This window comes from Kitasatospora sp. NPDC101447 (genome assembly GCF_044767225.1).
GTDB lineage: Bacteria > Actinomycetota > Actinomycetes > Streptomycetales > Streptomycetaceae > Kitasatospora.
On record NZ_JBIWNL010000053.1, the window covers coordinates 1 to 55,347 of the forward strand.

A 55,347-nucleotide genomic window follows, 5' to 3' on the forward strand; every position below is an offset into this window, starting at 1 on the left:
CCGCCTTCCAGCGGACCCTCCGGGCTTCGTTCTTTCGTGTTTCCAGCTTATCAGACGTTTTCCGCTCCGTTTTCCGGAGTTTCATTCATCCGATTTCCCAAACTGGTCGGGGCCGCTTTCGCGACATCCACCACGTTAGCGCATTCCGAGTGTCACTCAAAATTCACACTCACACCCTGTTGACGGAAACGCCAACGAACCCATGTGAATGGGTTACGAGAAGTGAGAGTGGGTCTTGCCGGACGGGGTGGCCGCTCCAGCGACTCGTTCAACACTAGGCCACCTGGACGGCATCGTCAAACGTCGAGGGCCGGATCTGTCCAGATCCGGCCCTCGATGCTCGAAGCCGCAGCTCAGAGCGGGTGCGCTTTCAGCCAGCCGAGTCGGTCGGCCGACGAGTCAGCCGGCGGAGACCAGCTCCGCCGCCGCCAGGTTGCGCTTGCCGCGCCGCAGCACCAGCCAGCGGCCGTGCAGCAGGTCGGCCTCGGTCGGCACCGCCTCTTCGTCCGTCACCTTGACGTTGTTGAGGTAGGCACCGCCCTCCTTGATCGTCCGACGCGCGGCCGAACGGCTCGGCGCCAGGCCGACGGCGACCAACAGGTCGACCACCGGCTGGAGTTCGGAGACCTCGGCCTTCGGGACCTCGGCCAGGGCGGCCGCCAGGGTCGGGGCCTCCAGGTCGGCGAGGTCGCCCTGGCCGAACAGCGCCTTGGACGCGGCGACCGCGCGCTCGTACTGCTCGGCGCCGTGGACGAGGGTGGTGAGCTCCTCGGCGAGGGCACGCTGGGCGAGGCGGGCGGCGGGGCGCTCGCTGGTCTCGCGCTCCAGCTCCTCGATCTCCTCCTTCGAGCGGAAGCTGAAGATCCGCAGGAAGTTGGAGACGTCCCGGTCGTCCGCGTTCAGCCAGAACTGGTAGAAGGCGTACGGGGTGGTCAGCTCGGGGTCGAGCCAGACCGTGCCGGACTCGGTCTTGCCGAACTTGGTGCCGTCGGCCTTGACGATCAGCGGCGTGGCCAGCGCGTGGACGGACTTGCCGTCGGCCTTGCGGATCAGGTCCGTGCCGGCGGTCAGGTTGCCCCACTGGTCGCTGCCGCCGGTCTGCAGGCTGCAGCCGTAGCGGCGGTTCAGCTCCAGGTAGTCCATGCCCTGGAGGATCTGGTAGCTGAACTCGGTGTAGCTGATGCCCGCGTCGGAGTTGAGCCGTCGGGCGACGGCCTCCTTCGCGATCATGTTGTTGACCCGGAAGTACTTGCCCACGTCACGCAGCAGGCTGATCGCCGACATCCCGGACGTCCAGTCCAGGTTGTTGACCATGCGCGCCGCGTACGGGCCCTCGAAGTCGAGGAAGCGCGAGATCTGGCCGCGCAGGCGCTCCACCCAGCCGGCCACCGTCTCGGGGTCGTTGAGCACGCGCTCGGCGGTGGGCTTCGGGTCCCCGATCAGGCCGGTGGCGCCGCCGACCAGGCCGAGCGGGAGGTTCCCCGCCTGCTGGATGCGGCGCATGGTGAGGATCTGCACCAGGTTGCCGAGGTGCAGGCTGGGGGCCGTCGGGTCGAAGCCGCAATAGAACGTGACCGGGCCGTCCGCGAACGCCTTGCGCAGTGCGTCCTCGTCGGTGGACAGGGCGATCAGCCCACGCCACTGCAGCTCGTCGACGATGTCCGTCACGGTCACGCTTCTCCTTCTGTCGGGCGTCCGCCCGTTTGCGGCCCGGTTCCGTCCGGGCCCCGGGTCGGTACGACTCCAGCCTGATAGAGCCTACGCGGTTCCGGCCAGCGAGTTTTCCCCGAGGCACCCCCTCGTTTCCCCCTGAGCACCCTCCCGGCTGCGGCTCCCCGCTCCCCCGGGCCCCTCCGTGATACCGGAAATTCCGTTGTTCGTCGGCTGCGGGCCCGTTCAGAGTGGTGTCACCGCCGTGCGGCGGCAGTGACGTGTGTGGAGACGGTCGTGCCGCCGTGGCACGCCCGTGGGAAGGGTGTGCCGAGTGCGCAACACGCTGGTTCTGAACGCGAGCTACGAGCCCCTGACGACGGTGTCGCTTCAGCGCGCCGTCGTCCTGGTGCTCCAGGACAAGGCGGTGGTGGAGCAGGCGCACCCGCTGCGCTCGATCCGGGGGACGGGTGTCGCCGTCCCCGTCCCGAGGGTGATCAGACTGCAACGGTACGTACGGGTGCCGTTCCGACAACAAGCCCCGTGGACGCGGCGGGGTGTCCTGGCCAGGGACCAGCACTTGTGCGCGTACTGCGGGCGGCGGGCCACCACGGTGGACCACCTGCAGCCCAAGTCGCGCGGTGGTGCCGACAGTTGGCTGAACACCGTGGCCGCGTGCGCGGAGGACAACCAGCGCAAGGCCGACCGGACGCCGGAGCAGGCCGGGATGAAGCTGCTGCGGCGCCCGTTCGTGCCGACCCCGCAGGCCAGTCTGATGCTGGCGCTCGGCCTGCGCGGCTCGGAGGCGCGGGAGCTCGCGGACTGGCTGCCGCCGGTGCCGGGCCTGCCCGTCCCGGCCGCGTAGCCCCGGGACGGAGGCCGCGGAAGCAGCCCGCCGGCCGGGGACGGCGGAAGCCCCCCGGCCGGGGTCGGCGGAGGGAGCGGCCTCAGCCCTTCGCCTGGTACCCGGCAGCCGTGCCGTAGTTGGCCGAGTGCTCGGGCACCACGACCACCTGACCGCCGCCGATCAGCACCCGCCCGGAGACCAGCAGCGAGCCGGTCCCGGGCGGGAAGTTGCCGCCGGTCGCCTCTCCGCCGCCGGCCAGCGGGAACCGGGTCAGGTGGGCGGGCTCGTCGCGGCGCTCGTCGGCGGCGATCACCAGCGAGCCGCCGTCGATGCCGACCGCCCGGGCGGTGCCCTTGGCGGACATCGGGACCTTCCAGCGCTGCTTGCCGGTCTCCAGGTCGTAGCCGACCGCGGCGGCCGGCCCGCCGCCGTTCGCCGGGGTCAGGGTGGTGACCATGGTGCGGCCCTCGAAGAACACCTCGGGAGTGGCCGTGAAGGCGCCGTGGGTGACGTCCAGCCGGCCGCTCTCCGTGACCACCGGGATCTCGGCGGCCGGGTCCCCGGCGGCGCCCCAGGCGAACACCCGGTCGTTCTCCGGCTTGTCGCCGGTGGTGAGGACCACAGCGGGCTCCGCGGACAGCACGGTCACCGTCTTCGGCTGGTTGTTCAGGCCCCGCCACCAGCCGACCTTGCCGTCCGCGACGTTCAGCGAGACGGCCTGGTCGGCGGGCGTCGAGTCGGCGCAGGAGGAGGCCACCAGCACGGTCTTGCCGCTGACGCCGCCGGAGAGGGTGCAGAACTTGCCCTGCCCGGTGTACTGCCAGACGTCCTTGCCGTCCGCCGACTCCCAGGCCACCACGTGGTCGTCGCCGATCGCGACCACCTTGTCCTCGGTGACGCCGACCCGCGCGGAGTAGGCGCCCTTGGTGTCCGAGAGGGCCTTGGTCCAGGTCGTCTTGCCCGTCTTGGTGTCCACGGCGGCCACCAGCGCGCAGGGGCTCTTCGGGTCCGCCTTCGGGCGGAACAGCACCGCGCCCAGGCCCGCCTGGTTCACGCCGGTCGACAGTCCGCAGGGGACGGCGCCGGCTGCCGGCGGCTCCACCGACCAGGTCGACTTGCCGCCGGCGCGGTCGTACGCGTGCACCCCGGAGCCGTCGGCCCGGACCACCGCGTCCGTCAGCAGCCAGCTGCCGACCAGCGTGTCGTCGCCCGCGGACTGCCCGGCCGCGGCGGGCTGCGCGGACCACGCCCGGGTGTGCGCCACGGTGAACCCGGGCTCGCCGCCGCTGCTCGCGGCCGCACTGCCGCCGCCTTCCGCACCGACCATCAGACCGGCCGTGACCAGCACCCCCAGTGCGGCCACGCCGGCGCCGGCCCGCACCAACAGGGCCTTGCGGCTGGGCACGTGCTCCCCGGTCAGCACCGCGTCGGCGGCCTTCCGGGCCTTGGCCGACAGCGAGGTGCCGGACGCCGGGCCCGGCTTCGGGCCGGACGCCGTACCCGACGCGGGACCGGAACCGCCGTCACCGCCCCTGCGGGAAGCGGACCGGGAGCGCGCGGCGGACCGGGCGGCGGACCGGGCCTCGGCCTCGGGCTCCGGAGCGTCCTCCCCGGTCGTCCCCGGGGTCTTCCCCGGCCCGGTCGGCGCCGACTCCGGCTCCGGCCCGGCCTCCTCGGCGTGCACGTAGCCGTCCGCCGAGTACTCCGCTCCCGCCGGGACGTACAGCCCCTCCCCGGCCGGCTGCGCGGCGGCGTACGGCGCGTACTGCTGCGCGTGCTCGGGGTACGGCGCGTACTGCGGGGGCTGCACGGCCTGTGCGTGGTCCGGGAACGGCTGGTACTGGTCCTGGCCGCCGTACTGCCCCTGGACGAAACCGCCCTCGACGTACCCGGTCTGCCCGTAGCTGCTCTGCCCGTAGTCGCTCTGCGCGTACCCGCCGGGGTCGTGGCCGGCCTGTCCGTGGTCGCCCTGGTCGTAGCCGCCCTGGTCGTAGCCGCTCTGACCGTAGCCGGCCTGCCCGTGACCGGCGTGCGCGTAGCCGGTCCGGTCGTACTGCTGCTGCCAGTGCGCCTGCTCCTGCGCCTGCTGCCCGTAGTACCCGCCGCCCTGCCAGTCCGGCAGGCCCTGGGCCTGCTGCCCCTGGCCCGGCTGTCCCTGGGGGTGCCACGGCTGCTGCCCGGCGTGGGCGTCTCCGAAGGGCTCCTGCGCCATCCGTTCCGTCCCTCCGTGCCCGCCTGCCTGCCGATGCGGCAGTCAGCATCTCACGCCCGCTCGGAGGGACGACCCGGGCCCTCGGCGTACGTTCCCGGCGGGCCGGCCGGCCGGGATCAGGCCGCGGACTCGGCGCGCAGTGCCTCGTCGATGCGGGCGGCCAGGGTGAAGTCCAGGCCGGTGAGGCCGCCGGCGCTGTGGGTGGACAGGACGAAGCGCAGGGTGCGCCAGCGGATGTCGATGTCGGGGTGGTGGTCGAGTGACTCGGCCTGCTCGGCGACGGCGACGACCACCCGGATCCCCGCGGGGAAGTCCGGGGCGTCGGCGCTGCGGACGATGCCGTCGCCCTCGCGGGTCCACTGCGGCAGCGCCGCCAGGGCCGCCGTGATCTCGTCCTCGCTCAGCCGTGCCCTGCTGCTCATCGCTGCGCTCCTGCTCGGTCGTCGGTGCTCCGGGCGCCCGGGGTCCTCCGGGGTGCCGGGGTCAGGCGGCCTTCCGACGCGGACGGGCCACCAGCTCGCCGCCGCAGTTCGGGCAGGCGCCGGCCATGGCCTCGGTGCATTCCGGGCAGAAGGTGCACTCGTAGGAACATATCGAGGCGGCGCCGTCGGCGGTCAGCGACACCGCGCAGCGCTCGCAGGTCTCACGCATCTCCAGGGCCATGGCCTACTCCTGTGACTCTCGTACGATCCGACATCTGTACAACGGCGGCCCGACGGCCGCTCACCCCAGCAGCAGCTTGGTGACCGCCGCGAGGCCGACCACCACGATCACCCCGCGCAGCACGGCCGGCGGCAGCCGGCGGCCGACCTTGGCGCCGACCAGGCCGCCGACCAGCGAACCCACCGCGATCAGCCCGGCCGCCGCCCAGTTCACGGTCGAGGTGAACAGGAAGAAGAGCGCGGCGACGGCGTTGACGATCATCGCCAGGGCGTTCTTCACCCCGTTGATCCGCTGCAGGTCCTCCTGCAGCAGCATGCCCATCAGCGCCATCAGCAGGACACCCTGCGCGGCGCCGAAGTAGCCGCCGTAGATGCCGGTGAGGAACACCCCGACCAGCAGCACCGGGCTGCCGTCCGGGTCGCCACCGGGCCGGCGGCGGGCGGCGACGGCCCTGGCCACCCGGGGCTGGATCACCACCAGGACCAGCGCGAGCAGGATCAGCACCGGGACGATCGCGTCGAAGGCCGCGCTCGGCAGCTTGATCAGCAGCAGTGCGCCGAGCAGCCCACCGAGCAGCGAGGCGGTTCCCAGGCGCAGCACCCGGCGCCCCTGGTCGGCGAGTTCGCGGCGGTAGCCGATCACGCCGCTGAGCGAACCGGGCACCAGGCCGAAGGAGTTGGAGACGTTGGCGGTGACCGGCGGGATCCCGACGGCGAGCAGGACGGGGAAGGTGATCAGGGTGCCGGAACCGACGATCACATTGATCATCCCGGCGCCGACCCCGGCCACCAGGACGGCGACCGCCTCCCAGAGCGTCATGGGTCACTCCTCCTCTCGGTCCTGTCCGAGGGGATCATGCCGGACCGCCCTCCCGCCCGGCCAGGCCCGCCCACGATTCGGGACGCACGCCACACCGCCGCGGACGGCGCCGTGGAAACCCCGAGGGCCCGCCGCCGTACGGGAGGCGTACGGCGGCGGGCCCTCGACGGAGCACGCCTCGACCGCTCACTGCGGCCGGGTCACTGCGGTCCGGGTCACTCCGGGTCGATCTTGGGGAACTCCCGGGTCGGGTCCACCCGGGGACGGGCGGCGCCCTTGTCGGTGTCCACCGGCCGCGGCCCGGACGCCGGGTCGATCGGCACCTGGGTGGCCGGGGACGCCTTCGGGACGCTCGGCGCCGCGACGGCACCGCCGTTGATCCCGCCGCCGTTGCCGGTCAGGCCGTTGAAGGCACCGCCGAGGCCCTTGAGCGCGTCGCCGACCTCGCTCGGGATGATCCAGAGCTTGTTGGAGTCGCCCTTGGCCAGCTCGGGCAGGGTCTGCAGGTACTGGTAGGCGAGCAGCTTCTGGTCGGCGTCACCGTCGTGGATGGCTTCGAAGACCGTCCGGATCGCGGCCGCCTCACCGTCGGCGCGCAGCACCGCGGCCTGTGCCTCACCCTCGGCCCGCAGGACGTCCGCCTGCTTCTCACCCTCCGCCTTGAGGATCTGCGCCTGGCGCTGGCCCTCGGCGGTGAGGATCGCGGCGCGCTTGTCCCGGTCGGCGCGCATCTGCTTCTCCATCGAGTCCTGGATGGAGGTCGGCGGCTCGATCGCCTTCAGCTCGACGCGGTTGACCCGGATGCCCCACTTGCCGGTGGCCTCGTCCAGGACGCCGCGCAGACCGGCGTTGATGACCTCGCGGGAGGTCAGGGTGGACTCCAGGTCCATCGAGCCGATGATGTTGCGCAGCGTGGTGACGGTCAGCTGCTCGATCGCCTGGATGTAGCTGGCGACCTCGTAGGTGGCCGCGCGGGGGTCGGTGACCTGGTAGTAGATGACGGTGTCGATGTTGACGACCAGGTTGTCCTGGGTGATCACCGGCTGCGGCGGGAACGGGACGACCTGCTCGCGCAGGTCGATCCGGTTGCGGACGCGGTCGATGAACGGGACGACGATGTTCAGTCCGGCGTTGAGCGTCCGGGTGTAGCGGCCGAAGCGCTCCACGATCGCCGCGCTGGCCTGTGGGATGACCTGGATCGTCTTGATCAGCGCGATGAAGGCCACCACGACCAGGACGACCAGGACGATAAGGACGGGTTCCACGGACTCTCCCCTAGACGACCAGGGCGGTCGCGCCCTGGATTTCGACGACGTCGACCTGCTGCCCGGGCTGGTACACCTGCTCCGGGTGGAGCGCGCGGGCCGACCAGATCTCGCCGTTCAGCTTGATCCGGCCGCCCTCCCCGTCGACGGTTTCCGCGACGACCGCGGTGGCGCCGTGCAGCGCCTCGATGCCCATCTTGACCTGAGGGCCCTTCTGGAGCTGCCGGTAGGCGATCGGGCGGACGAAGACCACGAGCCCGACCGAGACCAGGAGGAAGGTCACGGTCTCCAGGACCACTCCCCCGCCCAGCCCGGCCACGCCGGCGGCGGCCAGCGCTCCGACCGCGAACATGGCGAACTCCGGCATCGCGGTGAGAACCAGCGGTATGCCGAGCCCTGCGGCGGCCAGGAGCCACCAGATCCAGCTGTCCACACGTCCATCCTAGGGAGCGAAGGCCTTCGAGGCGGACAGTTCCCGCAGGTCGAGGGGCGGAAACCGGTCGCACGTGCGACCGGTTCCGACGGCCTCGCGCAGGACGGGCGGAGAGGGGGCGGAACGGGGGGCGGAGGAGCGGCGGACGGGGCGTCAGCCCAGCGGCAGGCCCTGGGCCGACCAGCGGTCGCCGTGGCGCTCCAGGGTGAGCGGCAGGCCGAAGCACTTGGAGAGGTTGCGGGCGGTCAGCTCGGTGTCGATCGGGCCCGCCGTGAGCACCTTGCCCTGGCGGATCATCAGGACGTGGGTGAAGCCGGGGGCGATCTCCTCGACGTGGTGGGTGACCATCGCCATCGCCGGGGCGAACTCGTCCTGGGCGAGCGCGCCGAGCCGGCGGACCAGGTCCTCGCGCCCGCCGAGGTCCAGGCCGGCGGCCGGCTCGTCGAGCAGCAGCAGCTCGGGGTCGGTCATCAGGGCGCGGGCGATCAGGGTGCGCTTGCGCTCGCCCTCGGAGAGGGTGCCGAACTTGCGGCCGGTGAGGCCGGCCATGCCGAGGCGGTCGAGCAGCGCGAGGGCGCGGGACTCGTCCGACTGCTCGTAGCTCTCCTGCCAGCTGACCGTCATCCCGTAGGCGGCGGTGAGCACCGTCTGCAGCACGGTCTGCTCGGCCGGCAGCTTGTCGAACATGGCGGCGCCGGCCAGGCCGATCCGGGAGCGCAGCTCGAAGACGTCGATCTCGCCCAGCTTCTCGCCCAGCACGGTGACCTTGCCCGAGGTCGGGAACAGGTACGAGGAGGCGATCTGCAGCAGGGTGGTCTTGCCGGCGCCGTTCGGGCCCAGGATGACCCAGCGCTCACCCTCGGAGATGGACCACGAGACCTGGTCGACCAGCGCGCGCCCCTCCCGGACCACGGATACGTCCACCAGCTCCAGCACGTCGCTCATGCCTACGCCTTCCCCAAAAACAAGATTCTCGGCCGTCGGTGCGGGCGGCACGCCGACTCCGGCAGCCGGTGGGCACGGGTGGGTGCGCCGCACACGCATGGGCAAACCTACGCCACGCGGATGACCGCCGATTCCGTAGGCTGGCCGGATGCTCGCGACTCCTGCCGACAATCCGTACGAAGAGCCCCGTTCGGGGCGGCTGGCCGCCTGGGGCAACGCCCTGCTGGCGGGCCTGGTGCCGCCCGACAACGCCGCCGCGGCCGTGCTGGGCGCCGACGAGAGCCACCGGGTGACCGGGCTGCCCGGGGACGAGCCGGGCGAGCAGCACGGGCTGACCTGGGCGCTGGGCCGGCTGCGGGTGCTGGGGGTGAAGGGCCTGCGCCTCGCGCTGCCCTCGGCCGGGCACCCGCTGGGGCTGACCGGCCCCGGGCCGTTCAACGAGCGCGCGATGGCCGCGGGCGAGGCCGTCCTGGCGGTGGGGGTGCCGCTCGGGCTGGTGCCGGAGGTCGAGGTGTTCGGCCCGGCCGGGGACCGCTCCGCGACCGTGCTGTGGCGCTGCTCCGAGGTGAACGACACACCGCCGGCGGACGTGCCGTCGCTGCACGAGGCCGAGCGTGAGCTGGCGGACGGGCTGCGCGAGGCGACCGTGCTGCTCACCCGGCTCGACGTGGCCGGCGCCGGGCCGGAGGCGCTGCGCGCCCTGGAGGCGTACCGCCGGCGCGGGCACGCCGAGCTGCTGGCGCCCGGCTACCCGCCTCGTGCGGTGCGGGTGCTGGAGTCGGCCCGGCAGGTGTCCGCCCTGCTGTCGATCGCCTCCGGCGGCCACGGCGCGGCCGTCAGCGCCTCCGAGATGGCCGCGCGGCAGTCCGTCCTGGCGCCGCTGCGGCGCACCGCCCGGCGGGCCCAGGTGGCCGCCTACAACGCCTTGGTGGACGAGCGCGAGGCCCGCTGAGGGCGCGCGGGACGGCTCTCGTACCTGGCCGGAATGCGACCCCTCGTGCACCGGACGCCGACCCGTTGGACGGTGCGCGCCGCCGGGGCGGGCCGCGGTGTCAGCGCCACGGGTCCGCCTCGGCCAGGGCCGCCACCTCCGCCCGGTCGTACCGGCCGTCGGGCCCGACGGCCAGGCCGCCGCGCGCCGTGACGGTCTCCAGGCGGCGGGCGGACCAGCCCAGCTCCTCGGCCGCCTCCGCCGCCGACAGGCTCTGCGCCGACCGCGCCCGCAGTGCCTCCGCGGCGGCCTCGGCCCGGCGCAGCCGGCCGGTGACCGCCTCCTCGACCGCGGCGGCCGGCACCGCGAGCAGGGACTCGGCGCCGTACGTGGGGTTGCCCTTGAACTCTCCGTCGGGCCGGAGCACCCCGGCTTCGGTGAGCCGGTGGACGTCCTCGGCCACGACCGGGAGCCCGGCGGCCTGCCCGAGGACCGTGGCGGCCTTGACCGCGCCGACCCGGGGCACGGTGCCCAGCCGGGCGACGAGCTCCGCGGCACCGGCCCGCAGACGGGCCTCCAGGTCCGCGGACCACTGGCCGTCCTCGGTGTCCGGCTCGGGCAGCAGGCCCTGCTGCCGGGCCTCCTCGAACTGCCAGCCGGTCAGCCCGAGCCTGCGCCGCAGCAGCTCCGGCCCGTAGGAATCGCGTTCCCGGGCCGTCGCCCGAGCGAACTTCGCGGCGCGCTCGGCGGCCTCGGCCTCCAGGGCGGCGGCGATCTCCTCGCGCCGCAGCAGCACCGGCTCGGCGAGCGCCCGGGACCAGCGCTTGTCCTCGACGTCCGGGGGCGGCACCAGGCCGAACCGCCGGGCCCGCTTGAACAGGCGCTGCGTCAGCCCCAGCGCCTCGGCCAGTGTGACCGGCCCGTAGACCGTGCGTGGCTCCCCCACGGCTCCCCCTCGATGCGGTGTCAGCGCCCACCCTCGCACACCCCGCTGACATCCCCTCAGGCGTCCGCGGCGGCGTCCCGGGTCTCGCCGTTGCGGACCGCCCAGAGCGCGGCCTGCGTGCGGTCCGCGAGGTCCAGCTTCATCAGGATGTTGGAGACGTGGGTCTTCACCGTCTTCTCCGACAGGTGCAGGCTGCGCGCGATCTCCCGGTTGGAACGGCCGTCGGCGATGTGGCCGAGCACCTCGCGCTCGCGCTCGGTGAGGGTGCCGCCGCGGCCCTGCGGGGCGCGCGGGCCGTCGTCGGAGAGCAGGGCCTCGGCCAGCTCCGGCTGGAGCAGCACGTGGCCGGCGTGCACCGAGCGGATCGCCCCGGCCAGTGCCTCCGGGTCCACGTCCTTGTAGACGTACCCGGCGGCGCCGGCCCGCAGCGCGGGGACCATCGTGCGGTGCTCGGTGAAGCTGGTGACGATCAGGATCCGGGCCCGGCTGCCCTCGCCCTTGAGGGTGCGCAGCGCCTCGATCCCGTCGACGCCGGGCATCTTGAGGTCCATCAGGACCACGTCGGGGTCGAGTGCGCGGGCCCGCTCGACGCCCTCCGCCCCGTCGGCGGCCTCCCCGACCACCTCGATGTCGTCCTGGACCTCCAGGAAGGTGCGCAGCCCGCGCCGGACCACCTGGTGGTCGTCGACCAGCAGGACGCGGATCGACGGTGTGCTCTCAGGCACCGGGGACCTCCATCTCGACGAGCGTCCCCCGGCCGGGGGCCGACTCCAGGGTGAGCGTGCCGCCGACGGCGGCCGCGCGGTCGCGCATCGAGGCCAGGCCGAGGTGGCGGCCGGCCCGGCGGACGGATTCGGGGTCGAAGCCGCGCCCGTCGTCGCGCACCCGCAGCACGGCGCCGCGCGCGGGCGTCCCGGCCAGGGTGACGGTGACCCGGCCGGCGTCGGAGTGCCGCAGCGCGTTGTGCAGCGCCTCCTGGGCGACCCGCAGCAGGGCGGCCTCCTGGGCGGGCGGCAGGGCGCGGACGCCGTCGGCGGCGTAGGCGACGTCGGCGGTGTGCGCCCGGTCGAGGAGCTGCACCTGGGAGGCGAGGGTGGCGCTCAGCCCGTCCTCCTCCAGTGCCGCGGGGCGCAACTCCACGACGACGGCGCGCAGTTCGTCGGCGGCCTCGGCGGCCAGCCGGGCCACCTCGGCGAGTTCGGCGCGGGCCCGGGCCGGGTCGCGGTCGACGAGCTTGGCGGCGGCCTTGGCGGTGAGGCGCAGCGAGAAGAGCTTCTGCGAGACGGCGTCGTGCAGGTCGTGCGCGATCCGGGCGCGCTCGCCGGCCAGGGTCAGTTCGCGGCTGCGCTCGTACAGCCGGGCGTTGGAGAGGGCGAGGGCGGCGTGGGCGGCGAGGATCCGCAGCAGTTCCTCGTCGTGGTCGGTGAAGAGGCCGCCGCCGCGCTTGTTGGCGAGGAAGACGACGCCCAGCACCTGCGGTTCGTCCTCGGCCGCGTCGGTGTCCAGGATCGGCATGCCGAGGAAGGCGTCCATCTCGGGGTGGGCGGAGGGCCAGCCGCCGAAGGCGGGCGCCCGGCGGACGTCGGCGAGGCGGATGGGGCCGGTCTCGTGCAGCATCGCGGCGAGCACGCCGTGCTGGCGGGGCAGCGGGCCGATCGCCCGCCACTGCTCGTCGGTGACGCCGTCGACCACGAACTGGGCGAAGCCGCCGTGGTCGTCGGGCACGCCCAGGGCCGCGTACTCGGCGCCGAGCAGTTCCCGGGCGGAGGCGGTGATGCGGCGCAGGACCTCGCGGACCTCCAGGTGTCGGCTCATGGCGAGCAGCGCCTGGCTGACGGCCTCGATCCCGGACAGGCAGGGGTCGCAGGCGGGCAGTGGGCCCTGGTGGGCCGGGTGGTCTCCGGTGGTGCTGGGCATACCGCCAAACTACCGCCGCGGCCGGGGCGGTCGCGTCCGCCTGCGGCCGGGGCGGTCGCAGGTCCGGGGACCTAGGCCGTCGGACCCACACGGCGCCGGGCCCGTGGTTCGGGCCGGGCGGCGGGCAGCGGGCGGGGGAACGGCGGAGGGGCGGCCTCCCCGGTCGGGAAGGCCGCCCCTCGGCGGTCGGGCAGCGGGCTCAGCCCTTCTGCATGACCTCGGGCTCGTGCCGGCGCTGGAGCCGGGTGACCAGGACGCCGATCGCGACCGAGATCACGATGAGCACGCCCGCGTCAATCGCCCACTGGGCCACCGCGTGCTTCCACAGCGGGTCGTAGTCCGGGTGCTGGAAGTCCTTGTTCCAGGGGCCCATGAGCTTGGAAAGGTCGAGCGTGGTGGAGACGATGCCGGTGCCCCAGCGGGCCGGCATCAGCCAGGCGACCTGCTCCAGGCCGGGCTTGCCGAAGATCTGGAACAGGCAGCCGGTGAAGACGACCTGGACGATGGCGAACATGACCAGCAGCGGCATGGTCTTCTCGGCGGTCTTCACCAGGGCGGAGATCATCAGCCCGAACATCATGGCGGCGAAGCTGAGCAGGATCATGCCGATGGTCATCTCGATGATCGGCAGGTTCTTGACGATCAGGCCGTGCTCGGGGAGCTTGCGCGGCAGGAAGCCGACGGCGGAGATGATGGCGCCCTGGATCACGCTGAAGAAGCCCAGCACGATGATCTTGGACATCATGTACGCCGACCGGGAGAGCCCGGTGGCCCGTTCCCGTTCGTAGATCGCCCGTTCCTTGATCAGTTCCCGGACCGAGTTGGCGGCGCCGGAGAAGCAGGCCCCGATGGCCAGGATCAGCAGGATCGTCGCGGCCCCGCTGTTCAGTCCGAGCTGCGACTTCGGGTTCGGCGCGAGCCCCGGCGCGTTGGGGATCAGCACGCTGACCGCGCCGATGACCGCGGGCAGCAGCACCGACAGTGCCAGGAAGCCGCGGTCCGAGGCGAGCACCGACATGTAGCGCCGCATCAGGGTCCACAGCTGGGAGCCCCAGCTCTGCGGCTTCGGCGGCTTGACCGCCTCCTGGGCGACCTGGACGTGCTGCACCTCGCCCGCCTCGACGGTCGGGGCGGAGTACTGCTGGTAGTGCACCGAACCGCGGTAGCGGCCGGCCCAGTCGTGGTCCGGGTAGTTCTCGAAGGCCTGGAAGACGTCCGCCCAGGTCTCGTACCCGAAGAAGTGCAGCGCCTCGTCCGGCGGGCCGAAGTAGGCCACCGAACCGCCCGGCGCCATCACCAGCAGCCGGTCGCAGAGCGCGAGTTCGGCCACCGAGTGGGTGACGACCAGGATGGTGCGGCCGTCGTCGGCGAGGCCGCGCAGCATCTGCATGACCTCGCGGTCCATGCCCGGGTCGAGGCCCGAGGTGGGCTCGTCCAGGAAGATCAGCGACGGCTTGGTGAGCAGCTCCAGGGCGACCGAGACGCGCTTCTGCTGGCCACCGGAGAGCGCGGTGATCTTGTTGTCGGCGCGCTTGTCCAGGCGCAGCTCGTACAGCACCTCGTCGATCCGGGCGTCGCGCTCGCGGGCCTCGGTGTCGCCGGGGAAGCGCAGCCGGGCCGCGTACTTGAGGCCCTTCCGGACGGTGAGCTCGCGGTGCAGGATCTCGGACTGCGGCACCAGGCCGATGCGCGAGCGGAGTTCGGCGAACTGCTTGTAGAGGTTGCGCCCGTCGTACAGCACCTCGCCGCGGTCGGCGGGGCGGTAGCCGGTGAGGGCGCGCAGCAGGGTGGACTTGCCGGAGCCGGACGGGCCGATGACCGCGACCAGGGACTTCTCCGGGACGCCGAAGCTGACGTCGTTGAGCAGGATCTTCTTGGCGCCCTTGTGCTCGACCTCGACGGTCAGGTGGCGGGCGGAGAAGGAGACGGCGCCGGTGTCGACGAACTCCTGCAGCTGGTCGCCGACCAGGGTGAAGGTGGAGTGGCCGACGGTCAGGCGGTCCTGCGCGCCCATCAGCTGACGCTGGACCCGCTGGCCGTTGAGGAAGATGCCGTTGTGGCTGCCGAGGTCGACGATCTCCCAGCGGCCGTCCGGCAGTTGGCGCAGCTCGGCGTGGTGGCGGGACACCTGGAGGTCCGAGACCACGATGTCGTTGTCGAGCGCACGGCCGATGCGCAGCGTGCGCGTCATGTCGGCCAGCCGGCGGATCATCGTCGGCTGCGGGCCACCGCCGTCGTGCTGCTGCGGCGGCGGGGTGAAGCCCTGGTCCTGCGGGAAGCCCTGCTGCTGCGGGAAGCCGTGCTGGGCCTGCGGCGCGTACTGCTGCTGCTGCGGGAACGGCTGCTGGGCCTGCTGCTGGCCGGCCCACGCCTGCTGCTGCGGCTGCTGGTACGGGTCCTGCTGCGGCCAGGCCTGCGGCTGCGGCACCGGGCCGCGGGCGGTGGCGGCCTCGTGCACGGGGGTGGTGTGCGGGGCGGCGGCCTGTGCGGGCGCGGAGAAACCGAGCCGGGGGCCGTTCTCCGGGTTGCCCAGGTTGACGACGGCTCCGGGGAACAGCTGGGCCTGCATGGTGCGGGCGCCGGCGACGTACGTGCCGTTGGTGCTGCCGTGGTCGTCCAGCTGCCAACCGCTGCCGTTGAAGCTGATGGTCCCGTGGTGCCAGGAGACCCTGGCGTCGTCGAACGGGAAGTCCGACTGCGGGTTGCGCCCGATGGTGTAGGACCGCCCGGGCTCCAGAGTCCGCTGCTGTCCGTTGATCTCAATGACGAGTTGCGGCACTGCTCGCCTGCCCCGCTCTCTCGGTTCCCCCGAATTTGGCCCCCCGCCGGGGGTGCGATGTTCCTGATGACTGACGGGGGGAATCATTCCAGCCCGCCGACCGCCGATGAAAGTCGGCCCGGGTGACTGTGACCAGGCTGCTACCGGAGCGCGCGACCGCGGCGTCCCGCGAGGTGGGACGGGTGCCCTCGGGCCACCCGCCGACGGGTAGCGTGGGAGACACCATGAACGCATCGCCCCTGGCCGCTGAGCCCCTCCCCGCCGCCCAGCCCCGGACCGCGGACGAGCGCACCCTGCTCGTCAAGGTGTTCGGCAAGGACCGCCCCGGCATCACCGCCGGCCTCTTCGCGACGCTGGCCGGCTTCGGCGTCGACGTCATCGACATCGAGCAGGTCGTGACCCGTGGCCGCATCACGCTGTGCGCCCTGGTCACCCCGCCCGCCGCGCCCGGCGCCGAGGGCGGGCTGCGGGCCACCGTCCACCGCTGGGCCGACGAGCAGAAGCTCCAGGCCGAGATCCTCTCCGGCATCGGCGACAACCGGCCGCGCCGCGAGGGCCGTTCGCACGTCACGGTGCTCGGTCACCCGCTGACCGCCGCCGCCGTCTCCGCGCTGACCTCCCGGATCACCGCGGCGGGCGGCAACATCGACCGGGTCTTCCGGCTCGCCAAGTACCCGGTGACGGCGGTCGAGCTGGCCGTCTCCGGTGTGGCCACCGAGGAGCTGCGGGCCGAGCTGGCCCAGGAGGCGGCCACCCAGCGGGTGGACGTCGCGGTGGTCGCGGCCGGGCTGGAGCGCCGGGCCAAGCGCCTGGTGGTCATGGACGTCGACTCCACGCTCATCCAGGACGAGGTGATCGAGCTGTTCGCCGCCCACGCGGGCTGCGAGGAGCAGGTCGCCGAGGTGACGGCGGCGGCGATGCGCGGCGAGCTGGACTTCGCCGAGTCGCTGCGGGCCCGGGTGGCGCTGCTGGCCGGGCTGGACGCCTCGGTGACGGAGAAGGTCCGTGCCGAGGTCCGCTTCACGCCGGGCGCGCGCACCCTGATCCGCACCCTGCAGCGCCTCGGCTTCCAGGTCGCGGTGGTCTCCGGCGGGTTCACCCAGGTCACCGACCACCTGGTGGAGCAGCTGGGGCTGGACTTCGCGGCGGCCAACACCCTGGAGGTGGTGGACGGCAGGTTCACCGGCCGGGTGGTCGGCGAGATCGTGGACCGGGCCGGCAAGGCCCGCTGGCTGGCCCGCTTCGCCGAGCAGGCTAAGGTGCCGCTGGAGCAGACGGTGGCGATCGGCGACGGCGCCAACGACCTGGACATGCTGAACGCGGCCGGGCTCGGGGTGGCGTTCAACGCCAAGCCGGTGGTGCGCGAGGCCGCCGACACCGCGGTGAACGTGCCGTTCCTGGACACCGTGCTCTACCTGCTGGGCATCACCCGCGAGGAGGTCGAGGCGGCCGACGCGCTGCACGGCACCCCGACCGAGGACGAGTGAGCGCGGCCCGCGGACGAGCGACCGCGGGCGAGTAGCAGCCGAGTAGCGGCCGAGTAGCGGCGAGCTGCGGCCGACCGAGGAGGGCCCGCCCGAGGAGGGCCACGACGACGGCGAGGGGCGCGCGGACCGGTCCGCGCGCCCCTCAACTGCGTTCCGCGTGCGTACCGGGTCAGTCCTGCGGCGTGTAGTACGAGACCAGCTCGGCCACGCCCGGCTCGACGCCCTTCCAGGAGCCGCTGAAGCTGAGCACCGCGATCGCCGCCGTCGGGAATCCGCCGAGCCGCAGCCGTTCCAGCGCGTCCCGGTCGCCCGCGTCCCCGGCCAGCACCTGGGTCAGGCCCAGCACACCGGGGTTGTGGCCGACCAGCACCACGTCCGCGTACTCCTCCGGGGTCTCCTGGAGGACCGCGATGATCTCGCCCGGGCTGGCCTCGTAGATCCGGTCCTCGTACACGGTCTTGCGGGGCCGCTTGGGCAGCTCGTGCACCGCCAGCTTCCAGGTCTCGCGGGTGCGCAGGGCCGTGGAGCAGAGCACGTAGTCGGGATTGATGCCGGAATCGACCAGCCAGCGGCCGGCGTCAGGGGCCTGGTGGCGGCCCCGGTCGGCCAGGGGCCGCTCATGGTCGTCCACGCCGTTCGGCCAGTCGGCCTTGGCATGGCGGAGAACGATGATCCTGCGGGGCGTGTCGGCGCTCATACCCAGCAAGCTTGGCAGAAAAGCCGCCCGGCGGCGCGATGCTCCCGGTTGCCGCCACCCCCTCGGGTGTCGGGTGCCATCATGCCCCGTTCACCGGGGCTTCGGACGGCGGTCGGGCTACGGTCGGACGGCCGTCAGCCCATCGAGGTGGCGACGGAGGCGATGACCGCCACCAGCACCACGATGGCGGCGAAGGCGAGGGCGATGCGGCCGAGCTGCTTGCGGCCGTCGGTGGGGTTCGGGTCGAGAACGGGCATGTCGGGAATTCTCCCATCCCGAACACGCCCGTCCCCCGGCGGCCCCGCCGCCTTGGCCGGAGCTTGACCTTCGAGCCCGGGGACCGACCCCGGGGCCCGACCCCGAAGAGCCCGGGCCCCGGCCGCCCGGTGTCAGGCCCGGACGGCCGCCGCCGGACGGACCGCCTCGTCCTCGATGTGGCGGGGCCGGGCGGCCCGCAGGCCGAACAGCATCTGCGGCACCAGCAGCAGCGCCAGGAAGCCCAGCGGCCAGTACCACTCGCCGGTGATCTGGTAGATCGGGCCGATCAGGATCACGCCCAGGACGGAGATCAGGTAGCCGACGCCCTGCGCGAAGACGGACAGCTGGGCCACCCCGCCCGCCGTCCGGGCCCGCAGCCCGATCATGGTCAGCACCAGCGGGAAGGCGCAGTTCGACAGGCCCACCAGGACGGCCCAGACCCACGGCGCCCCGTCCGGGGCGAGTGCCAGACCGGTGTAGCCGGCGATGCCGCAGCAGGCCAGCACCACCACGAAGAGCCGCTGGTCACCGCGCCGGGCGGCCAGGTTGGGCAGCACGAAGGAGACCGGCACGCCGACCACCATGGTGACCGCGAGCAGCGCCCCCGAGGTGCCCTTGTCGACACCGGAGTCCTGGAAGATCTTCGGCAGCCAGCCCATCACCACGTACGCACCGGTGGCCTGGAGGCCGAAGAAGCAGGCCAGCGCCCAGGCCGTACGGCTGCGGGTGATCGGCAGCCTGGCGGGGGCGGCGGCGCCGGCGGCCCGCTCACCGCGCTCGCGCTTGGCGATCAGCACCGGCAGCCACAGCACCAGGGCGAGCGCGCCCAGTCCGGCCCAGGCGCCCAGGCCGTGGCGCCAGTCCCCGCCGAGTGCGTTGGTCAGCGGCACGCTGACCAGCGCGGCGAGCGCGGTGCCGGCGGACAGCGCCATGGAGTAGAGGCCGATCATCGGGCCGACCTTCTCCGGGAAGTACCGCTTGATCACCACCGGCAGCAGCACGTTGGCGACCGCCACGCCGGCCAGGGCGAGCGCGGTCAGCAGCAGGAACACCGCGGTGCCGCCGGCGAAGGAGCGGGCCAGCACGCCCGCGGTGATGGCGGCCATGCCGGCCGTGACCACCGCGATCGGGCCGATCCGGCGGGCCGCGGCCGGCGCGGCGAAGCCGAACAGCGCGAAGCACAGCGACGGGACGGCGGTGAGCAGCCCGGCGAGGGTCGGGTTCATCCCGAGGTCGGCGCGGACCGGGTCGAGCAGCGGCCCGAGGCTGGTGACCACGGGGCGCAGGTTGACGGCGGCGGCGGCGATCGCGACGGCGAAGAGCACGCCGAGGTACTTGGAGGGGGTCTTGGAAGGGGCGGAATCGACGGGCCGCTCGGTCTGCGGCCCGGCCTCGTTCCGCGGGGAAGCGGTGGTCTCTGCTGCGGGCATGTGCGCCATCATAGAATGATGGGATGAATTGATGCACCCTGGAATTGGCATGATGTGCCGACCGTTCATCCACCGGTCACGTTCCACCAAGGCCGCCCCGAGCCGTAGTCGCAAGGAGTCCCCGTGGCGCTGTCCTCGCCGAGGCGCACCCCGCTGTCCGACCAGGTGATCGCCCAGCTGCGCGCCCAGATCACCTCCGGGGAGTGGCCGGTGGGCTCGCGCATCCCCACCGAGGCCGCCCTGGTGGAGCAGCTGGGCGTCGCGCGCAACACCGTGCGCGAGGCCGTACGCGCCCTCGCGCACAACGGCCTGCTCGACATCCGGCAGGGCTCCGGCACCTACGTGCTGGCCACCAGCGAACTGGCCGGGGTGATGCACCGCCGGTTCGCCGACGCCGACCAGGCGCAGGTCGCCGAGCTGCGGGCGGCGCTGGAGACGTCGGCGGCCGGCCTGGCCGCCCGGCGCCGCACCGAGCGCGACCTGGAGCTGCTGGACGGCGCGCTGGCCCGCCGGGAGAACGCCTGGCACTCCGGTGACGCCGAGGACTTCGTCCAGGCCGACGCCGCCTTCCACCAGGCCGTGGTGGCCGCCTCCCACAACGACGTGCTGCTCGCCGTCTACGCCGACCTCGGCGAGGTCACCCGTGAGCACCTGCGGCACGACGTCGGCCCCGAGCTGATCGCCGAGCGCTACATCGGCCACGACACCATCCTGGAGGCCATCCGGGCGCGCGACGCCCAGCGCGCCTCGGTCGAGGCCGGCCGCGCCATCGGCGCCTGCGGGACGACCGAGGGGTGACCCCCGGGCACCGCGGGCCGTCGCACGTCGCCGACGTGCGGGCATGACGGAACGCCGCTGCCCGGCACCCCCTGCGGGAGGGGTGCCGGGCAGCGGCGTACGGGCGGGGTGTCAGGCGCCGATGGCGTGCAGACCGCCGTCGACGTGGATGATCTCGCCGGTGGTCTTCGGGAACCAGTCCGACAGCAGCGCGACGATGCCGCGGCCGGCCGGCTCCGGGTCGCTCAGGTCCCACTTCAGCGGGGAGCGCTGGTTCCAGGTGTCGGCCAGCTGCTCGAAGCCCGGGATGGACTTGGCGGCCATCGAGCCGAGCGGACCGGCCGAGACCAGGTTGCAGCGGATGTCGCGCTCGCCCAGGTAGCGGGCGAGGTAGCGGTTGGTCGCCTCGAAGGCGGCCTTGGTCGGGCCCATCCAGTCGTACTGCGGCCAGGCGAACTGGGCGTCGAAGGTCAGGCCGACCACCGAGCCGCCGTCCTGCATCAGCGGCAGCAGCGCCATGGTCAGCGACTTCAGCGAGTACGCCGAGACGTGCATCGCCGTGGCCACGGACTCCCACGGCGTGTTCAGGAAGTTGCCGCCCAGGGCGTCCTGCGGGGCGAAGCCGATCGAGTGGACGATGCCGTCCAGGCTCGGCAGGTGCTCGCGGACCTGGTCGGCGATGCCGGCCAGGTGCTCCGGGTTGGAGACGTCCAGCTCCAGCACCTTGACCGGGTGCGGCAGCTTCTTGGCGATCCGCTCGGTCAGGCTCGGGCGCGGGAAGGCGGTGAGGATGATCTCCGCGCCCTGCTCCTGCGCGAGCTTCGCGGCGTGGAAGGCGATGGAGGACTCCATCAGCACGCCGGTGATCAGGATGCGCTTGCCTTCGAGGATTCCACTCATGATCAGTGACCCATGCCCAATCCGCCGTCGACGGGAATGACGGCTCCGGTGATGTACGCGGCCTCTTCCGACCCGAGGAACCGCACGGTGGACGCGACCTCGGCGGGCGCAGCGTAGCGGCCCAGCGGCACGCCCGCGACGATCTCCGCGCGGCGCTCGTCGCTGAGCACGGCGGTCATGTCGGTGTCGACGAAGCCGGGGGCGACCACGTTGACGGTGATGTTGCGCGGGCCGAGTTCGCGCGCCAGCGACCGGGCGAAGCCCACCAGGCCGGCCTTGGAGGCGGCGTAGTTCGCCTGGCCCGGCGAGCCGGACAGGCCCACCACGGACGAGATCAGCACGACACGGCCCTTCTTGGCGCGCATCATCAGCTTGGAGGCGCGCTTGACCACCCGGAAGGTGCCGGTCAGGTTGGTGTCCACGACGGAGGTGAAGTCCTCCTCCGACATGCGCAGCAGCAGGGTGTCCTTGGTGATGCCCGCGTTGGCGACCAGCACCTCGACCGCGCCGTGCTTCTGCTCGATCTCGGTGAAGGCGGCGTCGACCTGTGCGGCGTCCGTGATGTCGCAGCGGACCGCGAGGACGTCGTACTTCTCCAGGCCCTCGGGCACCTCGCCCGAGCGGCTGGTGATGGCGACCTTGTCGCCCGCCTCGGCGAAGGCCTGGGCGATCGCGAGGCCGATGCCCCGGTTTCCTCCGGTGACGAGAACCGAGCGGCTCAACGATCCACCTCTCTCCGTGTGTGAGCGGTACGTCGGATTGCGTACGCAGTGTGACGCTATCGGGCGGTCGGCGGTGTCGGCGCATCGGGCTCCCACAGCGCCGCACCGAAGGAACTGTCGCAATCCGACAACGCGTGCCCGCCGTCCCCGGGCCGTCCCGGCGAAACCGCCCAGGCCCCGGGCCCGGCCCGGATCGGCGGGACTGTACGGGAACAACACGGGCGGGCGCACCCGTTGCCCCCTCGGTACGGGCGGGCCCGGAACCTGCCGTACCGTTCACCCGACCATCCCGGCGAGCGACGAAGGCAGAGCGGATGACCAAGGCACGGCCCGGGAACACCTCCCGACGCGGACGACTGCTGGCCCTCACCGCCCTGGCGGCCGGCCTGGGCACGGCCGCCTGGTCGCTGCGTGACCTTCCGGCGGCGTTCGGACGCCGGCCGGACGGCGAACGCGAGGAGCGGGTGCGCAACTCCCCGCAGTACCGCGACGGCGTCTTCCACAACGCGCCCTCCACGCTCGCCCGCACCTCGGGGGCCCCCGGCTTCGACGGTGCCACCGCCCGCCGGATGCTCTTCGAGCGCGAGGGCCGCGTCCCCGCCCACCCGGTGCCGACCGTCCGCCCGGCCACCCCGCCCGGTCCGGCCGCCGAGGGCGTGGAGATCACCTGGTACGGGCACGCCTCCGCGCTGGTGGAGATCGAGGGCTTCCGGGTACTGCTCGACCCGGTCTGGAGCGACCGCTGCTCCCCCTCCGCGCACATCGGCCCCAAGCGGCTGCACCCGGTGCCGGTCGAGCTGGAGGAGCTGCCGCCGGTCGACGCGGTGCTGATCTCGCACGACCACTACGACCACCTGGACATGGCGACGGTCAAGCGCCTGGTGCGCAGCCAGTCCGCGCCCTTCGCGGTGCCGCTCGGCATCGGCTCCCACCTGCGCCGCTGGGGCGTCCCGGAGCACCGGATCATCGAGCTGGACTGGGACGAGACCTGCAACCTGGGCGAGCTGGTGCTCACCCTGACCGCCGCGCACCACTTCTCCGGCCGCGGGCTGACCCGCAACACCACCCTCTGGGGCTCCTGGGTGATCGCCGGCCCGAACCGCAAGGTGTTCTACACCGGCGACTCCGGCTACTTCGAGGGCTACGCGCGGATCGGCGAGCAGCACGGCCCGTTCGACGCCGCGCTGGTCCAGATCGGCGCCTACGACGCGGCCTGGGCGGACATCCACATGACCCCCGAGGACGCCGTCCTCGCCCACCGGGACCTGACGGCCGGCCTGCTGGTGCCCGTCCACTGGTGCACCTTCAACCTGGGCCTGCACCGGTGGGCCGAGCCGATCGAGCGGCTGGTCGACGAGGCCAAGGCGCACGCCGTCCCGCTGGCGGTGCCGCGCCCCGGCGAGCGGGTGGACGTCGACAACCCGCCGGAGCTCGACGGCTGGTGGGAGTCCGTCGGCTGACGGCCCGCCGCGGCGCGGGCCCCGACCGCTCCCGCCACGGAGGTGGTCGACGGCCCGAAAAGGCTGCCGGTCTGACGGTCGTACTGGCCGAAACCGCAGCGCACCGGACGAAATGCGCTGGCCGGAAGCCCGGTGGACGGGAATGATGCGGTGCGGACGCCCCTGTGGCGCCGCACCGCCACCCTCCGCGACCTGGGAGCCCGATTGCCTCCGATCCCTCCGGCCGACCGCTCCGGCGCCCCGACCGGGCGCGCCGTCGACCCGCTGTTCCTCGCCCTGCCGCTGCGCACCCTCGCCGACGCCGCCCTCACCCGGGCCCGCGAACTCGGCGCGAACCACGCCGACTTCCGTCTGGAGCGGATCCGCAGCGCCTCCTGGCGGCTGCGCGACGCCCGTCCGGCCGGCACCTCCGACGGCGTGCAGCTGGGCTTCGCCGTCCGGGTGCTGCTGGACGGCGCCTGGGGCTTCGCCGCCGGCGTGGACCTCACCACCGCCGCCGCGGCGAAGGTCGCCGAGCAGGCCGTCGCGGTGGCCCGCCTGTCCGGCGGGATCAGCCGGGCGGCCGGCTCCACCGAGCGGGTCGAGCTGGCCGACGAGCCGGTCCACCGGGACGTCACCTGGGTCTCCGCGTACGAGGTCAACCCCTTCGAGGTGCCGGACGCCGAGAAGACCGCGCTGCTCGCCGAGCGCAGCTCCCGGCTGCTGGCCGCCGAGGGCGTCTCGCACGTCCAGGCGGCCCTGAAGACCATCCAGGAGAACAAGTTCTACGCGGACACCGCGGGCACGGTGACCACCCAGCAGCGGATCCGGGTGCACTCCGAGCTGGAGGCCACCTCGGTCGACGAGCGCACCGGCGCCTTCGACTCGATGATGACGCTGGCCCCGCCGGTCGGCCGCGGCTACGAGTACGTCACCGGCACCGGCTGGGACTGGGACGCCGAGCTGGCCGAGCTGCCCGTCCTGCTCGCCGAGAAGATGAGGGCCCCGAGCGTCGAGGCCGGCCGCTACGACCTGGTCATCGACCCGACCAACCTGTGGCTCACCATCCACGAGTCGATCGGCCACGCCACCGAGCTCGACCGCGCGCTCGGCTACGAGGCCGCCTACGCCGGCACCTCCTTCGCCACCTTCGACAAGCTCGGCTCACTGAAGTACGGCTCCGAGCTGATGCACGTCACCGGCGACCGCACCGCCGAGCACGGCCTGTCCACCATCGGCTACGACGACGAGGGCGTCGCCACCCAGTCCTGGGACCTGGTCCGGGACGGCGTCCTGGTCGGCTACCAACTGGACCGCGGCATGGCCAAGTTGAAGGGCTTCGAGCGCTCCAACGGCTGCGCCTTCGCGGACTCCCCGGCGCACGTCCCGGTCCAGCGGATGGCCAACGTCTCGCTCCGGCCGGCCGCCGACGGCCCGGACACCGAGGGCCTGTTCGCCGACGTGGAGAACGGCCTGTACATCGTCGGCGACCGCTCCTGGTCGATCGACATGCAGCGGTACAACTTCCAGTTCACCGGGCAGCGCGCCTACGCCATCAAGAACGGCGAACTCGCGGGCCAGGTCAAGGACTTCGCCTACCAGGCCACCACCACCGACTTCTGGGGCTCGATGGCGGCGGTCGGCGGCCCGCAGACCTACGTCCTCGGCGGCGCCTTCAACTGCGGCAAGGCGCAGCCCGGTCAGGTCGCGGCCGTCAGCCACGGCTGCCCGTCGGCGCTGTTCCGGAACGTCAACGTGCTCAACACCCAGCAGGAGGCGGGTCACTGATGACCGCGATGCAGCCCCACGAACTCGTCGAGCTGGCGCTCGGCCTCTCCCGCGCCGACGGCTGCGTGGTGATCGCCGACGAGGACTCCACCGCCAACCTGCGCTGGGCGGGCAACGCCCTGACCACCAACGGCGTCACCCGCGGCCGCCGGCTGACCGTGATCGCCACCGTCGCCGGCGCCGAGGGCACCGCCTCCGGTGTGGTCTCCCGCGACGCCGTCACCCCGGAGGAGGTCGAGGGCCTGGTCCGGGCCGCCGAGCAGGCCGCCCGCGCGGCCGGCCCGGCCGAGGACGCCCAGCCCCTGGTCGCCGACCGGCCCGCGTCCCCGGACTTCACCGAGCCGCCCGCGGAGACCTCGATCGCGGTCTTCGACGCCTTCGGCCCGGCCCTCGGCGAGGCCTTCGCCTGCGCCGCCGCCCAGGGCGAGCTGCTGTACGGCTTCGCCCGGCACGAGGTGACCTCCAGCTACCTGGGCAGTTCCACCGGCCTGCGGCTGCGCCACGACCAGCCCACCGGCATGGTCGAGTTCAACGCCAAGACCGCCGACCTGTCCGGCTCGGCCTGGATCGGCGCCGCCACCCGGGACTTCACCGACGTCGACGTCGCCGCCCTGCACACCGAACTGACCAAGCGCCTCGGCTGGGGCGCCCGCAAGGTGGACCTGCCGGCCGGCCGCTACGAGACGCTGCTGCCGCCGTCGGCCGTCGCCGACCTGATGGTCTACCTCAGCTGGTCCTGCGGCGGCCGGGACGCCCACGAGGGCCGGACGGTGTTCTCCAAGCCCGGCGGCGGCACCCGGATCGGCGACAAGCTCAGCGGGCTGCCGCTGACGCTGCGCTCCGACCCGCAGGAGCCCGGCCTGCAGGCCCCGCCGTTCGTGCTCACGCACTCCACCGGCGGGGACGCCTCGGTCTTCGACAACGGCGAACCGGTCGCCGCCACCGAGTGGATCCGCGGGGGCGTGCTGAACGACCTCGTCACCAGCCGCCACTCGGCCGGCCTGACCGGGCTGCCGGTCCGTCCGGCGATCGACAACCTCGTCCTGGAGACGGCCGGCCAGGAGTCGGCGCCGACCCTGGACGAGATGATCGCCCGCACCGAACGCGGCCTGCTGCTCACCTGCCTCTGGTACATCCGCGAGGTGGACCCGGCGACGCTGCTGCTCACCGGCCTCACCCGGGACGGCGTCTACCTGGTGGAGAACGGCGAGGTCGTCGGCGCGGTCAACAACTTCCGGTTCAACGAGTCCCCGGTGGACCTCCTGGACCGGATCACCGAGGTGGGCCGCACCGAGCACTGCCTGCCCCGCGAGTGGAGCGACTGGTTCACCCGCACCGCGATGCCACCCGTGCGTGTCGCGGACTTCAACATGAGTTCGGTCAGCCAGGCCTCATAGCCACTGACCGACGGGGGATACGAGAGACATGATGGACGAGAAGCGGCTGGTCAAGACCAGCAAGATGCTGGCCCGCATCCTGCGGCACGACCCCGACCGGGTGGGTGTCACGCTGGACGAGGCCGGCTGGGTCCGGATCGACGTGCTGCTCGCCGCGCTGGCGGCCAAGGGCAACCGGCTGACCCGGGTCGAGCTGGACCACGTGGTGACCACCAACAACAAGCGCCGCTTCGGCTACTCACCGGACGGCCTCTCGATCCGCGCGAACCAGGGCCACACGGTGGCGGTCGACCTCGGTCTGGCCGCCGCCGTGCCGCCCCACGTGCTCTACCACGGCACCGCCGACCGGCACCTCGCGGCGATCTTCCGCGAGGGCCTGCGCCCGATGGCCCGCCAGGACGTCCACCTCTCGGCCGACACCGAGACGGCGACCAGGGTCGGCGCCCGGCACGGCCGCCCGGTGGTGCTGACGGTGAACGCCGCCGCGATGGCGGCGGCCGGCCACGAGTTCCGGGTCAGCGAGAACGGCGTCTGGCTCACCGACGCCGTACCGCCGCAGTACCTCTCCCGGCGCTCGTAGCCGGGCACCCGCCCCCGGCGGGCCTCCGACGGGCCCACCCGACGCGCGCCCTCGACGCGCACACCCGCCGGCCGCCCCGGGCCGGCCCGTCCGCTCCGCCGGACAGGCCCATCGGGCACCCGACCGGGTGGGTCCGCCCCACCCGGTCTCGTCGCCCCGCCAACCCGGGCGTACCGTGAGGAGGCCGCGCGGCCAGGCGCGCGGGTGCGCGACGAGGGCGGTAGGACACATGGGCAAGAGCGCCGGCGACGGCCGGGTCTTCCGGATCACGGGGGCGCGCAGCAGCCTCAGCGAGGACGTCCGGGGGCGCCAGCGCCGCTACGTCGTCTCGATGCTGCTCCGCACCGTCTGCGTACTGCTCGCGGTGGTGCTGTGGGACGTCCAGCGCTGGCTGGCGTTCGTGGCACTGGCCGGCGGCGTGCTGCTGCCCTACTTCGCCGTGTTGATAGCGAACGCCGGACGGGAGCGGGCCCCGGGCCTGCCGAGCACCTTCGACATCCCCTCGGACACCCCGCTGATGCTGGGCCCCGGTGGGAGGGGTGGGGCGGGTGCGACTGCCGGTACAGGAGAGGCAAAGGCCTCTGCCACCGATCCTTCACAGGACGTGAACTGACCGTCCTTTTCACCCCGCTTCGCCCGCGCCCCGCTCGGCGAAAGCTCAAAAGAAGCTCAGATTAATCATGCAAGACCTCCCCATCCGGGGGTCGTGGCGTGACATACTGCGTACGCGCTCCGCATCCCCCGTCGGAGCGACGGACCGACGCCGGGCAGCTCCCCCCGTGGCTGCCCGGCGTCGCCATGCCCGGATCCGGTCGTCCCGACCGGGCGTGACAGACTGGCGGTGCATTCTTCCCGCCTAACGCTGAGGACGGCCCGATGGACACCCCGCAGACGCCGATCTGCTCCGCCAAGGGCTGCCGGGCGGACGCCGGCTGGGTGCTGGTGTGGAACAACCCCAAGCTGCACACCCCGGACCGCCGCAAGACCTGGCTCGCCTGCGACGAGCACCGCGAGCACCTGTCGCAGTTCCTCGGCGTGCGCGGCTTCCTCAAGGAGGTCGTCGCCTTCGCCGACTGGACCCCCGAGCCCGGCACCCCGGCCTGACCGCGCCCCGACCCGACCGCACCCCGGCGCAGCACACCGGGCGCAGGCCGACCACCGCGACCCGCTCGCCGGCCCCGTCCTAGCCGCCGATCGCGGACATCGGCCGCTCCGGCTGGAGGAACTCCGGGTCGTCGATCCCGGCCCCGGCCTTCTTGCCCCACATCGCCGCCCGCCACAGCGCGGCCAGCTCGGCGTCGTCCGCGCCGGAGCGCAGCGCCGTGCGCAGGTCCGTCTCCCCGGTCGCGAACAGGCAGTTGCGCACCTGGCCGTCGGCCGTCAGCCGGGTGCGGTCGCAGGCCCGGCAGAACGGGCGGGTGACCGAGGCGATCACGCCGACCCGGGCCGGGCCGCCGTCCACCAGCCAGCGTTCGGCGGGGGCCGCGCCCCGGCTGCCGGAGGGCTCCGGGGTGAGCGCGAAGCGGGCGCGGAGCAGCTCCAGGATCTCCTCCGCGGTGACCATCGAGGAGCGGTCCCAGCCGTGCTGGGCGTCCAGCGGCATCTGCTCGATGAAGCGCAGCTCGTAGCCCCGCTCCAGGCACCAGGCCAGCAGGTCGCCCGCCTCGTGGTCGTTGACCCCGCGCATCAGCACCGCGTTCAGCTTGACCGGCGCCAGCCCGGCGGCCTCGGCGGCGGCCAGCCCGTCCAGTACGTCCTGGTGGCGCCGACGGCGGGTGAGGGTGTGGAACACCTCGGGGTCGAGGGTGTCCAGCGAGACGTTGACCCGGTCGAGGCCGGCTTCGCGCAGCGCCGTCGCGGTGCGGGCCAGGCCGATGCCGTTGGTGGTCAGCGAGATTTCGGGGCGGGGCTCCAGCTCCGCGCAGGCGGCGACCACGGGGACCAGTCCGGGGCGCAGCAGCGGCTCGCCGCCGGTGAAGCGGACCTCGCGGACGCCCAGGTCGCGCACGGCGATCGTGACCAGCCGGACGATCTCCTCGTCGGTCAGCAGCTCCGGCTTGGCCAGCCACTGCAGGCCCTCCTCGGGCATGCAGTAGGTGCAGCGCAGGTTGCACCGGTCCGTGAGGGAGACCCGCAGGTCCACGGCCTGTCGTCCGAAGCTGTCGAGCAGCACGTGCGTCCTTCCCCGAGATGCGGCCGGCCCGGCCACCGTCACGGCGGGCCGGGCCAGCATAGTCATCGCGGAACGATCAATGGGCGCCCAGTCCGGTCAGTGAGCGGACCTCCAGTTCAGCGTACTTCGCCGGGTCGGGTCGTTCGGTGGACAGCAGGGTGCCGAGCCAGCCCGCCAGGAAGCCGATCGGGATGGAGACCAGGCCGGGGTTCTCCAGCGGGAACCAGTGGAAGTCGGCGTGCGGGAACAGCGACTTCTCGCTCCCGGACAGCACCGGGGAGAACGCCACCAGCACCACCGAGGAGATCAGGCCGGCGTAGACCGAGCTGACCGCGCCGACGGTGGTGAAGCGCTTCCAGAACAGCGAGTACAGCAGGGTCGGCAGGTTCGCCGAGGCGGCCACCGCGAAGGCGAGCGCCACCAAGGCTGCGGTGCTGAGCTTGCCGGCGTAGAGGCTGAGCACGATGGAGATCGCGCCGATCACCACCGCGGCCCACTTCGCCGAGAGCACCTCCTCCTTCTCGCTCGCCTTCCCGCGCCGGATCACGTTGGCATACAGATCGTGCGCGAAGGAGGCCGAGGAGGCGAGGGTGAGCCCGGCGACCACGGCGAGGATGGTGGCGAAGGCGACCGCCGAGATCACCGCGAGCATGATCGCCCCGCCGGTGGTCCCGGCCCCGCCGCCGAGCTGCTCGGCGAGCAGCGGCGCCGCGGTGTTCCCGGACGGCGTCTTGCCCTCGACGGCCACCATGCCGCTGCGGCCGACCAGGGCCGCCGCACCGAAGCCGAGCGCCAGGGTCATCAGGTAGAAGACGCCGATGATGCCGATCGCCCAGAGCACCGACTTCCGGGCCGCCTTGGCGGTGGGGACGGTGTAGAAGCGGACCAGGATGTGCGGCAGGCCGGCGGTGCCGAGCACCAGGGCGATCCCGAGGCTGATGAAGTCGAGCTTGGAGGTGTCGCTGGCGCCGTACTTCAGCCCGGGTTCGAGGAAGGCTGCGCCCTTGCCGCTGGCGGAGGCCGCCGCGCCGAGCAGCTCGGAGGGGTTGAAGTGGTACTTGGCGAGCACCAGGACGGTCATCAGCGCGGCACCGGCGATCAGCAGGACCGCCTTGACGATCTGCACCCAGGTGGTGCCCTTCATGCCCCCTATCACCACGTAGATGATCATCAGCGCGCCCACCGCCAGGATGGTCCAGCGCTTGGCGCCGTCCCCGGTGACTCCCAGCAGCAGCGCCACCAGCGCCCCCGCGCCGACCATCTGGGCGAGCAGGTAGAAGATCGACACCACGATGGTGGAGACGCCGGCCGCGGTGCGCACCGGACGCTGGCGCATCCGGAACGCGAGCACGTCCGCCATGGTGAAGCGGCCGGAGTTGCGCAGCGGTTCGGCGATCAGCAGCAGCGCGACCAGCCAGGCGACCAGGAAGCCGATCGAGTACAGGAAGCCGTCGTAGCCGTTGAGCGCGATCAGCCCGGCGATGCCGAGGAAGGAGGCGGCGGACATGTAGTCGCCGGAGATGGCCAGACCGTTCTGGAAGCCGGTGAAGCCGCGGCCGCCGGCGTAGAAGTCGGAGGCGCTCCGGTTCTGCCGCCCGGCCCAGACGGTGATGACCAGGGTGGCCACCACGAAGACCCCGAACAGGGTCATCGTCAGGCCGCGGTGCTCGGTGGCGGAGCTGGAGAGCAATGTCATTCGGCGGACTCCCGGGGGGCGTGGACGACGGCACCGTGCGCCTCGCGGATCGCGGTGGCGGCGGGGTCGATCCGCCGGTCCGCGTAGCGGGCGTACCAGGCGGCGATCGCGAAGGTGGTGGCGAACTGCAGCAGCCCGAGCACCAGGGCGACGTTGACGTGCCCGGCGACCTTGGCGCGCATCAGGCCGGGGGCGTAGCAGGAGAGCAGGACGTAGAGCAGGTACCAGAGCACGAAGCCGATGGTGACCGGGAAGGCGAAGCTCCGGAACGAGCGCCGGAGGGTACGGAACTCCTCGCTGTCGTCGATGAGTTGGACTTCCGTGGGGGCAGTGGTGATCGGCGGCGAATCCACTCTTTCTCCTCACTCCTTCGGCGTAGCTGGCACACAGGGGAACGATCGAACGTGAGGGGCGTCACATGTGGCTGACGCGCCGCGCAATGCTAGGAGCGTCGTGCCCATACCGGATAGGAGTTGACCGCGATCAGCCAGGCGTTCACCCCCTCGCGCCACCCGAATGGCCGAAAACGACCACTTGCACCCCTTCGGACCACCCCCGGCGCATGCGAAAGGGGCGGCACCGACCAGCGGTGCCGCCCCTCGTGACGACGCGTCAGAAGGCGATCCGGACCTTCAGCGCCGAGCGGTCGTCCATCGCCCGGTAGCCGTCCGGCACGCCGTCCAGGTCGACCGTGCGGTCGAACACCAGGCCCGGCTCGATGGCCCCGGAGAGCACGTCCGGCAGCAGCTCGGGGATGTACGCGCGGGCCGGGGCGACGCCACCGTTCAGCGAAACGTTTCGGCCGAACATCTGACCGATGTCCACGCCCGCGCTGCCGCCGTGCGGCACCCCGACGTAGCCCACCGCGCCGCCGTCGCGGGCGATCGAGACGGCCGTCCGCATCGACTCCTCGGTGCCGACCGCCTCCAGCACCGCGTGCGCGCCCTGGCCCCCGGTCAGCTCCTTGACCGCCTCGATGGCGGCGTCCCCGCGCTCGGCGACCACGTCCGTCGCCCCGAAGCGACGGGCCAGCTCGGTCCGGGCGGTGTGCCGGCCCAGCGCGATGATCCGGCCCGCGCCCAGCCGGTGCGCCGCCAGGACGCCGCACAGGCCCACCGCGCCGTCGCCGACCACCGCGACCGTCGAACCGGGCCGCACCCGCGCCGAGACCGCCGCGTGGTGCCCGGTCGACATCACGTCCGACAGCGCCAGCAGCCCGGGCAGCAGCTTCTCGTCACCGGCCGCCTCCTTCGGCAGCTTCACCAGCGTCCCGTCCGCGAACGGCACCCGCACGGCCTCGCCCTGTCCGCCGTCCGAGCCGACCTGCCCCCAGAACCCGCCGTACGGGCAGGAGGTGTGCAGGCCTTCGCGACAGAAATCACACGTCCCGTCCGACCAGACGAACGGCGCCAGCACCAGGTCGCCCTTGGCGAAGCCGCGCACCTCGGCGCCGGCCTCCTCGACCACGCCCAGGAACTCGTGCCCGATCCGCTGGCCGGCCACCCGCTGGGCCACCCCGCGGTACGCCCACAGGTCGCTGCCGCAGATGCAGGCGTTCAGCACGCGGAGCACCACGTCCGTCGGGTGCTGGATCACCGGGTCCGGTACGTCCTCGATCCGGATGTCGTTGGGGCCGTGGATCACGGTGGCACGCATGCGCTGTCCTTAACTGAAACGAACTCGACCAGGTGTACGACACCCCCGTCGACCACTCTATTCCGGCCGGTCGGTCGGAACATTCCGGCCGGGCCCCTCCGCCCCGCCCCTTATCCTGTTGGACCATGCAACCGATCCAGCCCGCGCCGAGGACCGCCCCGGTCCCCGCACAGCGCTCCGCCGCCCCCACCGAGGGCTTCGCGGTCGTCGACGTCGAGACCACCGGTCTCGGCCGTACGGACCGCGTCATCTCGGCGGGCGTCTACCAGCTGGACCCGGACGGCGAGGTCACCGACCACTGGTACACCCTGGTCAACCCCGAGCGGGACCCGGGCCCGGTCTGGATCCACGGCCTGACCACCGAGCTGCTCTCCTCCGCCCCGACCTTCCCGCAGGTCGCCGACGAGTTCGCCGACCGGCTGCGTGGCCGGGTCCTGGTCGCGCACAACGCGCTCTTCGACTGGAACATGATCTCCCGCGAGTTCTCCCGGGCCGGTCTGCACGCCCCGGTCGAGCAGCGGCTGTGCACCATGGTCCTCTCCCGCGACCTGCGCCTGCCGCTGCCCAACGGCAAGCTGGCCTCGCTCGCCGCGCACTTCGGCGTCCGGCAGCGCCACGCCCACAACGCCCTGGACGACGCCCGGGTGCTCGCCGAGGCCTTCCGCCCCAGCCTGCACCTCGCCCGCCTCGGCGGCGTCCCGCTGCCGCTGCAGAACTGCGTCGCGGTCACCGACCTCGGCGAGGACGAGCCCGCCGCCCCCGGCCGCGCCTCCTGGACCGGCGCGAACTACCGCCAGGCCAAGAAGCGCCCGCCCTGCCCGCACCCCAACCCGGGACGCTGGCAGGACGGCGAGCCGCTGGTCCAGGGCATGCGGGTGGCCTTCACCGGCGACACCGCGACCGACCGCGAGCTGCTGGAGGACCGCGCCGTCGAGGCCGGCCTGCACATCGCCACCTCTGTGAGCCGCCTCACCAGCCTGCTGGTCACCAACGAACCGGACAGCTGGAGCGGCAAGGCCCGCAAGGCCCGTGAGGTCGGCACCCCGGTGGTCACCGAGGACGCCTTCCTGCAGCTGCTGCGCGAGGTAGCCCCGCACCCCGGTGCGTGAGCCCGTTGTGAGGTCGGCGTACCGTTCCCATGTGTACCGTTTTCTGCTGACCCGCCAGTGGCTGATCACCATGCTGATCGCGCTGCTGCTGATCCCCGCGACGATCAAGCTGGGCTTCTGGCAGCTGCACCGCCACGAGGCGCGGGTGGCCCGGAACGAGCTGATCGGCAAGGCCCTCACGGACGCCCCGGTCCCCTTCGACACGCTGTCCCCGACGCCCGGCTTCGCGGTCCCCAAGGACCTCACCTGGCGCGCGGTGACCGCCACCGGCCAGTACGACCCGGCACACGAGTTCGTGGTCCGCAAGCGGACCGACTCCAGCGGGGACACGATCGGCTACTTCGTCGTGACCCCGCTGAAGCTCTCCGACGGCAAGGGCAGCGTCCTGGTCAACCGCGGCTGGGTCGCCTCCGGCGCCACCGCCACCGAGTACCCGCCCGTCCCCGCCGCCCCCACCGGTGAGGTCTCCGTCACCGGACGGATGCGCGCCGACGAGACCTACGGCGCCAGCGGCATCAAGGACCGGTCCGGCCTGCCGGACCGCCAGTTCAACCTGATCAACACCGCCGAGCAGGTCAAGGAGACCGGCGCCACCCTCCTCGGCGGCTACCTCGAACTCTCCGCCACCACCCCGGCCCCGGCCGACCAGCCGCAGCTGATCCCCGAGCCCAACCACTCCGACATCGGCCCGCACATGGCCTACGCCATCCAGTGGTGGCTGTTCACGGCGATGATCCCGGTCGGCGTCTGGATCCTCGCCCGCCGCGAGGCCAAGGACCGCGCCAAGCAGGCCGCCGAGCCCGAGACCGTCGCCGAACCCGTCCCGGCCTAGGCTCCGGCCTCAAGCGCGGAGCACGTCGTCCAGCTCCCGCAGCAGCCGCGCCTTCGCCCGCGCCCCCACCACCGACCGCACCGGCTGCCCGCCGCGGAACACCATCAGCGTCGGCATCGAGAGCACCCCGTACGCCGCCTGCGTCCGCGGGTTGTGGTCCACGTCGAGGCTCACCACCCGCAGCCGGTGCGCCTCCTCCCGGGCGATGTCCGCCAGCACCGGGGCCATCATCCGGCACGGCGGGCACCAGTCCGCCGTGAAGTCCACCAGCACCGGCCCCTCGGCCGCCAACACCTCCGCGGCGAACGTGTCGTCCGTCACCGCCGGCACACCCGTGATCTCCACCATCGTCTACTCCTCCGCCAGTTCACACCGTGGTGGTCGCTCGGAAGCCGCGAGGTCGTCCCGTGCCCGCACCGCCCGCTCGAACTGCCCGGCCACCCGCGCACGCGCCTCCTGCAGCCGCGCGATGCAGTCGTCCAACTCGGCGAGCTTGCGCTCGTACACCTCCAGCGAGGCCGGGCACGAGTCCCCCTCCGGGTGACCCGCCCGCAGGCACTCCACGAACGGCCGGGTCTCCTCCAGCCCGAACCCGGCGTCCTGGAGCATCCGGATCTCCCGCAACAGCCGCAGGTCCCCCTCGTCGTACGCCCGGTACCCGTTGCCCGCCCGCCGGGCCGGCAACAGACCCAACTGCTCGTAGTACCGCAGCGCCCGCGTGGTCGTCCCCGCCCGCTCCGCCAACTCCCCGATCCGCATGCCGAACCCGCTCCTCCCGCACTTCCGGCGACGACCGTAAACCTTCCCCCCGGCGTCAACGCCAGCCCGCACCGCCGAACGCCCGCCCCACCCGGCAAGATGTCCCCCATGGATCTCGGACTCGAAGACAAGGCCTACATCGTCACCGGCGCCACCCGGGGCCTCGGCCTCGCCGCCGCCCGCGAACTCGCCGCCGACGGCGCCCGCGTCCTGGTCAGCGGCCGCACCCGACAGGCCGTCGACAAGGCCGTGGCCGAACTCGGCGCCCTCGGCACCGCCCGCGGCATGGTCGCCGACAACGCCTCCCCCGACACCCCCGAGCGCCTGATCGCCGAGGCCAGGCAGCACTTCGGCCGTTTCGACGGCATCCTGATCAGCGTCGGCGGCCCCCCGGCCGGCCCGGTCGAGACCACCCCCGAGGAGGCCTGGCGCGACGCCTTCGAGTCCGTCTTCCTCGGCGCCCTCCGCCTCGCCCGCGCGGCCGCCGCCGAACTCTCCGACGGCGGTGTGATCGGCTTCGTGCTCTCCAGCTCGGTCCGCCAGCCGATCCCCGGCCTCGGCGTGTCCAACGGCCTGCGCCCGGGCCTCGCGATGGCCGCCAAGACGCTCGCCGACGAGCTCGGCCCCCGCGGCATCCGCGTGGTCGGCCTGCTGCCCGCCCGGATCGACACCGACCGGGTCCGCGAACTCGACGCCCTCGCCGACGACCCGCAGGCCGCCCGCACCGCGGCCAGCGCCGGCATCCCGCTCGGCCGCTACGGCACCCCCGAGGAGTTCGGCAAGGTCGCCGCCTTCATGCTCTCCCCCGCCGCCTCCTACCTGACCGGTCTGATGGTCCCGGTCGACGGCGGCGCCCTGCGCACCCTCTGATCCCTACACCACCCGCGACCGCCTCCGCCGCCGCCGGGGCCACCGGTGCCGCGGCTCGGCGGGGGCCGCCTGCAACACCCGGATCCGCAGGTCGGCCGGCAGCTCCGGCAGGCTCAGGCTGCGGCACGCATCGGTGCGGGGCCCGTCCTCGAAGTGCGCCACCAGCCCGGCCGGATCCCCGCCCGGCGTCAACCGCACCGCACCGCGCAACCGCGGGTGCCGCGGCGCCCGCACCAGCCGGATCCCCGCCCGCTCGACCTCGGGCAGCACGGCCGTCCCGCTCTCCATCGCCTCCTCCAACGCCCGGGCGCCGACCCGCAGCCGGAGCCCGCTCACCCCCGGCGTGGGCACCGCGATGCTGGACAGCCCGGTGCGCCGCAGCTGCGCCACCAGCCACCACACCATCCCCGCCATCAGCACGGCCAGCCCGCCGATCACCGTCGGCCACCACCACGTCGAGTCCACCCACCGGCTGCGCGTGCGCACGCTCACCACCGGTTGGTCCGGCGACGTCCACGGCCACCAGTGCGGCGGGCTCACGCCCAACCGCCGGTACAGGTCGAGCCCGCCCGCCAGCACCAGCACCCCGACACCCAGCAGCACCAGGCCCACCGCCCCCAGCAGCACCCGGTTGACGACCACCCGCGTCACGGCGCGGCCCCCGTTCCCGGCCCGGCCCCCGTGCCAGGTCCCGTCTCGGGCGCTTCCCCTGGCTCGGGCGCTGCCTCCGCCGTCGCCGCTGTCCCCGCCTCGGGCTCTGCCTCCGACTCTGCCTCCGCCTCCGGGCCGGCCCCCGCGTCGCCGCCCGCCGCGCGCCCACCGGCCGTGCGCACGTCCAACCGCAACGGCCGGGCCAACCCCACCCGGTCCAGCTCGTCCCGCAACTGCCGCTGCACCGAAGCCGGATCGGCCGGACCGACCAGCGAGACCCGGGCCCTGCGCCGCCCCACCTTGATCCTCAGGTGGTCGATCCCGGCCAGCCCCGCCGCCCGGTCCGTCAGCAGGTGCCCGATCCCGGCCCGCTCGACGGCCGCCGCGGTGCCCCCGTAGGGCCGCAGCACCAGCCACCGCCCCAGCCCGGGCGCGATCGCCAGCCACAGCAGCCACCCGCCCAGCAGTGCGGCCACCCCGGCCCCGACCAGCACCCACGTGTCGTCCAGGTGCCGAGTCGCCAGCTCGTCCACGATCTGCGCCCGCCACGCCCGCGCCGGCTGCCCGGCGCGGACCGCGATCACGTCGTACAGCAGCGCCCCCGCGGCCAGCAGCAGCACGGTCGCCACCGCCGTGGCCGCCACCGTCCGCGGCGCCCGCAGCCTCCGTACCGTCCCCGCCCCCGCTCCCGGACCCTCGACGGCCTCCGTGTCCGCGCCGGTCGCTGGCACGTCACCCGCAGGCGCGCCGCCCGCAGACACGTCGCCCGCAGGTGCGTCGCTCACGTCGCTCACGACGCCCCCACCAGCTTCTCGACCACGACCACCACGTCCGACACCCTGGTCCCGGTCAGCCTCAGCACCCGCTCGGCGATCGCCGCCCGCATCGTCCGGGCCAGCCCCGCGATGTCCGCCGGGAAGGGCAGCTCGACCTCGACCCGGACCGTCACCGTGCTCCCGGGCACCGCCACCGAGACGTGCGGCGGCGCCCCCTTCGCCCGCCCGGCGGGCCAGGCGCCGACCTGCACCTCCCGGGCCGCCCGGGCCGCGATCCTGGCGTAGACCCGGTCGGCGACCCGCAGCCGCCCCCGCCGCCCCGACACCGGAACCGGGCCGGGGGCAGAGGCCGCCATCAACGGCGCCGGTCGCGGCCGCGGAACAGGTCCCCGAGTTCACCCAGCTCGATGTCCCCCTCCAGCAGACGCCCGCCCACGAAGCCGACCAGTCCGAGCGCGCCCACCAGCAGGAACGCCGCGAACCCCCCGAAGTACCCGGCGAAGCCGAGGGCCATGCCCACCACCAGGCCGACGATGGCCAGGTTCATCCGCTACTCCCTCGTTCCTCGCTGCGTGGTGCGCCGTCGGCGCCGCCCGCTACTTGAGCTTGGCCCGTTGCCCCGGCGCCACCACCGGCTCCTCTTCCTCCTCGAACTCCGGTTCGTCCGGGAGGTGGACGTCGTTGACCGCGATGTTCACCTCGACGACCTCCAGGCCGGTCATCCGCTCGACCGCCGCGATGATGTTCTCCCGCACCTGGCGGGCGAGTTCGGGGATGACCACGCCGTACTCGACCACCAGTGCGATGTCGATCGCGGTCTGCTTCTCGCCGACCTCGGCCTTGATGCCCCGCCCGATGCTGGACTTGCCACCGGGCACCCGGTCCCGCATCGCGCCGAACGTCCGCGCGAGCCCGGAGCCCAACGCGTGGATCCCGGACACCTCCCGGGCGGCCATCCCGGCGATCTTCTCCACCACGCCGACGGCCAGCGCCGTACGGCCGCGCTCCCCGACCGCTTTCGCACCGCCCGGGGAGCCCGGCGGCGGACCGGGGGTCGGAGCACCGCCGGCGTTCTTGTGCAGGGTCGCGGGCGTCGGAGTGTCAGGCATGGGCACATCTCCCGTCGTACGGCTCCAGCTATATCGCAAACCTCCCCAACTCTGGCATTTCGCCACGTTCCGCGCCCGCCGAACGACACCCGGCCGGCGCCCACCCGGGCCCCGCGGCGCACCCCGGAAACGCCGACGGCCCGACCCGGGGCATCCCCCGAGGTCGGGCCGTCGGTCGTAGCGCGAGGCCGAAGGGCGCGAGGTCAGTCGCCGATCCCGGCGAGCTCCCGCAGCCGACGGGCCTGGGCCACCCGTTCGGCCGAGCGCTGCTCCTCGAAGGAGCGCCCGGCGGCACCCTGCAGCAGCGCCTTGGTCTCGATCACCGCGCCGCGCGGAGCGGCCAGCAGGGCCGCCGCGAGGTCGCGGGCGGCGGCGTCCAGCTCGGCGCCCGGCACGGCCAGGTTGGCCAGCCCGATCGCGGTGGCCTCCTCGGCGTGGACCCAGCGGCCGGTCGCGCAGATCTCCAGCGCACGGGCGTAGCCGACGAGGTCGGTGAGCGGCTTGGTGCCGGCCAGGTCGGGGACGAGGCCGAGCGAGGTCTCCTTCATCGCGAACTGCACGTCCTCCGCGACCACCCGCAGGTCGCAGCCGAGGGCGAGCTGGAAGCCCGCGCCGACGGCGTGCCCCTGGACGGCGGCGATGGAGATCAGGTCCGGGCGGCGCCACCAGGTGAAGGCCTCCTGGTAGGAGGCGATGGTGTCGTCCAGCTCCTTGTCGGCCGCGGCCGCGAGCTGCAGGAAGGTGGGCTCGCCGGGGATGCCCTCGGCGGTGAACATGGCCCGGTCCAGCCCGGCCGAGAAGGAGACGCCCTCGGCGCGCAGCAGGACGACCCGGACGTTGCCGGGCAGCTCGCGGCCCGCGTCGGTGAGGGCGCGCCAGAGCGCGGGCGACTGGGCGTTGCGCCGCTTGGGCTGACAGAGGGTGACGACGGCGAGTTCGCCCTCGATCTCCAGGCGGACGCCGTCCCGCTCCCAGCTCGGGGCCTGCGGGTCGGTGGCGGGGGCGGTCATGCGTGGACCTCCGGTGGCGGGGGATGTGGCTACCGGAGAGTAACAAAACTGGGCGCGCGAAGGCAGGGGCCCGACCCGGAAAGATCGACGGAGCTCGGGCGGAAGGGGGCCGGGGGCGGAACACACCCCGGACATGACGACCGGCGGCCGGTCCACACGACCCGAGGGCGGACGCCCGGCTGTCGGTCAGCCGTCGTCTCCTCGGTCGGCGCCCTGCCGCCGCGTCATCCAGCCAATAGCTGACGAACCGTCAGGAACCGGCCCCGGCAGTCGCCTTGTTCTTGCCCCGCGTGGCACCGCCGCGGCCCCGGAGGATCACTCCGGACTCGCTCAGCATCCGGTGCACGAAGCCGTACGAACGACCGGTCTCCTCCGCGAGAGCGCGAATGCTCGCCCCGGAGTCGTACTTCTTCTTGAGATCGGCCGCGAGCTTCTCACGCGCGGCACCGGTCACCCGGCTGCCCTTTTTCAGAGTCTCGGCCACCCGTGCCTCCTCGTAGCGTTGCTCGGTCAGATTCCCATGATCACCCATCCACCGCGTCCTGGCCACCCATTCGACAAGGTCGATGTCGGAAATGCGTGGTCCTCCGGTGGTGATCCGAGCGCACCAGGGCGCTCACGCAGAGTGCACGCCCCCGGGCGGGTGCCGCCGTTCGCCGCGAAAGGGCTGATCAGCAGCGTCGGCCCGACCACGATCGAGTGGCGGGCCGACGGGAAGTCCTTAAACGGAATCCGGGTCTACTTCATTCCCGGACACGCCGTAGGGACTAGTTTTTCTGGTCCGAAAAGCGGATGCCGCGTCTACTTCCGGTCAGGCCAGCGAGACCAGATCGGCGTAGGACGGGTTCCAGAGGTCCTCCACGCCGTCCGGCAGCAGGATGATCCGCTCCGGGTCGAGCGCCTCGACCGCGCCCTCGTCGTGGGTGACCAGCACGACCGCGCCGGAGAACTCGCGCAGGGCGCCCAGGATCTCCTCGCGGCTGGCCGGGTCGAGGTTGTTGGTGGGCTCGTCGAGCAGCAGCACGTTGGCGGAGGAGACCACCAGGGTGGCCAGCGCCAGACGGGTCTTCTCACCGCCGGAGAGCACCCCGGCCGGCTTGTCCACGTCGTCGCCGGAGAACAGGAAGGAGCCGAGGATCTTGCGGATCTGCACCAGGTCGGTGTCCGGCGCGGCCGAGCGCATGTTCTCCAGGACGCTGCGCTCCGGGTCCAGGGTCTCGTGCTCCTGGGCGTAGTAGCCGACCTTCAGGCCGTGGCCCGGGATCACCTCGCCGGTGTCCGGCTGCTCGACCCCGGCCAGCATCCGCAGCAGGGTGGTCTTGCCGGCACCGTTGAAGCCCAGCACGACGACCCGGGAGCCGCGGTCGATCGCCAGGTCGACGTCGGTGAAGATCTCCAGCGAGCCGTAGGACTTGGACAGGCCGCTGGCGGTCAGCGGGGTCTTGCCGCAGGGGGCCGGCTCCGGGAAGCGCAGCTTGGCGACCTTGTCGTTCATCCGGACCTGCTCCAGACCGGAGAGCAGCTTGTCGGCGCGGCGGGCCATGTTCTGCGCGGCCACCGTCTTGGTGGCCTTGGCGCGCATCTTGTCGGCCTGCGCGTTCAGGGTCGCGGCCTTCTTCTCGGCGTTGGCGCGCTCGCGCTTGCGGCGCTTCTCGTCGTCCTCGCGCTGCTGCTGGTACTGCTTCCAGCCCATGTTGTAGACGTCGATGCAGGAGCGGTTGGCGTCCAGGTAGAAGACCTTGTTGACGACCGTCTCGACCAGGTCGACGTCGTGCGAGATGACGATGAAGCCGCCCTTGTACGTCTTCAGGAAGTCCCGCAGCCAGACGATCGAGTCCGCGTCCAGGTGGTTGGTGGGCTCGTCGAGGAGCAGCACGTCGGAGTCCGAGAAGAGGATCCGGGCCAGCTCGACGCGGCGGCGCTGACCACCGGAGAGGGTGTGCAGCGGCTGGGCGAGGATGCGGTCCGGCAGGCCCAGCGCGGCGGCGATGGTGGCGGCCTCGGCCTCGGCGGCGTACCCGCCCTTGGTGAGGAACTCGGTCTCCAGGCGGGCGTACTTCTTCATCGCGTTGTCGCGGGTGGCGCCCTTGCCGTTCGCCATCCGGTCCTCGTTCTCGCGCATCTTCTTCAGCACGGTGTCGAGGCCGCGGGCGGAGAGGATGCGGTCCTTGGCGAGGACGTCCAGGTCGCCGGTGCGCGGGTCCTGCGGGAGGTAGCCGACCTCGCCCGAACGGGTGACGGTCCCGGCGGCGGGCAGGCCCTCGCCGGCCAGCACCTTGGTGAGCGTGGTCTTGCCGGCGCCGTTGCGCCCGACCAGGCCGATCCGGTCGCCGGAGGCGACCTTGAAGCTCGCGGACTCGATCAGGATCCGGGCACCGGCGCGCAGCTCAAGGGCGTTGGCGGAAATCATGGCTGGGAACTACTCCTGGGACGTGGGCGGGCGGCCGGGCGGTGGGCCGGGGCCGGGCGAGCGGGAAGGGGCTTCATCGACGGTCGGCGCAGCACACGGAGCGCCGCCGCCCGCTATTGCCCGGAGAAGATAGCCATGGCGGCAAGTCTACCGGGCGCCGCGAAACGCCCCGGGGGACTACCGTCCGGGGGTACCCGTCGACCCCGACGGCCCGTCGGTTACGGCTGCTGCGCGGCCGGCTGGTCGTCCGCCGGCGCCGTGGGAGCCGCGCCGTCGGGCCCGGCCGGGGTGTCCGGGCCGGCCGGGGCGTCGGCCGGGGCCGGGGGTGCTGTCGTGGTGTCGACCGGGGGTGCGGTCGTGGTGTCGGGCGCCACCGGGGCCACCGGGGTCGCGGGGCTCACCGGGGCGGCGGGGGCCGCCGGGGCGTCCGCGGCCGGGGCCGCCGACGGGTCGACGCAGCCGCCCTGCGGCCGGACGGCGGCGAAGGGCGCGTCGAGGGCGCCGCACGCGGTCTCGGGCGCGGCCACCTTGGTGTCGAAGATCTTCGGCGGCACGATCGGGCCGTCGGTGATCTCCACCCGGGTGCGGTCCAGCACCTTGACCGTCGCGGCCGGGCCGGTGCTCATCGACCAGCCGTTGCTGTCCAGCCGGTAGCCGGTGATGCCGCCGGAGACGGCCAGCCCGCTGCTGTTGGTGCAGGTGCGCGGGATGAGCACGGCGTAGTCGGTGTGCACGGCGCGCAGCGGGTCGTAGGCGCAGCCGTTGGCCGGCTTGTCGTTGTAGCGCAGGTCGCCGTCGGCGTCGCGCAGGCCCATGGTCAGGTTCGGCGTCACCAGGGCCAGCCAGGGCGAGCCGTCCCGCTGGACGGTGTGCAGCGCCCCGGCGGCCCGCTGCTTGGCGAGCTGCTTGCGCTGGGCGTCGGTCCGCTTGTCGGCGCCGGGCTCGCCGTCGCCGCGCAGCCAGTCGGCCAGGCCCGGTACCGCGCGGTGCCAGCGCACCTCGTGGTCGCCCGGGCGCACCGAGGTGACCATGCCGTCGTCCCAGACCACGATCGCGTTGTCCCCGGCCATCGCCAGGTAGAGCGCCTCGGCGCCCTCGCGGCGGTAGGACCAGGCCTGCTCGCCGGTCTGCTTGTGGAAGGCCTCCAGGCCGGGCCCGACCCGCAGGTCCAGGTCGGCCGCGCTGAGCGATTCCGAGTTCACCGGCGTCGCCTCCGCGCCCGGACCGGCCACCCGGTCGCCGAACGGCACCGGCTTGTTCGCGTGGGCCGCCGCGCCGGCCGCAAGGACCAGCATCACCGCCAGGGCAGGCAGGATCGAGCGGGGGGTCAGTACACGCAGCGGCTTCCGGGACACGGCCGGAGCGTACCTTTCGCCGGGCGGGCGAGTCAGCCCGGTTCCGGGTTCCGACCGCGCGGCCGACCGTGTGCCCGGCCCCGCGCGCCCCGCCCGTACGCCCACCCGCCCACCTGCGCGGTTCGGCACCCCGACGGTTGCGCGGGGCGGTCCGGGGCGGGCCGCGGGGGCGCGAACGGACCGTTACAGATCTGATACACGGGGGCCGGTCGCGGAGCGTTGCGGCAGACGGCGTTCGAATATCGCCCACTTTAGGGTGACATTCGGCTTTTCGATCCTCCGGCGGGCCTACTGTCGGCGAGCGGGGCGCCACGGTCCGTCCACGCCGAGACCGGGCGCCCCGCACACGCGATGTCCGGAGGAGAGACCATGCGCATCGGCCGTCTGACCCTGGCCGCCGCCGCCCTGCTGCTGATGGCCACGGCCAGCGTCCCGGCCGGCTCGCCGCTCAGCCGGGCCGAACGGCACTCCCTCTCCTCCGACGCCTTCGAGCCGCGCGGCGCCGCCCCCCGCCCGCCGGTCCAGCGGCCGAGGCACGAGCCGCCGTTCGGGGCCTTCGTCGGCTCCTGGGACAACTACATCCCGCAGATCGGCCGGTACGCGCAGTGGCTGGGCGGCGCGAACCTCCAGGTCGGCCACACCTACCTGGCCGGCAACGGCTGGGCCGACGTCGAGGGCGAGCCGGTGGTGCTCGGCATGTGGTCGCAGTGGCGGCTGGCCGACCCGTCCCGGCTGCTCGTGCTCGGCGTGCCGATGCTGGTGCCCAACGAGGCGCACGTGTCGGACGGCGAGGTGGCCAGGCTGCTCGCCCAGGGCGTCCGCGGGGACTTCGACGGGCACTTCCTCAAGCTCGCCCGGCGGCTGGTCGCGCTCGGCGGCGCGGACACCGTGCTCACCCTCGGCTGGGAGATGAACGGCACCACCTACACCCACCGCTGCAAGCCCGACCCCTCCGCCTGGAAGGCGTACTGGCGGCGGATCGTCGGGGTGATGCGCTCGGTGCCCGGGCAGCGGTTCCGCTTCGACTTCGCGCCCAACCGGGGCCTGGACGCCATCCCGTGGACCAAGTGCTACCCCGGTGACGACGTGGTCGACGTCATCGGCATGGACAGCTACGACCAGCCCGCCGGGGCCACCTTCGACGACTACGTGCGCGAGCCGTACGGCCTGCAGGACCAGGTGGAGTTCGCCGCCAAGCGCGGCAAGCCGGTCTCGTACCCGGAGTGGGGGCTGTTCCGCAACGGCGACAACCCGGAGTTCGTCCAGCGGATGGTCGACTGGATCCGCACCCATGACACCGCGTACCAGACCGTCACGGACTACTGCCCGCACGGCTTCTTCCAGTGCTCCGGCAATCCGCGCTCGGCGGCGCGGTTCAAGCAGCTGATGGCCGGGTCCAAGGGGGCGCCGGCGGTGGTGCCGACGGCGCCCCCGGCGCCGACCTCACCCGCGGCGCCCGCCTCTCCCCCGGCGCCGACCGCAACCGCCTCGCCGGGTGCCCCCGCCCCGTCGGGCACCGCCGTCCCGTCGAGCGCAGCGGCGACGCCGAGCGTGGCGGCGACGCCGAGGCCGACGCCGGGCCCGACCGCGAGCCCGTCGACGGCTGCCACGCCCGCCCGGCGCTGAGCGGTCAGCCGCGGCGGGCCAGCAGCGCCTCCTTGAGCCTGGGGAAGCGGGTGCTCAGCCGGTGCGCCGCCGCCTGCCGGACGCGCACCGCCGCCGCCCGGGCGGCCGCCGCCGGCGCCGCCCCCGCGGGGCCCAGCAGCAGCCGCTGGTTGGGCAGCGGGTCCGGGCGCCAGCGCTGCTTGTACGGTTCCCGGCCGCGCAGCAGGCCGAGCAGCGGGATGCCGGCGCCGACCGTCTCGTCCAGCGCCGCGCTGAAGAGCAGCCCGGCGATGTCCAGCCGCTCGCGCAGCACCGGGTGCGCCCCGTACAGGTACAGCCCGCCGAAGGAGGGGCAGAGCAGCAGCAGGTTCACCGCGACCAGCTCGCCGTCCAGGTGGAAGCGGTGGACGGCGGCCCTGCCGGTGGCGACCAGGCCGGTGGTGGACTCGGTCAGGTGCCGGACGAACCGCTCGGTGCGGTGCTCCGGGGTGACGCCGCGCTCCTGCCACTGCAGGAAGTGCAGCCGCAGCAGCCCCTCCAGCGCCTCCGGCACCTCGGCCGGCGGCGTCGAGCTGACCTGCACCCCGGCCTCGGCGATCTTGCGCAGCTTCACCCGGCTGCGCTGCGCGGTCTTGCCGGGCACCCGCTTGAGCAGCCGCTCCATCGGGACGGCCGGCAGGTACTGGCAGAGCGAGTCCTCGAAGCGGCGGCGGTCGCCGCGCCAGTGCGCGAACACCCGCTGCACCGCCGCCTCGGGGTGCACCTCGCGCAGCTCCAGCCAGTGCCAGGGGCGGGTGAGCGGGAGGGCGGCGGCGAACTCGGCGGCGGCGCGGTCGGCGCACTCGTCGTCGAGCAGGACGTCGGTGTAGTCGGCCAGCCCGGCGCCGAGGCCGGTCAGGCCGCCGAACGGTCCGCCGCGGCGCCGGAAGGCGCCCGCGCCGACCAGCCGGCCGTCCCGGCGGACCAGCACCACGACCAGCGCGCCCGGGCGGCCGTAGTGCCGCCACCAGGAGCGCTGCCAGGCGGCCGCCTGGAAGAAGGTGGCGGTCCGGCAGCGGGCGGCCAGGTCGTCCCACTCCTCGGCGAGGGTGTCCAGGGCGTCGTCCTCGCGGCGCAGCTCGGTGGTCCAGGTCGGCGCCGCCGACTGGGCCGGCGGGCCGGGTCTGCGGATCTCGGTGCTCATCGGGCGCTCCCGGCCGGGGTCTTCTCCTTGGCGGCTGTCGGCTTGGCGGCTGTCGCCTTGACGGCCGTCTTCCTCGCGGCCGACTTCTTCGCGGCCGGCGCCCCGGCCGATGCCTCGGCAGGTTCCCCGACGGGTTCCCCGGCTGCGGGCTCCGGGGTTGCGGCGGGCCCGGCGTCGGCGGCCGCGGTCGTCCCGCCGGCCTTCGTGTCCGCCTTCGTGTCCGCCTTCGTGTCCGCCTTCGGGCCGGCCTTCGCGTCCGCTGCCGCCGGGCCCGCCCCCGCCGCGTCGGCCTTCGCGCCCGGGGCGGCCTCGACCGGCTGCTCCCCGGTGCGCGGGCGCGGCGGCGTCGGGACCCCGGCCGGTACGGCGCCCTCGGCGCCCTCGGCGGTGTCCGGTGCCGCGGCCCCGTCCCGACGGCGGGTCATCATCACCAGGGCGCCCAGCAGCAGCCCGGCCGCGCCGCCGACCGCGACGTCCAGCTTGCCGGAGGGCGTGGTCGGCTTGTCCGGCGCGGCGGCCGGGGCCAGCGTCACCAGCCGGACGTTGGTGTCCTTACTGCTGGTGTTGGCGAAGGAGACCAGCGAGCGGGCCACCGCGTCGGCCGTCCGGGCGGCGTCCTGGGCGCGCGTCCCGGTGCCGGTGATCTCGATCATCGGCGCGTCCGGGGAGGTCGTCCCGTGCACCAGCTCCTCCAGCTCGGCCCGGGTGCGGCCGGTCTCGGCGGCCGCCACCGCGAGCACCTGCGGCTGGCCCGCCAGCCGCCCGTACGCCTGGGCGAAGTTGGTCGCGGTCGCCGCCTCCCCCGGGTTCTGCGGGACGACGAGGACGTAGGCGTTGGTGGCGTACGAGGGGGGCGAGACGACGGCGTACCCGGCGCCGGCCGCGGCGCCCAGCGGAACCGCGAGCGCCACCGGCCACCAGCGGCGGACCAGGCGGCGGGCGCTTCGGCGCGGTGTGGTCATGGGGGTGGCTCCTTGGGGATGGGACGGTGGTTCCGGCGGTGGCGGGCGGTCAGACGCGGGCCAGCCGGTCGTAGAGGGCGCCCAGGTCGGCGGCGACCCGGGCGATGTCGTAGTGGCCGACGGCCGGCGGGTTCGGCAGCGGGTCGGGGGTGTGGTCGTCGAGGTGCCGCAGGTCGCGCAGCGCGGCGACGTAGGCGGCGGGCTCGGACGGGATCCGGCGGGCCTGCGGGGCCGCGGTGGGCGGCAGCTCGTCGAGCGCCGGGCAGGCGCTGTGCCGCACCGGCAGCCCGGCCGCGAGGCCCTCCAGGACGCCGAGCCCGAAGGTCTCCGCGGTGGACGGCGCGGCCAGCACGTCCACGGCGGCCAGCAGCTCCGGCACGTCGTCGCGCTCGCCGGTGAGCACCAGCCGCTCCCGGACGCCGAGTTCGGCGGCCCGGCGCTCCAGCGCGGCGCGCTCCGGGCCCTCGCCGACCAGCACCAGCCGGGTGGCCGGGTCGAGTTCGGCGAGCGCCTCGACCAGCACGTCGAAGCGCTTGCCGGGGACCAGCCTGCCCACCCCGCCGACCACCCAGCTCGTCTCCGGCAGGCCGAGTTCGGCCCGCAGCCGTCGGCGCGTGGCGGCCCGGTCGACGGGCGGGAGGCGGTAGCGGCCGGTGTCGATGCCGTTGGGGATCAGCTCGATCCGGGTCGGCGGCACCCCCCAGGAGCGCAGTGTCTGGGCGACCTGCCGGGAGACCGCGACGGTGGTGCTGCCGAGCCGTTCGGCCGCCAGGTAGAGGCCTTTGACGCCCCGGGTGACCGGGCGGCCCTCGATCACTCCGGCGTGCAGCGAGTGCTCGGTGGAGACCACCGCGCGCACCCCGGCCAGCCGCGCGGCCAGCCGGCCGTACAGCTGCGCCCGGTAGAGGTGGGTGTGCACCAGGTCGTAGCGCCCGGCCCGGACCAGCCGCACCAGCCGGGGCAGCGCGCCGAGGTCCCGGTTGCCGCGCATGCCGAGGTGGTGGACGGTCACGCCGTCGGCGCGCAGGGCGGCGGCGACCGCGCCGGGGTTGGTCAGGGCGAGCACCTCGCACTGCTGGTGAGCGGGCAGGTGCTTCAGCAGCAGGTGGAGTTGGCGCTCCGCACCGCCGGAGGCGAGCCCGGTGACGATGTGCAGCACCCTCATGGCCGGCGCTCCGTGTTCTCCCGCTCGCCGCGCGCGCGGCGCAGCTCGGTGACGGCGTCGCGCAACCGGTGCCGGCCCTTCTTGGCGCGCAGTCGCCAGGCGCCGTCGCGGTCGCCGACGTAGCAGCGCGGCAGGGCGAAGCGGCCGGTGAGCGGGGAGTGCGCGATGGCGCAGGCGTAGTCGTACCCGGCGTCGCGGACGGCCAGGGCGGCGGGCAGGTCGACGGCTCCGTACGGGTAGCAGAAGCCGGTGACCGGGCCGCCGACCACCTCCTCCAGCAGGCGCCGGCTGTCCCCGGCCTGCACCGCGAGGGCTTCGACCGGCAGGCCGGGCAGCGCCTGGTGGCCGAGGCCGTGCGAGCCGATCTCCCAGCCGGCGGCGGCGAGTTCGGTGACCTCCGGGACGGTGAGCAGCTTCTTGCGCGGGCCTTCGGTGTCCCAGTCGTTGGCGCGGCCGAGCAGGTCGGCGACCACGTACGCGGTGGCGGTGAAGCCGTAGGCCTGGAGGATCGGCACGGCGTAGTGGGCGAAGTCCGCGTAGCCGTCGTCGAAGGTGAGGCCGACCAGTTTGTCGTCCCGGCCCTGGGCGCGGGCCCGCATCAGCTCGCGGACCGAGACGCCGCGCCGCCCGCGCCGGTGCAGCCAGGCGATCTGCTCGGCGAACCGCTCGGGGCTGACGGTGAGCCGGTACGGGTCCTCCTTCTCGACCGCCACCGAGTGGTACATCAGGATCCACGGCGAGGCGGAGCCGGGGATCGGCGGTTCACCGACCGGGTGACGGCTCCTGGGCAGTCGCGCCCGGTGCGGCGGGGCGTTGCCGACGCCCGCCTGGGCCGAGCGGACGGTTCCCCGTTCATTGTCCATGGGGACGCTTCCCTTCATCGGCGAGGGTTGGCGGGTTCAGGGCCCGGGCGGCGGCGAGGACCGGGCCGCGCACCTCGCTGGCACCGAGGCCGGTGCCGAGGGCGGCGAAGGTCAGCGCCACGGTGAGGCCCCCGAGGAGGGTGGAGAGCAGCGGGTCGGCGGCCAGTCCGGCGACGGCGGTGCCGAGCACGGTGGCGCCGCCGGCGGCGGCGACCAGGCGGCCGTGGCCGCCGAGCACCCGGCGCAGCCGCAGCGGGATGCCGCGCAGCACCAGGCCGTGCAGCAGCAGCGCGGCGGTGGTGGTGATGCCGGCCGCGTTGCCGGCGGCGAGTCCGAGCGCACCGAAGCCGGGCGTGGCGAGCAGGCCGGTGGCGACGGTGACGCCGAGGCCGAGCACCATCGCGGCGGCCGGGTACCAGTCCAGCAGCCGGCGGCGGCCGTCCTCGGTGCCGGGATCGCCGGCCCGGCGGACCACCGGGCGCAGCGAGAAGTACGGCCGGATCATCACGCCGATCAGTGCCTGGGCGGGCAGGCCGAAGCTGTAGACCCGGATGACGTCGGCGGTGGCGGCGGTGTCGCGGGGGCCGAACGCGCCGCGCTCGAACAGCAGCGAGACGACGGAGGGGGCGCAGGCCATCAGGAAGGCGGTGCCGAGCAGGACGACCGCCGCCGCCTGGCCGAGGTCCTTCTCGACCCGGTCGCGGGCGGCGGTGAGGTCCCCGGCGGCGAGCGCCCGGGCGACCAGCGGGAAGGTGACGGTGCAGATCAGGATGCCCGCCGTCATGGCGAGTTGGGAGACCTTGGCGGCGTAGTTGAGGTGCGAGATGGTGCCGGGCGGCAGCGCCGAGCCGAGGTAGCGCTCGACGAACACCTGCGACTGCCGGGTCAGGGTGAAGGCGCCCACCGGCAGCAGGGCGAGCGGCATCAGCACCAGCGCCTTGCCCGGGCGGCGGGCGCGGCCGGCGCCGGACTGCCCCTGGCGCAGCCGGCGCAGGAACGGACCGACCAGCAGGCCGGCCATCAGCAGGCTGCCGGCCGCGACGCCGAGGGCCGCGGAGCGCACGCCGAGCGAGGCGTGGAAGCCGAGCAGCACGGCCAGGATGCCGAGGTTGTAGACGACGTAGATGCCGGCCGGGGCGGTGAAGCGGTGGTGGGCGCGCAGCGCGGCGGCCAGGTAGCCGGCGATGCCGAAGGGCAGCACGGTGATCGCGGTGATCCGGGTGCAGGTGACGGCGAGGCCGGGGTCGGGCAGGCCGGGGGCGAGCAGCGCGACCAGCTGCGGGGCGCCGACGGCGGTGGCCAGGGCGAGGCCGCTGAGCGCGAGCAGCAGCCAGGGAAGGGTGGCGCGGACCAGTTGGCGGACCGGGTCGGGGGCGTCCGGGTCCTCCTCGCGCAGCACCAGGGCGAGGGCGAAGGCGGGCACCATGAGGAAGGACATGGCGTCCTCGATCAGCAGCGGCGCGGCGGTCTCGGGGACGGTCCAGGCGACCAGGAAGGCGTCGGTGCCCTGGTTGGCGCCGAAGTAGCGGGCCAGCAGGAGGTCGCGCAGCAGGCCGAGACCGGAGCCGGCGGCGCTGAGCAGGGCGGTGATCCCGAAGGCCCTGGCGAGGAAGCCGCCCCGGGGCGCCGGGCCGGGCACGGCGGCCGGGTGCTCGCCGGGCGCGCTGCGCGGGGCCGGGAGGGTGGAGGCCAGGGCGGCCGGGCGGTCGGTGGTCACTGTTCCGCCTCCCCGTCGGCGGCGTGTCCCTCCGGCCGGGGGCGGTGGGCCGCGGCGCGGGCGGCGAGGCCGAGGACGACGGAGGTCAGCACGGTCGTGGTGCCGCCGATGTCGGCGTACAGGTAGTCCACCAGCACCCAGGTGAGCAGGGCGAGCGCCGCGAGGCCGAGGCCGCGGGAGCGGCGCAGGCAGCCGAGCAGGAGGCCGAGGAAGAGCGCGGCGTAGGCGGTGATGCCGATCAGGCCCTGCTCGCTGAGGGCCAGGAAGTACATGTTGTGCGGGGAGAGCAGCGGTTCGCGCTGGAAGCCGATGGTGGGGTCGGCGGCGTCGCTGCCGGAGGACAGCCGCAACGGGGCGTGGCTGTCGCGCAGTTGCTGGAAGGCCTTGGGCCCGGCGCCGTGGACGGGGTGGTCCTGCCAGATCCGCCCGGCGGTGGCCCACAGGTCGTAGCGGTCGGAGACGGACTGGTCGGGCGCGGCGGAGACGGAGCCGATCGAGCTGAGCCGCTTGGTGACGCCGGAGCCGCCGAGGCCGAGGCCGCCGACCAGGACGACCGCGGCGGCCAGGCCGAGGACGGCGCTGCGCACGGCGAGCCGGGCGTCGGCGCGCAGCAGCAGCACGGTGGCGGCGGCGCCGGTGGCGATCCAGCTGCCGCGGCTGAACGAGACGGCGAGCGGGAAGGCGAGGAAGGCGGCGGCGGCGAACATCGACCGCCGCAGCCGGGCGTCGCCGCCGGGCCGGCGCTCGCCCAGCGCCAGCGCGAGGGCGGCGAGCAGCCCGAAGCTGACCACCGTGGACATCGCCATGACGTCCAGCGCGCCGAAGGTGCCGACGGCCCGGATCGGCTGGCCGGTGTAGGAGGCGCCGGTGTGGGTGAGGTACTGCTTCGCGCCGACCACGCCCTGGATCAGCGCCGCGAGGACGAAGGAGCCGAGGACCAGTCGCTGGTCGGTGCGGTCGCGCAGCGAGCAGAGCACCGCGGCGGGCACCAGCACGAAGACCTGGACCAGCCGGACGAAGCCGGTGACGCTGGTGGCCGGGTCGATCGAGCCCACGGTGGCGACGGCGGCGGCGACCACGATCCCGGCGAACAGCGCTCCGGTGCTCCGGTCGACGGCGGGCAGCCGTCCGCGCAGCAGGTCCACCGCGGTGAGGGCGACCAGGGCCAGCGAGGCGAGGTCGGCGGCGGTGATGTGGACGGCGGCGGTGACGTCCTTCTCGCCGGTCGGCACGCAGACCAGCAGGACGGTGGCCGCGGCGAGCAGGCTGGGCCGGTCGGCGAGTGCGGGCAGCGCCTTCCGTAAGACGGGACGCGGGACGGCGGGCAGGGTCAGGGCCACGGGGGTCAGCTCCCGTCCGGGTGGAGCATCAGGGCCGCGGTGCGGCACAGGATCTTGACGTCCTGCCAGAGGCTCCAGCTCTCGATGTAGCGGTTGTCGAACCGGGCGCGGTCCTCGATGGAGGTGTCCCCGCGCAGGCCGTTGACCTGGGCCAGGCCGGTGAGGCCGACCGGGACGCGGTGGCGGTCGGCGTACTCGGGGTAGGCCTGGCCGAAGCGCATCACGAAGTACGGGCGTTCGGGGCGCGGGCCGACCAGGCTCATGTCGCCGCGCAGCACGTTCCACAGCTGCGGCAGCTCGTCCAGCGAGCTCTTGCGCAGCAACCGGCCGACGGCGCCCATCCGGTGGTCCTGCGAGATGTTCCAGCGGGTCGCGGACTCGTGCTCGTTGCTCGGGCGCAGGGTGCGGAACTTGAGGACGGTGAAGACCCGGCCGTCCAGCCCGGTGCGCTGCTGGCGGAACAGCACGCCCGGGCCGGTGTCGAAGCGGACGGCGAGGGCGCAGAGCGCGAGGACGGGGGCGAGCAGCAGCAGGCCGAACGCGGCGGCGGTGATGTCCAGGGCGCGTTTGGCGGCCCAGCCGGGCCGGCGCATCGCCGGGCCGGCGACCCGCAGGCAGGGGAAGCCCCACAGGTGGTCGCCGCCGGCGATCGGGGCGGTGGGCAGCGCGCCGAACTCGCGCAGCGCGGGCACCAGCCAGATCTGGCAGCCGAGCCGGGCGGCGTCCCGCAGGGCGGCGGCGGTCTCGGCCTCGTCGGCGGCGCCGGCGGTGGCGATCACGTGCTGGATCCGGTGCCGGCGCACCTCGCGCTCCAGCACCTCGCGGCCGCCGAGGACGGGCGGGTCGGTGTCACCGGCCAGCAGCGGCGGGTCGGCGTCGAGGAAGCCGACCGGGCGCATCCCGTACTCGGCGTGCTCGCGGAGGGCGGCGGCGACCCGCCGGCCGAGCCCGCCGGCGCCGAGCACCAGGACCGGGTTGGGGCGGCTGCGGCGGATCCGCCGGACGAGGTGGTAGAGGACGGCGCGGCCGATGGCGGCGACCAGCAGTTGGGTGCCGAGCAGGACGGTGAGGCGGGCCGGGGTGGCCGGGCCGTAGTCGGGCCAGCGGCCGCCCAGGCAGCCGGACAGGGTGACGGCGAAGGCGGTGGCGACCACCGCCCGGGCGGCCAGCGCGGGCAGTTCGTCCAGGACGGACAGGGTGAGCCGGGCCCGGTAGAGGCCGCCGACCAGGTTGAGCAGGATCAGCAGGGGCAGGACGGCGGGCACGCCGAGCAGGGGGTCGAGCGGGGCGCCCGGGTCGATGGCGCGGTTGGCGATGCCGCCGGCGGAGCACAGCGCGATGGTGTCGGCCTGGACCAGGGCGAGCGGCAGGGCCAGCCGGTTGCGGACCGTCCCGCGGTGCCGGTGCGGCGCCGGGACCGTCCGGCTGCGGGCCGCCCCCACCGGGCGGTCGAGCAGTCCGGTACCCGGCCGGCGGGGGCCGGACAGGGGCCCGCCGGATCGCGGCACGCTGTCATGGTCAATGGTCATCAGCGCACGATCTCCCCTGCTGTGTGCCCGGGGTGACGGCGCCCCGGCACCGGTTTGCGCGGGGCGGCCGTCCCGGCCTGGTGGGCGCGGTCCTGACAGCACCTGCTGCCGCCGGTGGCTTTCGGCTCTCCCGCGGCGAGGCCGATCGCGGAGGGGCGGGTCGCACCGGACTCGGTCGCGAGGGGCTCAGCCGTGAATTCCCCGCATGGAATCCGAACGAAGCAGGCAAAATCCGACAATACCGAACCTGGCGCGGTGGGCTGGAAGTTGACTTGCCGTTTCATTCCAGCCGCCCATTAATAGGTAATTCGGATTTGACGCCTCGCCCTTATCCGGTTGAGGGTGCGAATACGCCGGCGCCGGACCAGCGGGCATTCACGGCTTGTGAAACGATCAGATCCGCTCTGGGACACGGGCCCGGCGGCGCCCGGCGACCGGCCCGGCACCCAGCAGATGGCGGTAGAGGACGTCCACCTGTTCGACCACGGTGCGCACGTCGTGCCTCGCGACGACGTGCTCGCGCAGTCGCGCGCCGCGTCGCTCGCACTCGATCGAATCGGACAGCGCTTCCGCCATTCGGGTGGCGAGGGCCGGCACGTCCTCGGGCGGGACCACCGCGTGCTCCCGCTCCGCCGCCGGCAGGCACTCCCGCGCACCCGGCACGTCGGTCAGCAGCACCGGACGGGCGGCCGCCATCGCCTCCAGCGGGGCCAGCGCCATCCCCTCCCAGCGCGAGGGCAGCACCACCAGGTCGGCCGCAGCCAGCCACGGGCGCGGGTCCGCCACGTCCCCCACCAGCCGCACCCGGGCGGGCTCGGCGGTCTCCCGGACCAGCTCCGCCACCCGCTGCTCCTCCGGCCCGCCGCCGACCAGCGCCAGCCGGGCCTGCGGCACCCGGCGCAGCACCTCCGGCCAGGCCGCCAGCAGCACGTCCTGGCCCTTCTGCCGGCACAGCCGCCCCACGCAGACCGCCAGCGGGGCGTCCAGGTCCAGGCCGAGCGCGATCCGGGCGGCCCGGCGGTCGGCGGGCGCGTAGTGCCGGACGTCCACGCCGTTGGGCACCACCGCCCAGTCGGCGTGCACCCCGGCGGCCACGCCGTCGGCCCGCTCCTGGACGCTGACGCACAGCAGCCGGTGCGCCCAACGGGTGGCGAAGCGCTCCCAGCGCAGGGTGGCGGCGGCCAGCGCGCCGTCCACGGCGGCGAAGGACCAGGCGTGCGGCTGGAAGACGGTCGGGACGGCGCCGCGCACCGCCAGCCGGCCGGCCAGTCCGGCCTTGGCGCTGTGCAGGTGAACCACGTCGGGCGCGGCCGCGCGGACGATCCGGCGCAGCCGCCAGGCCTCGGCGGCGGTGCCCGGGCCCGGCGAGCGCCCGGCGGGCCAGTCCTGGACCAGCGCGCCCACCGCGGCGGCCTCCTCGGCCAGCCGCCCGCCGCGCGGACAGGCGACCAGCACCCGGTGGCCGGCCTCGCGCTGCCCCCGGACCAGGTCGGTGACGACGCGGGCGACCCCGCCGTCCACCGGTTGCGAAATGTGAAGGATCGTCATATGCACGGCGGCGAGCCTAGGGTGGCTCCCCCGTGCCGGGCGGCCCTCGTCACCCGGAGGTGGCGGTTCGGGCCCCCCTTAGGGGTTTGGGTGGTAGGGGTGGGCGATACGCGCGTATTTCCACCCCATTAAAGTGGCAAGGTGGTT

54 protein-coding genes are annotated in these 55,347 nt (G+C 73.8%); 14 read left to right on the top strand and 40 right to left on the bottom strand.

Annotation, left to right across the window (positions count from 1 at the left end; all coding sequences use genetic code 11):
* Nucleotides 1-399 precede the first annotated feature (399 nt).
* On the bottom strand, nucleotides 400-1,668 hold the full coding sequence (tyrS, locus tag ACIRST_RS39320; RefSeq protein ID WP_350525312.1) for a tyrosine--tRNA ligase: 1,269 nt from the start codon (nucleotides 1,666-1,668) through the stop codon (nucleotides 400-402).
* Nucleotides 1,669-1,984: 316 nt separating this feature from the next.
* Between tyrS and ACIRST_RS39325 the strand changes: the two genes are divergently transcribed.
* Entirely contained in the window at nucleotides 1,985-2,515 is a 531-nt protein-coding gene (locus ACIRST_RS39325; RefSeq protein WP_350525248.1) for an HNH endonuclease, read from the top strand.
* Nucleotides 2,516-2,597: 82 nt separating this feature from the next.
* On the opposite strand, the gene ACIRST_RS39330 is transcribed toward ACIRST_RS39325, so the two are convergent.
* The 7 genes from ACIRST_RS39330 to ACIRST_RS39360 all read right to left on the bottom strand — a co-directional run bounded on the left by ACIRST_RS39330 (nucleotide 2,598) and on the right by ACIRST_RS39360 (nucleotide 8,834).
* Nucleotides 2,598-4,709 carry a PQQ-binding-like beta-propeller repeat protein gene (locus ACIRST_RS39330; RefSeq protein WP_402809011.1) on the bottom strand — a complete coding sequence of 704 codons (2,112 nt, stop codon included), beginning with the start codon at nucleotides 4,707-4,709 and terminating at the stop codon, nucleotides 2,598-2,600.
* 116 nt (nucleotides 4,710-4,825) lie between these two features.
* Complete coding sequence (locus ACIRST_RS39335) at nucleotides 4,826-5,131, bottom strand: 4a-hydroxytetrahydrobiopterin dehydratase (protein ID WP_350525250.1); 306 nt, start codon at nucleotides 5,129-5,131, stop codon at nucleotides 4,826-4,828.
* Between the two features lie 61 nt (nucleotides 5,132-5,192).
* Nucleotides 5,193-5,372: a DUF1272 domain-containing protein gene (locus ACIRST_RS39340; protein ID WP_350525251.1), complete on the bottom strand. Its 180-nt coding sequence runs from the start codon at nucleotides 5,370-5,372 to the stop codon at nucleotides 5,193-5,195.
* A 60-nt stretch (nucleotides 5,373-5,432) separates the two neighbouring features.
* Nucleotides 5,433-6,191 (bottom strand): sulfite exporter TauE/SafE family protein, encoded by a 759-nt coding sequence (locus ACIRST_RS39345; protein WP_402809014.1) that lies wholly within the window; start codon nucleotides 6,189-6,191, stop codon nucleotides 5,433-5,435.
* A 215-nt stretch (nucleotides 6,192-6,406) separates the two neighbouring features.
* Nucleotides 6,407-7,456 carry an SPFH domain-containing protein gene (locus ACIRST_RS39350; protein WP_350525253.1) on the bottom strand — a complete coding sequence of 350 codons (1,050 nt, stop codon included), beginning with the start codon at nucleotides 7,454-7,456 and terminating at the stop codon, nucleotides 6,407-6,409.
* A gap of 10 nt (nucleotides 7,457-7,466) precedes the next feature.
* Nucleotides 7,467-7,889 (bottom strand): NfeD family protein, encoded by a 423-nt coding sequence (locus ACIRST_RS39355; RefSeq protein WP_350525254.1) that lies wholly within the window; start codon nucleotides 7,887-7,889, stop codon nucleotides 7,467-7,469.
* 153 nt (nucleotides 7,890-8,042) lie between these two features.
* Nucleotides 8,043-8,834: an ABC transporter ATP-binding protein gene (locus ACIRST_RS39360; RefSeq protein ID WP_350525255.1), complete on the bottom strand. Its 792-nt coding sequence runs from the start codon at nucleotides 8,832-8,834 to the stop codon at nucleotides 8,043-8,045.
* Between the two features lie 148 nt (nucleotides 8,835-8,982).
* Between ACIRST_RS39360 and ACIRST_RS39365 the strand changes: the two genes are divergently transcribed.
* Nucleotides 8,983-9,786 (top strand): hypothetical protein, encoded by an 804-nt coding sequence (locus ACIRST_RS39365; protein ID WP_350525256.1) that lies wholly within the window; start codon nucleotides 8,983-8,985, stop codon nucleotides 9,784-9,786.
* A gap of 100 nt (nucleotides 9,787-9,886) precedes the next feature.
* On the opposite strand, the gene ACIRST_RS39370 is transcribed toward ACIRST_RS39365, so the two are convergent.
* From ACIRST_RS39370 to ACIRST_RS39385, 4 genes are all read right to left on the bottom strand, one after another.
* A complete protein-coding gene (locus ACIRST_RS39370; RefSeq protein ID WP_402809019.1) occupies nucleotides 9,887-10,711 on the bottom strand; it encodes a hypothetical protein in 825 nt (274 codons plus the stop codon).
* Between the two features lie 56 nt (nucleotides 10,712-10,767).
* Nucleotides 10,768-11,436 (bottom strand): response regulator transcription factor, encoded by a 669-nt coding sequence (locus ACIRST_RS39375; RefSeq protein WP_350525258.1) that lies wholly within the window; start codon nucleotides 11,434-11,436, stop codon nucleotides 10,768-10,770.
* Complete coding sequence (locus ACIRST_RS39380) at nucleotides 11,429-12,628, bottom strand: GAF domain-containing sensor histidine kinase (protein ID WP_402809049.1); 1,200 nt, start codon at nucleotides 12,626-12,628, stop codon at nucleotides 11,429-11,431. Before ACIRST_RS39380 ends, ACIRST_RS39375 begins: the two co-directional genes overlap by 8 nt.
* Before the next feature lie 199 nt (nucleotides 12,629-12,827).
* On the bottom strand, nucleotides 12,828-15,407 hold the full coding sequence (locus ACIRST_RS39385) for an FHA domain-containing protein (protein ID WP_350525259.1): 2,580 nt from the start codon (nucleotides 15,405-15,407) through the stop codon (nucleotides 12,828-12,830).
* A 224-nt stretch (nucleotides 15,408-15,631) separates the two neighbouring features.
* Between ACIRST_RS39385 and serB the strand changes: the two genes are divergently transcribed.
* Nucleotides 15,632-16,894, top strand: coding sequence for a phosphoserine phosphatase SerB (gene serB, locus ACIRST_RS39390; RefSeq protein ID WP_350525260.1), 1,263 nt, complete (start codon nucleotides 15,632-15,634; stop codon nucleotides 16,892-16,894).
* A gap of 169 nt (nucleotides 16,895-17,063) precedes the next feature.
* On the opposite strand, the gene ACIRST_RS39395 is transcribed toward serB, so the two are convergent.
* The 3 genes from ACIRST_RS39395 to ACIRST_RS39405 form a co-directional block, all read right to left on the bottom strand.
* On the bottom strand, nucleotides 17,064-17,591 hold the full coding sequence (locus ACIRST_RS39395) for a histidine phosphatase family protein (protein ID WP_350525261.1): 528 nt from the start codon (nucleotides 17,589-17,591) through the stop codon (nucleotides 17,064-17,066).
* A gap of 134 nt (nucleotides 17,592-17,725) precedes the next feature.
* The gene (locus ACIRST_RS39400; protein WP_267883116.1) at nucleotides 17,726-17,848 is read right to left on the bottom strand and encodes an SGM_5486 family transporter-associated protein; all 123 of its coding nucleotides are present in this window, start codon (nucleotides 17,846-17,848) and stop codon (nucleotides 17,726-17,728) included.
* Nucleotides 17,849-17,980: 132 nt separating this feature from the next.
* On the bottom strand, nucleotides 17,981-19,279 hold the full coding sequence (locus ACIRST_RS39405) for an MFS transporter (RefSeq protein ID WP_350525262.1): 1,299 nt from the start codon (nucleotides 19,277-19,279) through the stop codon (nucleotides 17,981-17,983).
* Nucleotides 19,280-19,402: 123 nt separating this feature from the next.
* Here ACIRST_RS39405 and ACIRST_RS39410 point away from each other — a divergent pair, with 123 nt between their 5' ends.
* Nucleotides 19,403-20,077: a FadR/GntR family transcriptional regulator gene (locus ACIRST_RS39410; protein WP_350525263.1), complete on the top strand. Its 675-nt coding sequence runs from the start codon at nucleotides 19,403-19,405 to the stop codon at nucleotides 20,075-20,077.
* A gap of 111 nt (nucleotides 20,078-20,188) precedes the next feature.
* On the opposite strand, the gene fabI is transcribed toward ACIRST_RS39410, so the two are convergent.
* Complete coding sequence (fabI, locus tag ACIRST_RS39415) at nucleotides 20,189-20,956, bottom strand: enoyl-ACP reductase FabI (RefSeq protein ID WP_350525264.1); 768 nt, start codon at nucleotides 20,954-20,956, stop codon at nucleotides 20,189-20,191.
* A 2-nt stretch (nucleotides 20,957-20,958) separates the two neighbouring features.
* Nucleotides 20,959-21,678, bottom strand: a complete 720-nt coding sequence (gene fabG / locus ACIRST_RS39420) for a 3-oxoacyl-[acyl-carrier-protein] reductase (protein ID WP_350525265.1) — start codon at nucleotides 21,676-21,678, stop codon at nucleotides 20,959-20,961.
* A gap of 314 nt (nucleotides 21,679-21,992) precedes the next feature.
* On the opposite strand from fabG, the gene ACIRST_RS39425 reads away from it, so the two are divergent.
* From ACIRST_RS39425 to ACIRST_RS39450, 6 genes are all read left to right on the top strand, one after another.
* A complete protein-coding gene (locus tag ACIRST_RS39425; protein WP_350525266.1) occupies nucleotides 21,993-23,138 on the top strand; it encodes an MBL fold metallo-hydrolase in 1,146 nt (381 codons plus the stop codon).
* Between the two features lie 213 nt (nucleotides 23,139-23,351).
* Nucleotides 23,352-24,905, top strand: coding sequence for a TldD/PmbA family protein (locus ACIRST_RS39430; protein ID WP_350525314.1), 1,554 nt, complete (start codon nucleotides 23,352-23,354; stop codon nucleotides 24,903-24,905).
* Nucleotides 24,905-26,302 carry a metallopeptidase TldD-related protein gene (locus ACIRST_RS39435; protein ID WP_402809055.1) on the top strand — a complete coding sequence of 466 codons (1,398 nt, stop codon included), beginning with the start codon at nucleotides 24,905-24,907 and terminating at the stop codon, nucleotides 26,300-26,302. Before ACIRST_RS39430 ends, ACIRST_RS39435 begins: the two co-directional genes overlap by 1 nt.
* A 31-nt stretch (nucleotides 26,303-26,333) precedes the next feature.
* A complete protein-coding gene (locus tag ACIRST_RS39440) occupies nucleotides 26,334-26,882 on the top strand; it encodes an RNA 2'-phosphotransferase (protein WP_350525315.1) in 549 nt (182 codons plus the stop codon).
* A 229-nt stretch (nucleotides 26,883-27,111) separates the two neighbouring features.
* The gene (locus ACIRST_RS39445) at nucleotides 27,112-27,495 is read left to right on the top strand and encodes a DUF3099 domain-containing protein (RefSeq protein WP_402809058.1); all 384 of its coding nucleotides are present in this window, start codon (nucleotides 27,112-27,114) and stop codon (nucleotides 27,493-27,495) included.
* Between the two features lie 263 nt (nucleotides 27,496-27,758).
* Complete coding sequence (locus tag ACIRST_RS39450; protein WP_350525269.1) at nucleotides 27,759-27,986, top strand: hypothetical protein; 228 nt, start codon at nucleotides 27,759-27,761, stop codon at nucleotides 27,984-27,986.
* 79 nt (nucleotides 27,987-28,065) lie between these two features.
* Here ACIRST_RS39450 and moaA read toward each other — a convergent pair whose 3' ends face one another.
* The 4 genes from moaA to ACIRST_RS39470 form a co-directional block, all read right to left on the bottom strand.
* Nucleotides 28,066-29,055, bottom strand: coding sequence for a GTP 3',8-cyclase MoaA (moaA, locus tag ACIRST_RS39455; RefSeq protein WP_350525270.1), 990 nt, complete (start codon nucleotides 29,053-29,055; stop codon nucleotides 28,066-28,068).
* A 76-nt stretch (nucleotides 29,056-29,131) separates the two neighbouring features.
* Nucleotides 29,132-30,751: a cation acetate symporter gene (locus ACIRST_RS39460; protein WP_350525271.1), complete on the bottom strand. Its 1,620-nt coding sequence runs from the start codon at nucleotides 30,749-30,751 to the stop codon at nucleotides 29,132-29,134.
* On the bottom strand, nucleotides 30,748-31,104 hold the full coding sequence (locus ACIRST_RS39465) for a DUF485 domain-containing protein (protein ID WP_350525272.1): 357 nt from the start codon (nucleotides 31,102-31,104) through the stop codon (nucleotides 30,748-30,750). The genes ACIRST_RS39460 and ACIRST_RS39465 overlap by 4 nt, the downstream gene beginning before the upstream one ends.
* Before the next feature lie 259 nt (nucleotides 31,105-31,363).
* Nucleotides 31,364-32,407, bottom strand: a complete 1,044-nt coding sequence (locus tag ACIRST_RS39470) for a zinc-dependent alcohol dehydrogenase family protein (protein ID WP_402809062.1) — start codon at nucleotides 32,405-32,407, stop codon at nucleotides 31,364-31,366.
* A gap of 125 nt (nucleotides 32,408-32,532) precedes the next feature.
* Here ACIRST_RS39470 and ACIRST_RS39475 point away from each other — a divergent pair, with 125 nt between their 5' ends.
* Nucleotides 32,533-33,516 carry a DEDDh family exonuclease gene (locus tag ACIRST_RS39475; RefSeq protein WP_350525274.1) on the top strand — a complete coding sequence of 328 codons (984 nt, stop codon included), beginning with the start codon at nucleotides 32,533-32,535 and terminating at the stop codon, nucleotides 33,514-33,516.
* A 31-nt stretch (nucleotides 33,517-33,547) separates the two neighbouring features.
* Nucleotides 33,548-34,348 carry an SURF1 family protein gene (locus tag ACIRST_RS39480; RefSeq protein WP_396546794.1) on the top strand — a complete coding sequence of 267 codons (801 nt, stop codon included), beginning with the start codon at nucleotides 33,548-33,550 and terminating at the stop codon, nucleotides 34,346-34,348.
* Nucleotides 34,349-34,357: 9 nt separating this feature from the next.
* On the opposite strand, the gene trxA is transcribed toward ACIRST_RS39480, so the two are convergent.
* Both trxA and ACIRST_RS39490 read right to left on the bottom strand, forming a co-directional pair.
* Entirely contained in the window at nucleotides 34,358-34,696 is a 339-nt protein-coding gene (gene trxA, locus ACIRST_RS39485) for a thioredoxin (protein WP_396546796.1), read from the bottom strand.
* A gap of 3 nt (nucleotides 34,697-34,699) precedes the next feature.
* The gene (locus tag ACIRST_RS39490) at nucleotides 34,700-35,107 is read right to left on the bottom strand and encodes a MerR family transcriptional regulator (protein ID WP_396546798.1); all 408 of its coding nucleotides are present in this window, start codon (nucleotides 35,105-35,107) and stop codon (nucleotides 34,700-34,702) included.
* A 108-nt stretch (nucleotides 35,108-35,215) separates the two neighbouring features.
* Here ACIRST_RS39490 and ACIRST_RS39495 point away from each other — a divergent pair, with 108 nt between their 5' ends.
* Complete coding sequence (locus tag ACIRST_RS39495) at nucleotides 35,216-35,977, top strand: SDR family oxidoreductase (RefSeq protein ID WP_350525278.1); 762 nt, start codon at nucleotides 35,216-35,218, stop codon at nucleotides 35,975-35,977.
* 3 nt (nucleotides 35,978-35,980) lie between these two features.
* On the opposite strand, the gene ACIRST_RS39500 is transcribed toward ACIRST_RS39495, so the two are convergent.
* The 9 genes from ACIRST_RS39500 to ACIRST_RS39540 all read right to left on the bottom strand — a co-directional run bounded on the left by ACIRST_RS39500 (nucleotide 35,981) and on the right by ACIRST_RS39540 (nucleotide 43,288).
* A complete protein-coding gene (locus tag ACIRST_RS39500; protein WP_402809068.1) occupies nucleotides 35,981-36,628 on the bottom strand; it encodes an alkaline shock response membrane anchor protein AmaP in 648 nt (215 codons plus the stop codon).
* The gene (locus ACIRST_RS39505; protein ID WP_402809071.1) at nucleotides 36,625-37,359 is read right to left on the bottom strand and encodes a DUF6286 domain-containing protein; all 735 of its coding nucleotides are present in this window, start codon (nucleotides 37,357-37,359) and stop codon (nucleotides 36,625-36,627) included. The genes ACIRST_RS39500 and ACIRST_RS39505 overlap by 4 nt, the downstream gene beginning before the upstream one ends.
* A 59-nt stretch (nucleotides 37,360-37,418) precedes the next feature.
* The gene (locus ACIRST_RS39510; protein ID WP_350525281.1) at nucleotides 37,419-37,760 is read right to left on the bottom strand and encodes a hypothetical protein; all 342 of its coding nucleotides are present in this window, start codon (nucleotides 37,758-37,760) and stop codon (nucleotides 37,419-37,421) included.
* On the bottom strand, nucleotides 37,760-37,951 hold the full coding sequence (locus ACIRST_RS39515; RefSeq protein ID WP_350525282.1) for a hypothetical protein: 192 nt from the start codon (nucleotides 37,949-37,951) through the stop codon (nucleotides 37,760-37,762). Before ACIRST_RS39515 ends, ACIRST_RS39510 begins: the two co-directional genes overlap by 1 nt.
* Nucleotides 37,952-38,000: 49 nt before the next feature.
* Nucleotides 38,001-38,513, bottom strand: coding sequence for an Asp23/Gls24 family envelope stress response protein (locus tag ACIRST_RS39520; protein WP_350525283.1), 513 nt, complete (start codon nucleotides 38,511-38,513; stop codon nucleotides 38,001-38,003).
* 203 nt (nucleotides 38,514-38,716) lie between these two features.
* Nucleotides 38,717-39,523, bottom strand: a complete 807-nt coding sequence (locus tag ACIRST_RS39525; protein ID WP_402809075.1) for an enoyl-CoA hydratase/isomerase family protein — start codon at nucleotides 39,521-39,523, stop codon at nucleotides 38,717-38,719.
* A gap of 250 nt (nucleotides 39,524-39,773) precedes the next feature.
* Complete coding sequence (locus ACIRST_RS39530; RefSeq protein ID WP_030059940.1) at nucleotides 39,774-40,007, bottom strand: helix-turn-helix domain-containing protein; 234 nt, start codon at nucleotides 40,005-40,007, stop codon at nucleotides 39,774-39,776.
* A 327-nt stretch (nucleotides 40,008-40,334) separates the two neighbouring features.
* Complete coding sequence (locus ACIRST_RS39535) at nucleotides 40,335-41,933, bottom strand: ABC-F family ATP-binding cassette domain-containing protein (protein WP_350525285.1); 1,599 nt, start codon at nucleotides 41,931-41,933, stop codon at nucleotides 40,335-40,337.
* A 218-nt stretch (nucleotides 41,934-42,151) separates the two neighbouring features.
* The gene (locus ACIRST_RS39540) at nucleotides 42,152-43,288 is read right to left on the bottom strand and encodes a hypothetical protein (protein WP_402809079.1); all 1,137 of its coding nucleotides are present in this window, start codon (nucleotides 43,286-43,288) and stop codon (nucleotides 42,152-42,154) included.
* A 369-nt stretch (nucleotides 43,289-43,657) separates the two neighbouring features.
* Here ACIRST_RS39540 and ACIRST_RS39545 point away from each other — a divergent pair, with 369 nt between their 5' ends.
* A complete protein-coding gene (locus ACIRST_RS39545) occupies nucleotides 43,658-44,914 on the top strand; it encodes a glycosyl hydrolase (protein WP_402809081.1) in 1,257 nt (418 codons plus the stop codon).
* A 4-nt stretch (nucleotides 44,915-44,918) separates the two neighbouring features.
* Here the strand turns inward: ACIRST_RS39545 and ACIRST_RS39550 are convergent, their stop codons facing one another.
* The 8 genes from ACIRST_RS39550 to ACIRST_RS39585 all read right to left on the bottom strand — a co-directional run bounded on the left by ACIRST_RS39550 (nucleotide 44,919) and on the right by ACIRST_RS39585 (nucleotide 55,200).
* Entirely contained in the window at nucleotides 44,919-46,076 is a 1,158-nt protein-coding gene (locus ACIRST_RS39550; RefSeq protein WP_402809083.1) for a GNAT family N-acetyltransferase, read from the bottom strand.
* The gene (locus ACIRST_RS39555) at nucleotides 46,073-47,038 is read right to left on the bottom strand and encodes a Wzz/FepE/Etk N-terminal domain-containing protein (protein WP_402809085.1); all 966 of its coding nucleotides are present in this window, start codon (nucleotides 47,036-47,038) and stop codon (nucleotides 46,073-46,075) included. Before ACIRST_RS39555 ends, ACIRST_RS39550 begins: the two co-directional genes overlap by 4 nt.
* Nucleotides 47,039-47,087: 49 nt before the next feature.
* A complete protein-coding gene (locus ACIRST_RS39560) occupies nucleotides 47,088-48,203 on the bottom strand; it encodes a glycosyltransferase (RefSeq protein ID WP_402809088.1) in 1,116 nt (371 codons plus the stop codon).
* Nucleotides 48,200-49,066 (bottom strand): polysaccharide deacetylase family protein, encoded by an 867-nt coding sequence (locus ACIRST_RS39565; protein ID WP_402809090.1) that lies wholly within the window; start codon nucleotides 49,064-49,066, stop codon nucleotides 48,200-48,202. Before ACIRST_RS39565 ends, ACIRST_RS39560 begins: the two co-directional genes overlap by 4 nt.
* Nucleotides 49,056-50,783 carry a murein biosynthesis integral membrane protein MurJ gene (murJ, locus tag ACIRST_RS39570; RefSeq protein WP_402809093.1) on the bottom strand — a complete coding sequence of 576 codons (1,728 nt, stop codon included), beginning with the start codon at nucleotides 50,781-50,783 and terminating at the stop codon, nucleotides 49,056-49,058. Before murJ ends, ACIRST_RS39565 begins: the two co-directional genes overlap by 11 nt.
* Entirely contained in the window at nucleotides 50,780-52,123 is a 1,344-nt protein-coding gene (locus ACIRST_RS39575) for an O-antigen ligase family protein (RefSeq protein WP_402809096.1), read from the bottom strand. The genes murJ and ACIRST_RS39575 overlap by 4 nt, the downstream gene beginning before the upstream one ends.
* Nucleotides 52,124-52,128: 5 nt before the next feature.
* A complete protein-coding gene (locus ACIRST_RS39580; protein WP_350525294.1) occupies nucleotides 52,129-53,652 on the bottom strand; it encodes a sugar transferase in 1,524 nt (507 codons plus the stop codon).
* Between the two features lie 393 nt (nucleotides 53,653-54,045).
* Nucleotides 54,046-55,200 (bottom strand): glycosyltransferase, encoded by a 1,155-nt coding sequence (locus tag ACIRST_RS39585; RefSeq protein ID WP_402809103.1) that lies wholly within the window; start codon nucleotides 55,198-55,200, stop codon nucleotides 54,046-54,048.
* Nucleotides 55,201-55,347 lie beyond the last annotated feature (147 nt).

Coding starts and splice junctions, on each gene's coding strand:
- ACIRST_RS39330 (WP_402809011.1), bottom strand. CDS start 4,709: ATGGCGCAGGAGCCCTTCGGAGACGCCCACGCCGGGCAGCAGCCGTGG.
- ACIRST_RS39335 (WP_350525250.1), bottom strand. CDS start 5,131: ATGAGCAGCAGGGCACGGCTGAGCGAGGACGAGATCACGGCGGCCCTG.
- ACIRST_RS39340 (WP_350525251.1), bottom strand. CDS start 5,372: ATGGCCCTGGAGATGCGTGAGACCTGCGAGCGCTGCGCGGTGTCGCTG.
- ACIRST_RS39345 (WP_402809014.1), bottom strand. CDS start 6,191: ATGACGCTCTGGGAGGCGGTCGCCGTCCTGGTGGCCGGGGTCGGCGCC.
- ACIRST_RS39360 (WP_350525255.1), bottom strand. CDS start 8,834: ATGAGCGACGTGCTGGAGCTGGTGGACGTATCCGTGGTCCGGGAGGGG.
- ACIRST_RS39365 (WP_350525256.1), top strand. CDS start 8,983: ATGCTCGCGACTCCTGCCGACAATCCGTACGAAGAGCCCCGTTCGGGG.
- ACIRST_RS39380 (WP_402809049.1), bottom strand. CDS start 12,628: ATGCCCAGCACCACCGGAGACCACCCGGCCCACCAGGGCCCACTGCCC.
- serB (WP_350525260.1), top strand. CDS start 15,632: ATGAACGCATCGCCCCTGGCCGCTGAGCCCCTCCCCGCCGCCCAGCCC.
- ACIRST_RS39395 (WP_350525261.1), bottom strand. CDS start 17,591: ATGAGCGCCGACACGCCCCGCAGGATCATCGTTCTCCGCCATGCCAAG.
- ACIRST_RS39400 (WP_267883116.1), bottom strand. CDS start 17,848: ATGCCCGTTCTCGACCCGAACCCCACCGACGGCCGCAAGCAGCTCGGC.
- ACIRST_RS39405 (WP_350525262.1), bottom strand. CDS start 19,279: ATGCCCGCAGCAGAGACCACCGCTTCCCCGCGGAACGAGGCCGGGCCG.
- fabI (WP_350525264.1), bottom strand. CDS start 20,956: ATGAGTGGAATCCTCGAAGGCAAGCGCATCCTGATCACCGGCGTGCTG.
- ACIRST_RS39425 (WP_350525266.1), top strand. CDS start 21,993: ATGACCAAGGCACGGCCCGGGAACACCTCCCGACGCGGACGACTGCTG.
- ACIRST_RS39435 (WP_402809055.1), top strand. CDS start 24,905: ATGACCGCGATGCAGCCCCACGAACTCGTCGAGCTGGCGCTCGGCCTC.
- ACIRST_RS39440 (WP_350525315.1), top strand. CDS start 26,334: ATGGACGAGAAGCGGCTGGTCAAGACCAGCAAGATGCTGGCCCGCATC.
- ACIRST_RS39445 (WP_402809058.1), top strand. CDS start 27,112: ATGGGCAAGAGCGCCGGCGACGGCCGGGTCTTCCGGATCACGGGGGCG.
- ACIRST_RS39450 (WP_350525269.1), top strand. CDS start 27,759: ATGGACACCCCGCAGACGCCGATCTGCTCCGCCAAGGGCTGCCGGGCG.
- ACIRST_RS39460 (WP_350525271.1), bottom strand. CDS start 30,751: ATGACATTGCTCTCCAGCTCCGCCACCGAGCACCGCGGCCTGACGATG.
- ACIRST_RS39470 (WP_402809062.1), bottom strand. CDS start 32,407: ATGCGTGCCACCGTGATCCACGGCCCCAACGACATCCGGATCGAGGAC.
- ACIRST_RS39475 (WP_350525274.1), top strand. CDS start 32,533: ATGCAACCGATCCAGCCCGCGCCGAGGACCGCCCCGGTCCCCGCACAG.
- trxA (WP_396546796.1), bottom strand. CDS start 34,696: ATGGTGGAGATCACGGGTGTGCCGGCGGTGACGGACGACACGTTCGCC.
- ACIRST_RS39490 (WP_396546798.1), bottom strand. CDS start 35,107: ATGCGGATCGGGGAGTTGGCGGAGCGGGCGGGGACGACCACGCGGGCG.
- ACIRST_RS39495 (WP_350525278.1), top strand. CDS start 35,216: ATGGATCTCGGACTCGAAGACAAGGCCTACATCGTCACCGGCGCCACC.
- ACIRST_RS39510 (WP_350525281.1), bottom strand. CDS start 37,760: ATGGCGGCCTCTGCCCCCGGCCCGGTTCCGGTGTCGGGGCGGCGGGGG.
- ACIRST_RS39515 (WP_350525282.1), bottom strand. CDS start 37,951: ATGAACCTGGCCATCGTCGGCCTGGTGGTGGGCATGGCCCTCGGCTTC.
- ACIRST_RS39520 (WP_350525283.1), bottom strand. CDS start 38,513: ATGCCTGACACTCCGACGCCCGCGACCCTGCACAAGAACGCCGGCGGT.
- ACIRST_RS39525 (WP_402809075.1), bottom strand. CDS start 39,523: ATGACCGCCCCCGCCACCGACCCGCAGGCCCCGAGCTGGGAGCGGGAC.
- ACIRST_RS39535 (WP_350525285.1), bottom strand. CDS start 41,933: ATGATTTCCGCCAACGCCCTTGAGCTGCGCGCCGGTGCCCGGATCCTG.
- ACIRST_RS39545 (WP_402809081.1), top strand. CDS start 43,658: ATGCGCATCGGCCGTCTGACCCTGGCCGCCGCCGCCCTGCTGCTGATG.
- ACIRST_RS39550 (WP_402809083.1), bottom strand. CDS start 46,076: ATGAGCACCGAGATCCGCAGACCCGGCCCGCCGGCCCAGTCGGCGGCG.
- ACIRST_RS39555 (WP_402809085.1), bottom strand. CDS start 47,038: ATGACCACACCGCGCCGAAGCGCCCGCCGCCTGGTCCGCCGCTGGTGG.
- ACIRST_RS39560 (WP_402809088.1), bottom strand. CDS start 48,203: ATGAGGGTGCTGCACATCGTCACCGGGCTCGCCTCCGGCGGTGCGGAG.
- ACIRST_RS39565 (WP_402809090.1), bottom strand. CDS start 49,066: ATGGACAATGAACGGGGAACCGTCCGCTCGGCCCAGGCGGGCGTCGGC.
- ACIRST_RS39580 (WP_350525294.1), bottom strand. CDS start 53,652: ATGACCATTGACCATGACAGCGTGCCGCGATCCGGCGGGCCCCTGTCC.
- ACIRST_RS39585 (WP_402809103.1), bottom strand. CDS start 55,200: ATGACGATCCTTCACATTTCGCAACCGGTGGACGGCGGGGTCGCCCGC.